The sequence below is a fragment of the Pseudomonas sp. ADAK21 genome (assembly GCF_012935735.1).
Taxonomy (GTDB): domain Bacteria; phylum Pseudomonadota; class Gammaproteobacteria; order Pseudomonadales; family Pseudomonadaceae; genus Aquipseudomonas; species Aquipseudomonas proteolytica.
This window is the reverse complement of the sequence record NZ_CP052857.1, coordinates 405,915-462,866: the sequence shown is the minus strand read 5'-3', so window position 1 is coordinate 462,866 and position 56,952 is coordinate 405,915. Positions and strand designations below refer to the sequence as shown.

The 56,952-nt window shown below is 61.4% G+C and carries 56 protein-coding genes (2 of these 56 running past the window's edge); 49 read left to right on the top strand and 7 right to left on the bottom strand.

Going from position 1 to position 56,952, the window contains the following annotated elements; genetic code table 11:
- Positions 1-1,333, bottom strand: partial view of a patatin-like phospholipase family protein gene (locus tag HKK57_RS02175; protein WP_169389712.1) — the 5' portion only. 857 nt of this gene lie to the left of the window's left edge; 1,333 of the gene's 2,190 nt are visible here — the first part of the coding sequence; it begins with the start codon at positions 1,331-1,333; its stop codon lies off the left edge, out of view.
- A gap of 84 nt (positions 1,334-1,417) precedes the next feature.
- On the opposite strand from HKK57_RS02175, the gene HKK57_RS02170 reads away from it, so the two are divergent.
- On the top strand, positions 1,418-1,705 hold the full coding sequence (locus HKK57_RS02170) for a SelT/SelW/SelH family protein (protein ID WP_029292454.1): 288 nt from the start codon (positions 1,418-1,420) through the stop codon (positions 1,703-1,705).
- 38 nt (positions 1,706-1,743) lie between these two features.
- Here the strand turns inward: HKK57_RS02170 and HKK57_RS02165 are convergent, their stop codons facing one another.
- The 3 genes from HKK57_RS02165 to HKK57_RS02155 all read right to left on the bottom strand — a co-directional run bounded on the left by HKK57_RS02165 (position 1,744) and on the right by HKK57_RS02155 (position 3,887).
- Entirely contained in the window at positions 1,744-2,025 is a 282-nt protein-coding gene (locus HKK57_RS02165) for a hypothetical protein (protein WP_029292456.1), read from the bottom strand.
- A 128-nt stretch (positions 2,026-2,153) separates the two neighbouring features.
- Complete coding sequence (locus HKK57_RS02160; RefSeq protein WP_029292458.1) at positions 2,154-3,035, bottom strand: DMT family transporter; 882 nt, start codon at positions 3,033-3,035, stop codon at positions 2,154-2,156.
- A gap of 93 nt (positions 3,036-3,128) precedes the next feature.
- Complete coding sequence (locus tag HKK57_RS02155) at positions 3,129-3,887, bottom strand: helix-turn-helix transcriptional regulator (protein WP_169389711.1); 759 nt, start codon at positions 3,885-3,887, stop codon at positions 3,129-3,131.
- Positions 3,888-4,021: 134 nt separating this feature from the next.
- On the opposite strand from HKK57_RS02155, the gene HKK57_RS02150 reads away from it, so the two are divergent.
- Entirely contained in the window at positions 4,022-4,831 is an 810-nt protein-coding gene (locus tag HKK57_RS02150; RefSeq protein ID WP_029292463.1) for a UDP-2,3-diacylglucosamine diphosphatase, read from the top strand.
- 123 nt (positions 4,832-4,954) lie between these two features.
- On the opposite strand, the gene HKK57_RS02145 is transcribed toward HKK57_RS02150, so the two are convergent.
- The 3 genes from HKK57_RS02145 to phhA form a co-directional block, all read right to left on the bottom strand.
- Positions 4,955-6,154: an amino acid aminotransferase gene (locus HKK57_RS02145; protein ID WP_169389710.1), complete on the bottom strand. Its 1,200-nt coding sequence runs from the start codon at positions 6,152-6,154 to the stop codon at positions 4,955-4,957.
- On the bottom strand, positions 6,151-6,507 hold the full coding sequence (locus HKK57_RS02140; protein ID WP_017134918.1) for a 4a-hydroxytetrahydrobiopterin dehydratase: 357 nt from the start codon (positions 6,505-6,507) through the stop codon (positions 6,151-6,153). The genes HKK57_RS02145 and HKK57_RS02140 overlap by 4 nt, the downstream gene beginning before the upstream one ends.
- 105 nt (positions 6,508-6,612) lie before the next feature.
- A complete protein-coding gene (phhA, locus tag HKK57_RS02135) occupies positions 6,613-7,404 on the bottom strand; it encodes a phenylalanine 4-monooxygenase (protein ID WP_029292469.1) in 792 nt (263 codons plus the stop codon).
- A 276-nt stretch (positions 7,405-7,680) separates the two neighbouring features.
- Between phhA and HKK57_RS02130 the strand changes: the two genes are divergently transcribed.
- The 47 genes from HKK57_RS02130 to HKK57_RS01900 all read left to right on the top strand — a co-directional run.
- Positions 7,681-9,243 (top strand): sigma-54-dependent phenylalanine hydroxylase transcriptional regulator PhhR, encoded by a 1,563-nt coding sequence (locus HKK57_RS02130; RefSeq protein WP_029292472.1) that lies wholly within the window; start codon positions 7,681-7,683, stop codon positions 9,241-9,243.
- Between the two features lie 344 nt (positions 9,244-9,587).
- Entirely contained in the window at positions 9,588-10,328 is a 741-nt protein-coding gene (locus HKK57_RS02125) for a flagellar basal body rod protein FlgF (protein WP_029292474.1), read from the top strand.
- 67 nt (positions 10,329-10,395) lie between these two features.
- Entirely contained in the window at positions 10,396-11,181 is a 786-nt protein-coding gene (flgG, locus tag HKK57_RS02120) for a flagellar basal-body rod protein FlgG (protein ID WP_057958870.1), read from the top strand.
- A 52-nt stretch (positions 11,182-11,233) separates the two neighbouring features.
- On the top strand, positions 11,234-11,929 hold the full coding sequence (flgH, locus tag HKK57_RS02115) for a flagellar basal body L-ring protein FlgH (RefSeq protein ID WP_070995432.1): 696 nt from the start codon (positions 11,234-11,236) through the stop codon (positions 11,927-11,929).
- Positions 11,930-11,956: 27 nt separating this feature from the next.
- A complete protein-coding gene (locus HKK57_RS02110; RefSeq protein ID WP_029292480.1) occupies positions 11,957-13,045 on the top strand; it encodes a flagellar basal body P-ring protein FlgI in 1,089 nt (362 codons plus the stop codon).
- Between the two features lie 10 nt (positions 13,046-13,055).
- A complete protein-coding gene (flgJ, locus tag HKK57_RS02105) occupies positions 13,056-14,312 on the top strand; it encodes a flagellar assembly peptidoglycan hydrolase FlgJ (protein WP_029292482.1) in 1,257 nt (418 codons plus the stop codon).
- Positions 14,313-14,322: 10 nt separating this feature from the next.
- The gene (gene flgK, locus HKK57_RS02100; RefSeq protein WP_169389709.1) at positions 14,323-16,347 is read left to right on the top strand and encodes a flagellar hook-associated protein FlgK; all 2,025 of its coding nucleotides are present in this window, start codon (positions 14,323-14,325) and stop codon (positions 16,345-16,347) included.
- A 14-nt stretch (positions 16,348-16,361) separates the two neighbouring features.
- A complete protein-coding gene (locus HKK57_RS02095; RefSeq protein WP_029292486.1) occupies positions 16,362-17,981 on the top strand; it encodes a flagellar hook-associated protein 3 in 1,620 nt (539 codons plus the stop codon).
- Positions 17,982-18,249: 268 nt separating this feature from the next.
- Positions 18,250-19,179 (top strand): ketoacyl-ACP synthase III, encoded by a 930-nt coding sequence (locus HKK57_RS02090; protein WP_029292488.1) that lies wholly within the window; start codon positions 18,250-18,252, stop codon positions 19,177-19,179.
- Between the two features lie 401 nt (positions 19,180-19,580).
- Positions 19,581-21,290 (top strand): flagellin N-terminal helical domain-containing protein, encoded by a 1,710-nt coding sequence (locus HKK57_RS02085; RefSeq protein WP_169389708.1) that lies wholly within the window; start codon positions 19,581-19,583, stop codon positions 21,288-21,290.
- A 74-nt stretch (positions 21,291-21,364) separates the two neighbouring features.
- On the top strand, positions 21,365-21,709 hold the full coding sequence (locus HKK57_RS02080) for a flagellar protein FlaG (protein WP_029292493.1): 345 nt from the start codon (positions 21,365-21,367) through the stop codon (positions 21,707-21,709).
- A gap of 83 nt (positions 21,710-21,792) precedes the next feature.
- Positions 21,793-23,157, top strand: a complete 1,365-nt coding sequence (gene fliD / locus HKK57_RS02075; protein WP_169389707.1) for a flagellar filament capping protein FliD — start codon at positions 21,793-21,795, stop codon at positions 23,155-23,157.
- A 127-nt stretch (positions 23,158-23,284) separates the two neighbouring features.
- Positions 23,285-23,674 carry a flagellar export chaperone FliS gene (fliS, locus tag HKK57_RS02070; protein WP_029292498.1) on the top strand — a complete coding sequence of 130 codons (390 nt, stop codon included), beginning with the start codon at positions 23,285-23,287 and terminating at the stop codon, positions 23,672-23,674.
- 25 nt (positions 23,675-23,699) lie between these two features.
- A complete protein-coding gene (fliT, locus tag HKK57_RS02065) occupies positions 23,700-23,996 on the top strand; it encodes a flagellar protein FliT (RefSeq protein ID WP_029292500.1) in 297 nt (98 codons plus the stop codon).
- Positions 23,997-24,169: 173 nt separating this feature from the next.
- Entirely contained in the window at positions 24,170-25,645 is a 1,476-nt protein-coding gene (locus HKK57_RS02060; RefSeq protein ID WP_029292502.1) for a sigma-54 dependent transcriptional regulator, read from the top strand.
- A 110-nt stretch (positions 25,646-25,755) separates the two neighbouring features.
- On the top strand, positions 25,756-26,967 hold the full coding sequence (locus HKK57_RS02055) for a sensor histidine kinase (RefSeq protein ID WP_237150409.1): 1,212 nt from the start codon (positions 25,756-25,758) through the stop codon (positions 26,965-26,967).
- 6 nt (positions 26,968-26,973) lie between these two features.
- Positions 26,974-28,353: a sigma-54-dependent transcriptional regulator gene (locus HKK57_RS02050; protein WP_169389706.1), complete on the top strand. Its 1,380-nt coding sequence runs from the start codon at positions 26,974-26,976 to the stop codon at positions 28,351-28,353.
- Between the two features lie 131 nt (positions 28,354-28,484).
- A complete protein-coding gene (fliE, locus tag HKK57_RS02045; protein WP_029292509.1) occupies positions 28,485-28,814 on the top strand; it encodes a flagellar hook-basal body complex protein FliE in 330 nt (109 codons plus the stop codon).
- 16 nt (positions 28,815-28,830) lie between these two features.
- Positions 28,831-30,606 carry a flagellar basal-body MS-ring/collar protein FliF gene (gene fliF, locus HKK57_RS02040; protein ID WP_159906858.1) on the top strand — a complete coding sequence of 592 codons (1,776 nt, stop codon included), beginning with the start codon at positions 28,831-28,833 and terminating at the stop codon, positions 30,604-30,606.
- A complete protein-coding gene (fliG, locus tag HKK57_RS02035) occupies positions 30,599-31,618 on the top strand; it encodes a flagellar motor switch protein FliG (protein WP_029292514.1) in 1,020 nt (339 codons plus the stop codon). Before fliF ends, fliG begins: the two co-directional genes overlap by 8 nt.
- 10 nt (positions 31,619-31,628) lie before the next feature.
- The gene (gene fliH, locus HKK57_RS02030; protein ID WP_029292516.1) at positions 31,629-32,393 is read left to right on the top strand and encodes a flagellar assembly protein FliH; all 765 of its coding nucleotides are present in this window, start codon (positions 31,629-31,631) and stop codon (positions 32,391-32,393) included.
- Positions 32,383-33,741 carry a flagellar protein export ATPase FliI gene (gene fliI / locus HKK57_RS02025; protein ID WP_029292518.1) on the top strand — a complete coding sequence of 453 codons (1,359 nt, stop codon included), beginning with the start codon at positions 32,383-32,385 and terminating at the stop codon, positions 33,739-33,741. The genes fliH and fliI overlap by 11 nt, the downstream gene beginning before the upstream one ends.
- Before the next feature lie 6 nt (positions 33,742-33,747).
- On the top strand, positions 33,748-34,197 hold the full coding sequence (gene fliJ, locus HKK57_RS02020; protein ID WP_029292520.1) for a flagellar export protein FliJ: 450 nt from the start codon (positions 33,748-33,750) through the stop codon (positions 34,195-34,197).
- A 221-nt stretch (positions 34,198-34,418) separates the two neighbouring features.
- Positions 34,419-34,724: an STAS domain-containing protein gene (locus tag HKK57_RS02015; RefSeq protein ID WP_070995425.1), complete on the top strand. Its 306-nt coding sequence runs from the start codon at positions 34,419-34,421 to the stop codon at positions 34,722-34,724.
- Positions 34,721-36,433, top strand: coding sequence for an ATP-binding SpoIIE family protein phosphatase (locus tag HKK57_RS02010; RefSeq protein ID WP_169389705.1), 1,713 nt, complete (start codon positions 34,721-34,723; stop codon positions 36,431-36,433). The genes HKK57_RS02015 and HKK57_RS02010 overlap by 4 nt, the downstream gene beginning before the upstream one ends.
- Positions 36,434-36,463: 30 nt before the next feature.
- Positions 36,464-36,805, top strand: a complete 342-nt coding sequence (locus tag HKK57_RS02005) for an Hpt domain-containing protein (protein ID WP_029292526.1) — start codon at positions 36,464-36,466, stop codon at positions 36,803-36,805.
- A gap of 90 nt (positions 36,806-36,895) precedes the next feature.
- Positions 36,896-38,218, top strand: coding sequence for a flagellar hook-length control protein FliK (locus HKK57_RS02000; protein ID WP_169389704.1), 1,323 nt, complete (start codon positions 36,896-36,898; stop codon positions 38,216-38,218).
- Positions 38,219-38,359: 141 nt separating this feature from the next.
- Complete coding sequence (fliL, locus tag HKK57_RS01995) at positions 38,360-38,863, top strand: flagellar basal body-associated protein FliL (protein ID WP_029292530.1); 504 nt, start codon at positions 38,360-38,362, stop codon at positions 38,861-38,863.
- Between the two features lie 9 nt (positions 38,864-38,872).
- A complete protein-coding gene (fliM, locus tag HKK57_RS01990; protein ID WP_029292532.1) occupies positions 38,873-39,841 on the top strand; it encodes a flagellar motor switch protein FliM in 969 nt (322 codons plus the stop codon).
- Positions 39,842-39,896: 55 nt separating this feature from the next.
- Entirely contained in the window at positions 39,897-40,364 is a 468-nt protein-coding gene (gene fliN, locus HKK57_RS01985) for a flagellar motor switch protein FliN (RefSeq protein WP_029292534.1), read from the top strand.
- Between the two features lies 1 nt (position 40,365).
- Positions 40,366-40,800, top strand: coding sequence for a flagellar biosynthetic protein FliO (gene fliO / locus HKK57_RS01980; protein ID WP_029292536.1), 435 nt, complete (start codon positions 40,366-40,368; stop codon positions 40,798-40,800).
- Positions 40,800-41,543, top strand: a complete 744-nt coding sequence (gene fliP, locus HKK57_RS01975; RefSeq protein ID WP_029292538.1) for a flagellar type III secretion system pore protein FliP — start codon at positions 40,800-40,802, stop codon at positions 41,541-41,543. The genes fliO and fliP overlap by 1 nt, the downstream gene beginning before the upstream one ends.
- A gap of 4 nt (positions 41,544-41,547) precedes the next feature.
- Entirely contained in the window at positions 41,548-41,817 is a 270-nt protein-coding gene (gene fliQ / locus HKK57_RS01970; protein ID WP_003192936.1) for a flagellar biosynthesis protein FliQ, read from the top strand.
- 4 nt (positions 41,818-41,821) lie between these two features.
- The gene (gene fliR, locus HKK57_RS01965) at positions 41,822-42,607 is read left to right on the top strand and encodes a flagellar biosynthetic protein FliR (protein WP_029292545.1); all 786 of its coding nucleotides are present in this window, start codon (positions 41,822-41,824) and stop codon (positions 42,605-42,607) included.
- A 3-nt stretch (positions 42,608-42,610) separates the two neighbouring features.
- Positions 42,611-43,747 (top strand): flagellar biosynthesis protein FlhB, encoded by a 1,137-nt coding sequence (flhB, locus tag HKK57_RS01960; protein ID WP_029292547.1) that lies wholly within the window; start codon positions 42,611-42,613, stop codon positions 43,745-43,747.
- 328 nt (positions 43,748-44,075) lie between these two features.
- Positions 44,076-44,279: a cold-shock protein gene (locus HKK57_RS01955; RefSeq protein ID WP_070995422.1), complete on the top strand. Its 204-nt coding sequence runs from the start codon at positions 44,076-44,078 to the stop codon at positions 44,277-44,279.
- Positions 44,280-44,413: 134 nt separating this feature from the next.
- Positions 44,414-46,528 (top strand): flagellar biosynthesis protein FlhA, encoded by a 2,115-nt coding sequence (gene flhA, locus HKK57_RS01950; protein ID WP_169852090.1) that lies wholly within the window; start codon positions 44,414-44,416, stop codon positions 46,526-46,528.
- Between the two features lie 11 nt (positions 46,529-46,539).
- The gene (gene flhF / locus HKK57_RS01945; RefSeq protein WP_029292553.1) at positions 46,540-47,856 is read left to right on the top strand and encodes a flagellar biosynthesis protein FlhF; all 1,317 of its coding nucleotides are present in this window, start codon (positions 46,540-46,542) and stop codon (positions 47,854-47,856) included.
- A gap of 100 nt (positions 47,857-47,956) precedes the next feature.
- Positions 47,957-48,790 (top strand): flagellar synthesis regulator FleN, encoded by an 834-nt coding sequence (fleN, locus tag HKK57_RS01940; RefSeq protein WP_003192912.1) that lies wholly within the window; start codon positions 47,957-47,959, stop codon positions 48,788-48,790.
- The gene (fliA, locus tag HKK57_RS01935) at positions 48,787-49,527 is read left to right on the top strand and encodes an RNA polymerase sigma factor FliA (RefSeq protein ID WP_029292560.1); all 741 of its coding nucleotides are present in this window, start codon (positions 48,787-48,789) and stop codon (positions 49,525-49,527) included. Before fleN ends, fliA begins: the two co-directional genes overlap by 4 nt.
- A gap of 168 nt (positions 49,528-49,695) precedes the next feature.
- On the top strand, positions 49,696-50,070 hold the full coding sequence (locus tag HKK57_RS01930) for a chemotaxis response regulator CheY (protein WP_162473193.1): 375 nt from the start codon (positions 49,696-49,698) through the stop codon (positions 50,068-50,070).
- Between the two features lie 18 nt (positions 50,071-50,088).
- Positions 50,089-50,877, top strand: coding sequence for a protein phosphatase CheZ (locus HKK57_RS01925; protein WP_029292564.1), 789 nt, complete (start codon positions 50,089-50,091; stop codon positions 50,875-50,877).
- 12 nt (positions 50,878-50,889) lie between these two features.
- A complete protein-coding gene (locus tag HKK57_RS01920) occupies positions 50,890-53,097 on the top strand; it encodes a chemotaxis protein CheA (protein ID WP_169389703.1) in 2,208 nt (735 codons plus the stop codon).
- A gap of 48 nt (positions 53,098-53,145) precedes the next feature.
- The gene (locus HKK57_RS01915) at positions 53,146-54,267 is read left to right on the top strand and encodes a protein-glutamate methylesterase/protein-glutamine glutaminase (RefSeq protein WP_029292568.1); all 1,122 of its coding nucleotides are present in this window, start codon (positions 53,146-53,148) and stop codon (positions 54,265-54,267) included.
- Positions 54,267-55,007: a flagellar motor protein gene (locus tag HKK57_RS01910; RefSeq protein ID WP_029292570.1), complete on the top strand. Its 741-nt coding sequence runs from the start codon at positions 54,267-54,269 to the stop codon at positions 55,005-55,007. Before HKK57_RS01915 ends, HKK57_RS01910 begins: the two co-directional genes overlap by 1 nt.
- A 274-nt stretch (positions 55,008-55,281) precedes the next feature.
- Positions 55,282-56,169, top strand: a complete 888-nt coding sequence (motD, locus tag HKK57_RS01905; RefSeq protein WP_029292572.1) for a flagellar motor protein MotD — start codon at positions 55,282-55,284, stop codon at positions 56,167-56,169.
- Between the two features lie 51 nt (positions 56,170-56,220).
- Positions 56,221-56,952 carry the 5' portion of a ParA family protein gene (locus HKK57_RS01900; protein WP_029292574.1) on the top strand. 57 nt of this gene lie beyond the right edge of the window, so only the first 732 of its 789 coding nucleotides appear in the window; its start codon is at positions 56,221-56,223; the stop codon falls past the right edge of the window.

The window sequence follows — 56,952 nt, the reverse complement described above, 5'->3', positions numbered from 1 at the left end:
CGGCGCCGAGGCGGTTGATGCCGTTGACCCGGTAGCTGGCGCCGAGGTTGAAGGCGCTGTCGCCGCGCATGTCGTCGGACAGGTTGAGCCCCAGGCGCAGGTAATCGGTGCCGCTGCGTTTGCCACGGGCGCTGATCACCAGGGTGTTGTCCGGGCCCTTTTTCACCACGCGGTATTGCACCTGCTCGAAGTAATCCAGGCCATACAGGGTGCCCATGTCCGATTGCAGGCGGGCCAGGTTCAGGGGTTCGCCGATGGGTTGGCGGATGTAGTAGCGGATCACGTCGTCACCGACTTTCGAGTCGTTCTCTACCTTGATTGCGGTGATCGTCGGGTTGCGCTGGCCCGGCGTGCGGGCGGCGGTCAGTTCGGCGTCTACCGAGCCGGTGGGGCGCAGGCGTGCCATGCGGGTATCCAGGGCGCGGGTGGCACGGTAGCCGGCGTCGATCATGTCCTTGGCGCGGCCAAAGTCGGTCACACCATAGGCAGCCAACGGTGGCTGGATCAGCACGTCGCCGGGATGCAGGGCCTTGAGTTGCTCCTCGGAATTTCGGCGGGTCATCAGGGTGATGGACTGGTTGAGCACATCCACCACCGTCGCCAGTTGCTTGCGGCTGCGCAGCGGCGTACCGATATCCACCACGATGGCGATATCGACCCCCATCTCACGTGCCACATCCAGGGGGATGTTATCGGTCATGCCGCCATCCACCAGCAGTCGCCCCTCCAGTTCCACCGGGGCGAACACCGCGGGGATCGACATGCTGGCGCGAATCACCTGGGGCAGGTGACCCTTGCGGAACACCACTTTCTCGCCGCTGGTGATATCGGTGGCCACGGCGCGAAATGGAATCGGCAACTTGTCGAAGTCGCGGGTGTTGCTGCTGTGGGCGAACATGCTCTCCAGCAGCAGTGCCAGGTTCTGACCCTGGATAACGCCAAGAGGCAGGCCGAGGCTGCCGTCGTCGCGAAAGCTCAGTTTCTGCTTGATCAGGAAGTCCCGGTCATCCTGTTTGCGCCGGAACGGCACGTCTTCCCTGGGCGGGGCATCGGACAGCGCCAACTGCCAGTCGATGCTCAGCGCCAGCTTTTCCAGTTCGTCGATCTTGTAGCCTGACGCGTACAGCCCGCCAATCACCGCCCCCATGCTGGTGCCGGCAATCGCATCGATATGGATGCCTTGCTCTTCCAGGGCCTTGAGCACGCCGATGTGCGCCAGGCCACGGGCGGCACCGCCGGACAACACCAGGCCGATTTTCGGGCGGGGGGCTTCCACGGCTTGGGCGAGGACAGGGAGCAGGCACAGCAACAGGCAGGACAACAGGCGGCGCATCATCAATCTCGGGGCTGGACGGCAAAGGCCGGTATTATAGCCATCCGATCCACCTGTCTCGTCATCTCAGGAGTTCTTCATTTCATGTCCGCATCCAGGCCCGAGATTGTCATCACCTATTGCACCCAATGTCAGTGGCTGCTGCGCGCCGCGTGGCTGGCCCAGGAACTGCTGAGCACCTTTGCCGATGACCTCGGCAAAGTGGCCCTGGAACCGGCGACCGGCGGGGTGTTTCGCATTACATGCGACGGCGTGCAGATCTGGGAGCGCAAGGCCGATGGTGGCTTTCCGGAGGCCAAGGTACTCAAGCAGCGGGTACGTGACCAGATCGATCCAGAGCGAGACCTGGGGCACAACGACCGTACCTCGTAAGCGACACTGCCGGCATGCAGCCGGCAGTGACAGTGGGTTTATTTGGCGGCCATTTTATTTTTGATCCAGCCGACGACAAACGTCAGCACCAGGCCGCCGACACCGCCGCCGACGATATTGCTGCCCACCGCCGCGACATCCAGCGCGCCGCCAGGAGGCAGGCCGCTGATGGCCGAGACGATCTGCCCCAGCACCAGGCCGCCGACGCCACCGACCACTGTATTGAGCCCGGAGCCCAGGCCTTGTTTGCTCAGGCCGGCCAGGTTGCCGCCGACTGCGCCGCTGATGATCTGAATGATCAGGGTGATGAACATGTCCATGGTGAAACTCCTGCGTAGCGTTAGGGGAGCGACCACTCGCATGCAGCAACTTCAAGGTTCACGGCTGTCGTCGAGGAGTCTGTATCCGTTGAACGACAGCTGACTGTTGCGGATAGGAAAAGTATAGATCAGGCCATGGTTGATGGCTGTTTGACCTTGACGGGGCGGCTCATCAAGCCCGAGACCACGATGGCCGCAATGATCAGTGCGCCGCCCAGCAGCATGCGCAGGGTCGGGGTTTCGCTGAACAGCAGCCAGGCCACGGTGATGCCATACACCGGCTCCATGGCGAACACCACGGCAGCGGTGCGCGCCTTGAGCACTTTGAGGCTGGCGACAAACAAACTGTGGGCCAGGCCAGTACAGAACACCCCCAGCAGGCCGATCCATAGCCAATCCAGAGCACGCACTTCGCCCAGGCCAGGAGCGGCGAAGGGCAATAAACACAGGGCCACCACCACGTTTTGACAGAGGGCCGCCTGCACTGGCGGGATGCTGGCGCTGGCTCGATTGTTCAGCGACAGCAGCGAGAACAGCAGGCCCGAGACCACGGCCCAGACCAGGCCGCTGGTGGCCTGGCTGGCGAGATCGAAGTCCGGGGTGACCAGCACCAGGCCGATGCTGACCAGCAGCACCAACACCATTTCATTGGCGCGAATCCGCTCGCGGAAGATCAGGCCTTCGAGGATCACCGTAAAAGCCGGGAATGTGGCAAACCCCAAGGTCGCAATCGCCACGCCGGCCACTTTCACCGCAATAAAGAAGCTCACCCAGTGCCCGGCCAGCAGCAGGCCGCTGAGCAGCAGGCGCCGCAGGTCGGTGCTATAGAGTTTTTGCCACGGCGTGCTGCTGGCAAAACGCGCGAACAGCGCCAGGGCGATTACCGCGAAAGCGGCACGGCCAAATACGATGATGCCGGGCGAGGCGGCGGCAAGCTTGCCGAAGACGCCGGTGAGGCCAAACATCAGTGCGCCGATGTGCAGGGCGCCTAAGGCAGTGCGGGGAGTCATGACAGTCCTTAAAACAGTAAGCAGGCAGGCATCCAGTCTAGAGCGCCTGGCGCCTGGGTGTCTGTCGTGGGAATCGCCGGTTTTATCGCAGGACTAGCGCCCGTTGTCGAGCCGGCGCAGGGCTCCGGGCGAGCTGCCGAACTCGCGCAACACGGCGGCGGCAAACGCGCTTTGCGAGCCATAGCCGACCCGCGCGGCAATCTCGCCAATGGGCAGGAGGCTGTCGCGCAACAAGCCGCAGGCCATTTGCAGGCGGCGGGTGCGGATGTAGTCCATGGGGGTCAACCCGCATTCGGCGATAAAGCGGGCGTGCAGGCGGGCGACGGAAATATCTGCCAGCCGTGCCAGATCCGCGACCTGCAGCGGGTAGGCCGCGTGCTGGTCGATATGTGCGTTGAATGCGCCGTAGGGCAGGCGTCGCGCGCTGGCTTGAGCAGGCGGCTGGCCATTGAGCGTAGCCAACAACAGCACCGCGCCTTGCTGGGCAATCAGTGGGTCATCCAGCGCGCCGCTCGCCAGCCAGTTGACCAATTGGCCCTGGCGGGCATCCAGCTTCACCCGAGCCGGTTGGTCCAGCAGGCGGCGACTGGCATCCGCGTGCTCGCCCAAAGATTGCATCACCCACTGTTCGTCGGGCACATCCAGCACCAGGCATTGGCTGCCCCGGGGGCTGCCACAGCTGTGATGGGTGGAGAAGGGCAGGACCATCACCCCTTGCGGGCAGATTTCGCCGCCGATGCCTTCCACCTCGAAGTCCAGGCGGCCGGCCAGGCCAAACACCAGTTGCGCGTGGTCATGGCTATGGGCGATCAGGTCGTGGGTGTAATGGCGCAGCGTGAGGGTCGGTCTCATCGCAATCTCCCGGGCAGGCCGGCAGTTTACACCGCCCGACGTGCGGCGGGCGTTGTCATCTGACTGACGCAAGACTGTCATGGGCTATTAATTGCCCGGGAGCAAGCTGGCGAAAACACCCTCGAGGTATGCCCATGACCAGCGCCGAGCTCGCCAAACCCAGTCGCAAGCAACGGGTTCGCACCCTGTGGATCTCCGACGTGCACCTGGGCACCCGGGATTGCCAGGCCGAACATTTGTCGCGGTTTCTCAAGGGCTACCACGCCGACAAGGTGTACCTGGTGGGCGATATCATCGATGGCTGGAAAATGCGCGGCGGCATGTATTGGCCCCAGGCCCATACCAACGTGATCCGCCGCCTGCTGACCATGAGCAAGCGCGGCACCGAGGTGATCTACGTCACCGGTAACCATGACGAGTTTCTGCGCCGCTATTCCAAGCTGATCCTGGGCAATATCCAGTTGGTGGACGAAGCGGTGCATGTGACCGCCGATGGCCGGCATCTGCTGGTGATCCACGGCGACCAGTTCGACGTGATCACCCGCTACCATCGCTGGCTGGCGTTTCTCGGCGACTCGGCCTACGAATTCACCCTGACCCTCAACCGCTGGCTGAACCACTGGCGGGCACGCTACGGCTACGGTTATTGGTCGCTGTCGGCGTACCTCAAGCACAAGGTGAAGACCGCCGTGAGCTTTATCAGCGACTTCGAGGAAGCCATCGCCCACGAAGTGACCAAGCGCGAGTTGCACGGCGTGGTGTGCGGGCATATCCACCACGCGGAGATTCGCAAGGTGGGCGAGGTGGACTACCTCAATTGCGGGGATTGGGTGGAGTCGTGCACCGCGTTGATTGAGCACTGGGATGGGCATATCGAGCTGTATCGACTGGCGGATGCCCAGGCCAAGGAGGCGCAGGTCAAGGCCGAGATGGTTGCGGGCTGAAGATCGCCTCGGTCAAAAATGTGGGAGCGGGCTTGCTCGCGAATGCGGTGTATCAGTCAACATATCCATCACTGACCCACCGCATTCGCGAGCAAGCCCGCTCCCACATTTGATTCGGTTTCGTCAGTTGCGGCACACGTCTGCAATGGCCTCGGCCAGCAACCCCAGCCGCGTCTCATCAATCCCGGCGACGTTGGCGCGCCCGGAGCTGACCATGTACACGCTGTGTTTTTCCCGCAGTTGCTTCACCTGTTCGGCGCTCAGGCCGGTATAGGAAAACATCCCGCGCTGCACGCCGACATGGGCGAAACGCTCGGCCAATCCATGGGGCACCAGTGCTTCTACCAAGCCCGAACGCAACTGCGCGATGCGCGAGCGCATGCCTTCGACCTCGGTGCTCCACAGCTGTTTGAGTTCGGCATCACCCAAAATGGTGGCGACTACAGCAGCCCCATGATCCGGCGGTGTCGACCACAGGTTGCGCGCGATAAACGCCAGTTGGCTGCGCACATCCAGCAGCTTCTCGGCATCGTTGGCGCACACGATCAGCGCGCCGACGCGGTCGCTGTACAGGCCAAAATTCTTCGAGCAGGAACTGGTGATCAGCACCTCAGGAAGTTCATCGGCAAACAGGCGTACTGCCCACGCATCTTGTTCCAGGCCATCGCCAAAACCCTGGTAGGCGAAGTCGATCAGCGGCAGTAGGTGGCGTTCGCGCACGATCTGCAGCACCTGGCGCCAGTCGTCCTGGGACAGGTCGAAACCGGTGGGGTTGTGGCAGCAAGCGTGCAGCAGCACCACGTCGCCTTCGGGCACGGTGGCCAGGGTGGCGAGCATGGCCGGCACGTCCAGGCGGTTGTCACTGCCCACGTATGGGTAGTGGCTGACCTTGAGCCCGGCCTTGGCGAAGATGGTTTCGTGGATCGGCCACGTCGGGTTGCTCAGCCACACGCCACGGCCTGGCAGGCTGTGGGCGATGAAGTCGGCGCTCAGGCGCAGGGCACCGGTGCCACCCGGGGTTTGCGTGGCGCCAGCGCGTTGTGCCTTGAGCAGTGCGCTGCCTGCGCCCAGCACCAACTCACTGACCAGCCGGCCGAAAGCCGGGTCGCCATGCCCACCGATATAGGTCTTGGTGGTTTGCTGCTCGACCAGGCGCTGCTCGGCGCGCTTAACTGCCTGCAGGATCGGGGTCAGGCCCTGGGCATCCTTGTAGACGCCCACGCCGAGGTCGAATTTTTGCGGGTTGGCGTCCTTGGCATAGGACTCCATCAGCCCCAGGATCGGATCACCAGGCACCCGGCCAATATCGGCGAAATGCATCACTTGCGGCCCTCGGCATCCTTGGCCACTTCGTCGGTGCGCGCAGCCATGATGAAGTCGTTGCGGTGCAGGCCTTTGATCGAGTGGCTCCACCAGGTCACGGTGACTTTGCCCCATTCGGTCAGCAGGCCTGGGTGGTGGCCTTCAGCCTCGGAAATTTCGCCCATGGCGTTGGTAAAGGCCAGGGCGAATTTGAAGTTCTTGAACAGGAATACTTTTTCCAACTGCATAACACCGTCGCGCACTTCGATGTTCCAGTCGGGGATCTGCTTGATCAGCACCGGCAGTTCTTCGTCGCTGACTTGTGGGGCGTCGGCACGGCAGGCTTCGCAATGGGCTTGGTTCAAGGTGGTCATAAAGGTGTTCCTGAAATCGAGTATGTGGAATTCGGTTGCCAGTGGCGTCACCCTAAAGCAACGCGCGGCCAGGGAACAGACTCACCTGGCCTTAAAAGCATCAGTTCAAGCCGCCTTGGGCTTGGGTGGGAACAGCGGCGCGTGCAGACCCAACTGCATACCGCGCTCGACCATGCCCATGATGTCTTCCTGCGCCACTTCAAACAGGCGCTTGAGGTTGGGCAGGGCGAAATACAGCGGTTGCAGGATGTCGATGCGATAAGGGGTGCGCATGGCTTCCAGCGGATCGAATGCTTGGTGCTTGGGCTCATCCGAGAGGCAGTACACCGTCTCTTTGGGTGACGACAGAATGCCGCCACCATAGATGCGTCGACCTTCAGGGGTGTCCACCAAGCCGAACTCGATAGTCATCCAGTACAGGCGCGCCAGGTACACGCGCTGCTCCTTGGTGGCGGCGAGGCCGAGCTTGCCGTAGGTGTGGGTGAATTCGGCAAACCAGGGGTTGGTCAGCAGTGGGCAGTGGCCGAAAATCTCGTGGAAAATATCCGGTTCTTGCAGGTAATCCAGCTCTTCACGGGTACGAATAAAGGTCGCTACCGGAAACTGCTTGTTGGCGAGCAATTCAAAGAAGGTCTGGAAGGGGATCAGCGCCGGCACCCGCGCCACTTGCCAGCCGGTGGTTTGGGCTAGCACTTTGTTGATTTCCGCCAGTTGCGGAATACGGTCGTGGGGCAGGCCGAGCTTGTCGATGCCGTCCAGGTATTCCTGGCAGGCGCGACCCTCGATCACTTTCAACTGGCGAGTGATCAGGGTGTTCCACACCGCATGTTCTTCGGGCGGGTAGTGGATAAAACCTTGCGCATCGGGCTCGCGGGCCACGTAGTGCGTCTGCTTCATACGGCTCTCCTGCTAGGCATTCGTTCTTGTTATGTCCTGCTATGCCTTATTGATACTCCGCCTGGCGGTGGATTCCACCTGTCATTAGGGCAGCGCTGTAGGAAAATTCACTGATTATCGTAAAGTATTCGTTACGGATTAGGCATGGTGCACGCTGCATTGTGATTTTCGGATGGGAAAAGGTCGTTGGCTGTCACATAATCTTGACGACTATCTGCGTGCGGCGACAAAAAGACGCAGCTCGATCAGCTCTCCTACAACAAACCGGGCCTTTACATGCGTATCAAAGTGCATTGCCAGAACCGCATCGGCATCCTGCGGGACATTCTCAACCTGCTGGTGGAATACGGCGTCAACGTGGCCAAGGGCGAGGTCGGTGGCGAGCATGGCAATGCTATTTACCTGTACTGCCCGAACCTGGTGAACATGCAGTTCCAGGCCCTGCGCCCGCAGTTCGAGGCGATCGCCGGGGTATTTGGCGTCAAGCGGGTAGGGCTGATGCCCAGCGAGCGTCGGCACATGGAACTCAACGCCTTGCTCGGAGCGTTGGAATTCCCGGTGCTGTCCATCGACATGGGCGGCTCGATTGTCGCGGCCAACCGCGCTGCGGCGCAGTTGCTCGGGGTGCGGGTGGACGAAGTGCCGGGCATTCCCTTATCGCGCTACGCCGAGGACTTCGACCTGCCGGAACTGGTGCGCGCGAGCAAGTCGCGGATCAATGGCCTGCGGGTCAAGGTCAAGGGCGATGTGTTCCTGGCCGATATCGCCCCCTTGCAATCCTCCGAGCATGACGACAGCGAAGCCATGGCTGGCGCCGTGTTGACCTTGCACCGTGCCGACCGCGTCGGTGAGCGTATCTACAATGTGCGCAAGCAGGAGTTGCGCGGCTTCGACAGCATTTTCCAAAGCTCCAAAGTGATGGCCGCGGTGGTGCGTGAAGCGCGGCGCATGGCGCCCCTCGACGCCCCTCTATTAATAGAAGGTGAAACCGGCACCGGCAAGGAGCTGCTGGCGCGCGCCTGTCACCTGGCCAGCCCGCGCGGGCAGTCTCCGTTGATGGCGCTCAATTGCGCGGGGTTGCCGGAGTCGATGGCCGAGACCGAGCTGTTTGGCTACGGCCCCGGCGCATTTGAAGGGGCGCGTGCAGAGGGCAAGCTTGGGCTGCTGGAGCTGACGGCAGGCGGTACGTTGTTTTTGGATGGCGTGGGCGAAATGAGCGCGCGGTTGCAGGTGAAATTGCTGCGCTTTCTGCAGGATGGCTGCTTCCGCCGTGTAGGCAGCGATGAAGAGGTCTACCTGGATGTGCGGGTGATCTGCGCGACCCAGGTGGACTTGTCGGAACTGTGTGCCCGCGGGGAGTTTCGCCAGGACCTGTATCACCGGCTCAACGTGTTATCGCTGCATATCCCGCCGCTGCGCGAATGCCTTGACGGTTTACCGCCGCTGGTCGAGCACTTTATCGACCAGGCCAGCCGCCTGATTGGCTGCCCGCTGCCCAAGCTGGCGCCGGCGGCCATGGAGCGGCTCAGTCACTACCATTGGCCGGGTAACGTGCGGCAGTTGGAAAACGTGCTGTTCCAGGCGGTGTCGTTGTGTGAGGGCGGCACAATCAAGGCTGAGCATATTCGCCTGCCGGACTACGGCGTGCGCCAGCCCCTTGGCGATTTCTCCCTGGAGGGTGGGCTGGAGGAGATTGTCGGGCGGTTTGAAAAGGCGGTGCTGGAGAGCCTGTATGCCGAGCATCCCAGCAGTCGGTTGTTGGGGAAGCGCCTGGGTGTATCCCACACCACCATCGCCAATAAACTGCGCGATTACGCAGTGCTCAAGGCCGACAAATAACCCTCTGACACAACGGGATTAAAAATGTGGGAGCGGCGGTGCGACGATTCGACTTGCTCGCGAAGGCGGTGGATCAGTCGGTACATGTATTGACTGATCCACCGCCTTCGCGAGCAAGCCCGCTCCCACACTGGATCTGTGTCCATGCCAAGACCGCTGTTTGCCGCAACCGGCAGAACTCCGCCGTTTTTCCGACTCGTCCTGCCCCTCCGATAATCCTCGATACGCCCCAACCCCTTGCCCCGCCTGGCTTTCCCCGGCTTTTAAAAAGTTGGTGCGCAAATTGCTAAAGACTCCTCAGTACATCGGTGGGCGGCAAACGTCCGTCAGCAAGAGGAATGAGCGTGGACAAGTACCTTTATGTGGCAATGACCGGCGCCAGCCAGAATGCACTGGCGCAAAAGGCCCATGCCAACAACCTGGCGAACATTTCCACCAACGGTTTTCAGCGTGACCTGGAGCAGGCCCGCTCGATGCCGGTGTTTGGTGACAGCTTTCCGGCGCGGGCGTTTGCCCTGACCGAGCGGCCGGGCACTGATTTTTCCCCTGGCTCGATGGTCGAGACCGGTCGTGACCTGGACGTTGCCGTCGGCGGCGATGGCTGGATCGCGGTGCAGACCCCCGATGGTGGCGAAGCCTACGTGCGTACCGCCAGCATGAATATCGATGCGCTCGGCGTCCTGCGGGCCGGCAACGGCATGCCGATCATGGGCAATGGCGGGCCGATTTCCGTGCCGCCCGAACAGAAGGTCGAAATCGGCGAAGACGGCACCATCAGCATCCGCGCCATGGGCGAAGGCCCGCGGGTGATGGCTGAAGTGGACCGCATCAAGCTGGTCAAGCCAGACCTGGCCAACATGACCAAGGGCCTGGACGGCGCGATCCACACCAAGGACGGCCAGCCCGCGGTGGCCGATGCCAGCGTCAAGGTGAATTCGGGCTTTTTGCAGTCGAGCAACGTCAATGCCGTCGAAGAAATGACCGCGGTGCTGGCTTTGTCCAAGCAATTCGAATTGCACGTGAAAATGATGAACAGCGCCAAAGAAGACGACCAGGCCATGACCCGCGTCATGCAGATGAGCTGATTGCAGCGCCACTGATTACCAATTTCGTAACGCGGCGCCAACAAACAGGCGCACGAAGGAGAACAGCATGCTTCCGGCTCTATGGGTTGCCAAAACCGGTCTGTCCGCCCAGGACACCAACCTGACCGTTATTTCCAACAACCTGGCGAACGTTTCGACCACGGGCTTCAAACGTGATCGCGCCGAGTTCCAGGACTTGCTCTATCAGATCAAGCGCCAGCCGGGTGCGCAGTCGACCCAGGACAGCGAATTGCCGTCGGGCCTGCAAGTGGGTACGGGTGTGTCCATCGTCGGCACCCAGAAGAACTTCACCGCCGGTAACCTGCAACAGACCGGGCAGCCGCTGGACATGGCGATCAATGGCCGTGGGTTCTTCCAGATCCTGCAACCGGATGGCACTACTTCCTACACCCGTGACGGCACCTTCCACCTGGATTCCAACGGCCAGGTCGTGACCGCCAACGGCTTTGCCCTGGAACCGGCGATTGTCGTGCCCAACGATGCCCAGACCTTCACGGTCGGCGCCGACGGCACCGTGTCCGTCACTATCGCCGGCAACCCGGCGTCGCAAGTGATCGGCAACCTGCAGACCGCCGACTTCATCAACCCGGCCGGCCTGCAAGCCACCGGTAACAACCTGTTCCTGGAAACCGCCGCCAGCGGCGCGCCGCAAGTCGGCACCCCGGGCCTCAACGGGTTTGGCACCACCCTGCAAAGCACCCTGGAAACCTCCAACGTCAGCACCGTGGAAGAGATGGTCAACATGATCACCACCCAGCGTGCCTACGAGATGAACTCCAAGGTGATCTCCACCGCCGACCAGATGCTTTCGTTCGTTACGCAGAATCTGTAATCCAGTCTATGGGGCGCTCATAAGGCGCCTGCAACACCGTGAGGTAAGGGTCATGAGTCGCTTTGTTTCTGTTCTGGCATTGAGTGGGATTGCCGTGCTCGCGGGCTGTGTCGCCCCGGCGCCAAAACCCAATGACCCGTACTACGCGCCGGTGTTGCCGCGCACGCCGCTGCCTGCCGCCGCTAACAACGGTTCGATCTACCAGGCCGGTTTCGAACAGAACCTGTACAGCGACCGCAAGGCATTCCGGGTCGGGGACATCATCACCATCACCCTGAACGAGCGCACCACAGCGAGCAAGAACGCCAACTCCCAGGTGGCCAAGAACAGCAAGACCGGCATCGGCCTGACCTCGCTGTTTGGCGGTGGCTTGAACACCAACAACCCGTTGGGCAGTGGTGACTTGAGCCTGGACGTGGGCTACAGCGGCGACCGCGCCACCAACGGCAGCAGCAAGGCCGGGCAGGGCAACAGCCTGGTGGGCTCGATCACGGTGACGGTGGCCGATGTACTGCCCAACGGCATCATTGCCGTGCGCGGCGAAAAATGGATGACCCTCAACACCGGTGACGAACTGGTGCGCATTGCCGGCATGGTGCGGGCGGACGATATCGCCACCGACAACACCGTGCCTTCCACGCGGATCGCCGATGCACGCATTACCTATTCGGGTACGGGTTCGTTTGCCGACGCCAGTCAGCCGGGTTGGTTTGACCGTTTCTTCCTTAGCCCGCTGTTCCCTTTCTAGGTGATCACTTTGAATCTCAAACAGCTGATGGCAGCGGTGTTGTTGCTCTCCCTGAGCGTCGCTGCCCAGGCCGAACGCCTGAAGGACATCGCCAGTATTTCCGGGGTGCGCACCAACCAGTTGATCGGTTACGGCCTAGTGGTGGGCCTCAACGGTACGGGCGACCAGACCACCCAGACCCCGTTCACCCTGCAGACCTTCAACAACATGCTCTCGCAGTTCGGGATCAAGGTGCCGCCCGGCTCGGGCAACGTGCAGTTGAAAAACGTCGCAGCGGTGTCGATCAGTGCCGATCTGCCGGCGTTCTCCAAGCCAGGGCAGGTGGTGGACATCACCGTGTCGTCGATTGGTAACTCGAAAAGCCTGCGCGGCGGCACCTTGCTGATGACCCCGCTCAAAGGTATCGACGGCAACGTCTACGCCATCGCCCAGGGCAACCTGGTGGTGGGCGGGTTTGATGCTGAAGGTCGCGACGGTTCGAAGATCACCGTCAACGTGCCATCGGCCGGGCGGATTCCTGGCGGGGCCACGGTGGAGCGCACCGTGCCCAGCGGATTCAACCAGGGCAACAGCCTGACCCTGAACCTCAACCGTTCTGACTTCACCACCGCCAAGCGTGTGGTGGACAAGATCAACGACATGCTCGGCCCTGGCGTGGCCCAGGCCATCGATGGCGGTTCGATCCGTGTGACTGCGCCGCTGGACCCAAGCCAGCGTGTGGACTACCTGTCGATCCTGGAAAACCTTGAGGTTGATCCGGGTCAGGCGGTGGCCAAGGTCATCATCAACTCGCGTACCGGCACCATCGTGATCGGGCAGAACGTCAAGGTGTCGCCAGCGGCCGTGACCCACGGCAGCTTGACCGTGACCATTACCGAAGACCCGATTGTCAGCCAGCCTGGGGCGTTCTCCAACGGCGAGACTGCCGTGGTCCCACGCTCGCGGGTCAATGCCCAGCAAGAAGCCAAGCCGATGTTCAAGTTCGGCCCCGGTACCACCCTGGATGAAATCGTACGAGCGGTGAACCAGGTGGGCGCGGCGCCCGGCGACTTGATGGCGATCCTTGAAGCCCTGAAACAGGCCGGCGCCTTGCAAGCCGACCTGATCGTGATTTGAGGTCGTAGCCATGGACATGCGCAAGAGTGGTATCGCCAGCACGGCCGACTCGGGGTCTTACTCGGACCTGAACCGGCTTAACCAGCTCAAGTTCGGCGACAAGAACAGCGAAGGCAACATGCGCAAGGTGGCGCAGGAATTCGAGTCGCTGTTTCTCAACGAGATGCTCAAGTCCATGCGCTCGGCCACCGATGCCCTGGGCAAGGACAACCCGCTGAACACCCCGGCGGCCAAGCAGTACCAGGAAATGTACGACCAGCAATTGGCGGTCTCGCTGTCCCGCGAGGGCGGCGGTATTGGCCTGGCGGACGTGCTGTTGCGCCAGATGCAAAAGAACAAGCCAGTGGAAGGGCAGGCCTCGACCTTGCAGGGCCCGGACGCGGTCGAGAAGAAAGTCGATGTACCGACGCCGATTGCCGCCGGCACCCAGGCGGATGGCCCGCTGGGTCGTTCCAATGGCCAGCGCGCGCTGTGGGCGGCGCGGGTCGAGGTGGCGCCACGGGCCGATGACGGCACCCTGCGCAATGACATGGCGTTGATGAATCAGCGGCGCATTGCCTTGCCAAGCAAACTCACCGATCGCCTGCTGGCCGGTATCGTGCCGGGTGTCGAGGCGACGGGTGCGGCCAAGGCCGCACCACTGCGCAACAGTGCCGCCGAAGATGGCGTGATCAACGGTGCCGCGCGCACTTTTGCCGCCCGCGATTCGCGCATGCAGATCTACGGCCGTGCCGTGGCCCAGCCACCGCTGGCGCCGGCGAAAAAAGCCTTCAGCTCGCAAGACGAATTTGTCGCCACCATGCTGCCCATGGCCAAGCAGGCGGCCGAACGCATTGGCATCGACCCACGTTACCTGGTGGCCCAGGCTGCCCTGGAAACCGGTTGGGGCAAATCGGTGATGCGCCAGCAAGACGGCAGCAGCAGTCACAACCTGTTTGGCATCAAGGCAGGCCAAAGTTGGCAGGGCGCCCAGGCGCGGGCGATCACCAGTGAGTTTCGCAATGGCGAGATGGTCAAGGAAACGGCGCAGTTCCGTTCCTACGACTCTTACCAGGACAGCTTCCACGACCTCGTGACCTTGCTGCAAAGCAATGAAAGATATCAAGAAGTCCTGAAGTCGGCCGATAACCCGGAACAGTTTGTACGCGAGTTGCAAAAAGCCGGTTATGCAACGGATCCGGCGTACGCCAGCAAGATTTCGCAGATCGCCAAAACCATGAACAGCTATCAAAACTACGCTGCCGCTGGCGCATCCACTCATTTATAAGGTTTGAACCATGGGTTTGCTCAATATCGGGATGTCAGGACTCAATGCGGCTCAGGGATCGCTTGCGACCTTGAGTAACAACATTGCCAACGCCAAGACCCCTGGATACTCGCGTCAGCAGACCATGCAGACGGCCAACGGCATGTCCGGGGTCGGCGGGGTCTTTGTCGGCACCGGCACCACGCTGTCGGATGTGCGCCGGGTGTATAACCAGTTTCTTGACACCCAGTTGCAGACCACCACGTCGCTGAACTTCGACGCCAAGGCTTATCTGGACCAGATCGGTTCGGTGGACAAGCTGCTGTCCGACAAGTCCACCGGTGTCGGTGCGGCCTTGAACAGCTTCTTCGCCGCATTGCAGACGTCTTCGGCCAACCCCAGCGACAACTCCGCGCGCCAACTGGTATTGACCATTGCCCAGACCCTGGGCAATCGCTTCAACTCGATTGCCACCGAACTGAACAAGCAAAAAGAAGGCATCAACAGCCAACTGGAGACGATCACCGGCCAGGTCAACCAATTGACCTCTTCGATCGCCTCCCTCAATCAGCAGATTTTCCAGGCCAAGGGCCAGGGCAATGGCGAGCCGGCGAACCTGCTGGATGCGCGCAACGAAGCCGTGCGCTCGCTCAACGAGCTGGTTGGGGTCAAGGTCACTGAGTCGGACGGCCATTTCAATGTCTCCCTGGGCACTGGGCAGACCCTGGTTGCGGACGGTGTGTCGAACAAGCTGTCGGCGGTGCCGAGCAAGGATGACAAGAGCCAGTACTCGGTGGTGCTGACCACCGGCGGGCAAGCGATGGACGTCAGCTCAGTGATCAGCGGTGGCTCCATCGGCGGCCTGCTGCGTTATCGCCAGGACGTGTTGATGCCGGCCATCAATGACCTGGGGCGTACCGCCATGGTTGTCGGTGAAGCGGTCAATACCCAGTTGGGGCAGGGCCTGGACGCCAATGGGCAGTTCGGCGCCGCGCTGTTCAATGACATCAACAGCGTATTTGCCATTGGCCAGCGCAGCGTGGGCGGCTCGAACAACAGCGCGAACTCCGGCAACCTGAACGTCACGATCAAAGACACCAGCAAACTGAGCACCTTTGACTACAAGGTGACCTTCAGTGACGACAAGATGTATAGCGTCCTGCGTTCGGACGGTAAGTCCATGGGCCCCTTCGACGTCACCCAGACCCCTCCGGAAATCGACGGCTTCACCCTGGCCCTCGATGGCAAGGGCCCGGTAGCTGCGGGCGATACGTTCAAGGTCAGCCCGACCGCTGGCGGCGCGATGGACCTGAAGGTGGTGATGACCGACCCCAACAAGCTGGCGTTTTCTGCGCCGCTGCTGGCCGAGGGCAACAAAAACAACAGTGGTACTGGCGTGTTTGAGCCGCCGACCCTGACGCTGCCCCTGGACATCCATGGCGGCGCCGATACTGCGCAGCTGGAAGCGGCGATCAAGTCGTCGATGCCGGTCAAAATGACCTTTGGCGAGCGTGCCGCCGATGGCACCCAGAGCTATGTGATCAATAACGCACAGGGCCAGCCTATTGGCACCGGCACCATCGTGCCGGGCCAGGACAACAAGCTGACGATCAAGGTGCCCTACGTCGACGCCGGCGGTAATGCGCAGACGTTCGGGGTGGACACCGTGATCCGTGGCGAGCCTAAGCCGGACGACAGTTACACCTTGTCGTTCAACAGCAGCGGCAAGCTCGACAACCGCAATGCCCTGCAATTGCTCGACCTGCAAACCCGCAAGACCGTGGGCGCAACTGATGGCAATGCGGGCGTGAGCATGAGCACCGCGTACAGCCAGTTGGTGTCGAGCGTCGGCGGCAAGGCCAGCCAGGCCAACGTCGACAACAGCGCGACCGGCGCCATGCTCGCGGCCGCCACGTCCAATCGCAGCTCCGTGTCCCAGGTCAACCTGGACGAGGAGGCCGGCGACATGATCCGTTTCCAGCAGTACTACACCGCGTCGTCGCAGATCATTAAAGCTGCGCAAGAAACCTTCAGCACGCTGATCAACAGTCTTTAAGGGAGTTTGAGACGATGCGAATCTCGACCGAACAGTATTTCAATACCACGACTGCGCGTTACACCAACAACTTCTCCAACGTCACCAAGACCCAGCAGCAGATCGACTCCGGCGTGCGCATCCAGACCGCCGCGGATGATCCGGTGGGCGCGGCGCGTTTGCTGCTGTTGCAACAGCAGCAGGACATGTTGGGGCAGTATGCGGGCAATATCAGCAGCATGAAGAACTCGCTTAATAGTGAGGAAAGCGTGCTTGCCAGTATCGACACCGCCCTGGCGCGCGCGGGTGAGCTGTCGCTCAAGGTGGCGGGCAAGGGCGGTGGCGGTATCAGCGATGACGACCGCAAGGCCGTTGCCGCCGAGATTGGTGAAATCGAAAAGCAGGTCTTGAGCCTGCTCAACAGCAAGGATTCATCCGGCCATTACCTGTTTGCCGGCGGCAAGAGCGACACGCCGCCGTATGCGCGTAACAGCGACGGTACCTACAGCTATCAGGGCGACGAAACGCCCCTGAGCCTGAAGGTTTCGGACACCTTGTCGATGGTGGTCAATGACACCGGCAAATCGATCCTGGAAGGCACGGTCAATGCGGGCCGTACCCAGGCCACCGGCAGCGTCAACGATGGCAAGGTGCTGGTTTCGGGCGGCATCGTGACTTCGCCGTCGACCTACGACAGCAGCTTCACGGATGGCCAGCCGTACAAGCTGACCTTTATCAGCAGCACCGAGTACACCGTGTCGGATGCGGCGGGTAACGACATCACTTCGCAAACCCCGGGCAACGGCAAGTTCGATGCCACCAAGGAAGGCAGTGCGTCGGTCACCGTGCGCGGCGTGACCTTTGATGTCGACCAGAACCTGGGGGATGCCAAGCCCGGCGCTGAGGCTGACGCGGTGTACAAGGACCGTGAATTCACCCTGCAAAGCAAGCCGGACAGCTTCAGCGTCTCGCGTACGCCGAGCAACCAAACCGCGGCGCAGTTGTCGGGCGGCACGGTCACCAGCCAGGCGGATTACAGCAGCACCTTCCCGAACAAAGGCGCGGTGATCAAATTTACCTCGACCACAGAGTACGAGGTGTATGCCCAGCCGATCACCGCCGACAGCAAGCCGGTTTCCAGTGGCACCGTGGTGCCTGGTACGCCAGCCCAGCCGGGGCCGCCGATTGTGCCTGCGACGCCAGCCAGCATCACGGCAGCTGGTGTTAAGTTCGACATCACCGGCGCACCCGACTCCGGTGACCAGTTTGCGGTGGGCTCCAATACCCACAAGACGCAAAGTGCCCTGGATACCCTCAGCCAACTGCGCCAGGCCCTGGAAACCCCGTCCGACGGTGACCCGATTGCCCAGGCCAAGCTGACCGATGTGGTCAATGCTGCCATTACCAACATCAAGGCCTCCCAGGCCCAGGTTGACGGGGTGCGCGGCTCCATTGGCGCGCGGATGAACTCGCTGTCGATCCAGGAAACGGAGAACACCAGCATGGTGCTGGCCAACAAATCGACCACCGCCGCCATCGGTGATACCGATGTGGCAACGGCCTCGATTGACCTGGCGTTCCAGAAGGCAATGCTGGAGGCTTCGCAACTGGCCTTTGTGAAAATCTCCCAGTTGAGCCTGTTCAGCCGCATGTAATCGGCCCGGCAAGACACGGCGGCCCACCCTGGAAACAGGGCGGGCCGTCGTCGTTTCTGGCGCAGGCTTTTAAACAAAGCGCACAAAAATGAGTGACCTATGAGTCATAAAGCGCATCTTCACTGTATCGTGTGAAAAGGCCAGACCGCTTTCCAGGCTTTGGCTTCGGTAGTTTCGGCGGGTTTTTGCGGGGTTATCCCCTTTATTGTCAGCGCTCCTGAAGGGTTTTCAGGGGTGTTCTCCAGCTATTTTGTATTGGGAAGCCACAATGATTGGCATAAAAAGCATCGCCAGCTACGTGCCGGCAGAAGGGCTGGACAACTACGCCCAGGGTGCCAAATTCGCCAAGGATGAAGAATTCATCATTGGCAAGATCGGCTCGGCATTCCTGCCGCGCAAGGATGCTGCACAGGAAACCTCGGATTTGTGCGTCGAGGCGGTCAATGCCTTGTTTGCCAACAACCCCGAGCTCAAGCGTGAGTCGATTGACGCGCTGATCGTCGTGACCCAGAACGGCGACGAAGAAGGGCTGCCGCACACCGCCGCCATCGTCCAGGACAAGCTGGGCCTGCCGACCCACGTCGCGGCCTTCGATATCTCCCTGGGTTGCTCCGGCTACGTCTACGGCATCTACGCGATGAAGGGCTTCATGGAAGCCGCCGGCCTGAAAAACGGCCTGCTGGTGACCGCCGACCCGTACTCGAAGATCGTCGACCCGGAAGACCGCAACACCACCATGCTGTTCGGCGACGCCGCCACCGCTACCTGGATGGGCGAAGACGCCACCTGGCAGTTGGGCAAGGCCAAGTTCGGTACCGACGGTTCCGGCGCACCGCATTTGAAGGTCAGCGATGGCGTGTTCTTCATGAACGGCCGCCAGGTGTTCAACTTCGCCCTGCTCAAGGTGCCAGCGCACTTGCACGAGCTGCTCAACGAGTCGGACCTGAAGGCCGATGATATTGACGCGTTCTGCATCCACCAGGGCAGTGCGGCGATTGTCGACGCCGTGGCCCGCCGTTTTGAAGATGCACCGGTGGAGAAGTTCATCAAGGACATGGTCGAGACCGGTAACACCGTGTCATCGAGCATTCCGCTGCTGCTGGAAAAGCACGTGATGGACGCCGAGTGGAAGCGCGTGGCCATCAGTGGCTTTGGTGTTGGCCTGTCGTGGGGCTCGGCGATTATCTATCGGCCGTGATGCTCTAATAGGCTGCACAAAAAAACGCCCATGATCGAAAGACCATGGGCGTTTTTTTGTGCCTCTCCCCTGTAGGAGCGAGCTAGCTCGCGAAGAACCTGAGGGCGCCGCGTGCATTCTGAATGCCCGCGTCATCGTTAACGTTTTTCGCGAGCAAGCTCGCTCCTACAGGGGGGCTGTCTTGAAGGCGAAGTTTTGGCGCCAGTAACCCGTGATTGCTGACGTTTCACGCCTCTATAAGGCCTTGAAATGCAAGGGATGGCACAGGGCTAGTAAAAAAAATCAAAAAAATCCTCAAGCAACCTGCTTTCACGACGATAACTATTACGAAGGTTCTCTAGGCCACACCCGGCGGTTGCCAGGGCCGGAAGCCGCAGTATCCAACTCACGAGGATTTCGTCATGGCAATGTCCGTAAACACCAACATCACTTCCCTGGGCGTCCAGAAGAACCTGAACAAAGCATCCGACGCTTTGAGCCAGTCGATGAACCGTCTGTCTTCCGGCCTGAAAATCAACAGCGCTAAAGACGACGCCGCTGGCATGCAGATCGCCAACCGTCTGAACAACCAGGTCAAAGGCCTGAACGTTGCCATCGCTAACGCCAACAACGGTGTTTCGATCGCCCAGACCGCTGAAGGCGCAATGCAAGAATCCACCAACACCCTGCAGCGTCTGCGTGAACTCGCCCTGCAAGCGGCGAACGGTGATAAAAGCGACGCTGACCGTGTTTCCCTGCAACAAGAATTCACCGCTAAAGTCGGCGAGCTGAACCGTATCGCCAGCACCACCACCTTCGGTGGTCGTAACCTGCTGGACGGTTCGTTCAGCAACGTAGCGTTCCAGATCGGTGCCAACGCCAACGAAACTATTTCGTTCGGTATGACTGACATCAGCGCTACTGCTTTGAAAGGCAACTACAAAGAGGCAACCGTAAACGGCGAAGCCATGGCTGGTTTGAGCGCTACAGCTACAGGCTCGGTGCTCGGGAGTGCAGCAGGCGCTAAAGTGACGGGTTCTGCTGTAGCTACTCTGAACAGCGGTGGCACTTCTGTTATTGCCGTAGCTGATGACATCACCATCAACGGCACTGCTGTGACCCTTACTGCTGGTGCTAGCGGTGCTGCTGTTGCAACAGCCCTTAGCATCAACGGTGTCACTGCGACTTGGGATGATGCTAACAACAAAATGACCCTGACGTCCGATGCGCCAATTATTGTTGGTGGTGCTGACGTCGCTAAAGTTGGTCTGACCGCGACTACTACCGCAGTAACTCCTGCTGCCGTTAAGACTGGCGCTTCTGTTCCAGGTGCAATTGGTGGGATTTCTGTTAACGGCGCTAAGGTCGACTGGACTGCAACTGAAGACATCGACGCCATTTTGGGCAAAATCACTGCTCTGGACGGTATTAAGTCTGCGACCATCAGCACTGAAGGCCGTATTCAAATCGTTTCGGAAGATGGTAAAGACGTCAAGCTGGGCAACACTGTAAGTGGTTCGTTGGCTACACTGGGACTGGCTGCTGGCACCTCGCAGGCCAAGCTGACCGAAGATACTTCGATCAACCTTAACGGTGTTGAAGTCAAGTTCAAAAAAGGTGATACCTCTGACGCCATTGTGGCTTCGATCAACAGTGCAAGCACTGGTGTTCAAGCCAGTAAAAACGCTGACGGTACTCTGAGCCTTTTCGCTGACAAGGACATCACTATTCTTGATGGTAGCGCTGGTACTGGCCTTAAGGCGTTGGGTCTGACCACTGCCTCGGCTGCTGGCACCAAATCGGCTGTAACCATGGAAACCACCGTTTCCGACCTGAACATCCTGTCCGCCGCTTCGTCCCAGCAAGCCATCCAGGCCCTGGACGACGCCATGCAGCAGATCGACAGCCAGCGTTCGCAGCTGGGTGCGGTGCAAAACCGTTTCGCCAGCACCGTGGCCAACCTGCAGAGCATTTCGCAGAACTCCTCGGCTGCCAAAGGCCGCGTAGAAGACGCTGACTTCGCTTCCGAAGCCGCTGAACTGACCAAGCAACAAACCCTGCAACAGGCTTCCACTGCGATCCTGTCCCAGGCCAACCAACTGCCATCCGCTGTACTGAAGCTGCTTCAGTAATATCGGCTAGCGGTTAATCAACGGGAGGGTGCGTCTAACGTGCCCTTCCGTTTTTTCAGTTTGGAGGTGATGACATGGACATGAGCATCAAGCTGAACGCGTCTTACCCGGCCGCTACTACCCAGGCTCCTACCGCGACTGCGACACAGGCCAAGCCTGTCCAGCAGGCCGAGGCCGAGCCCGCTGAGGAGCCGCAGCGCGTGGCACTGGAAAAAGCTGTTACCGATATGCGTGAGTTTGTGCAGGCTTCACAACGCAACCTGGATTTTTCCATCGATGACTCCACCGGCAAAGTGGTGGTCAAGGTGATCGCCACCGACAGTGGTGAAGTGATTCGACAGATTCCATCGGAGACTGCGCTGAAGTTGGCGCAGAACCTGAGCGATGCCAGCAGCCTGTTGTTTGATACAAAGGCCTGAGTTGGCACGAAACATGTTTCTGATTGCCGCTTGGGCGTTCGTACGCCAAAAAAGCGGCAACCGCAGGACAAGGAGAGTAGCAAATGGCTAGTTCAACGATTTCCGGCCCAGGTTCGGGCTACGACACCCAGGCGATCGTCAAGGCGTTGGTGGGAGCCGAAAGGGCGCCCAAAGACGCGCAGATCACTGCCCAGCAGAAAGACGCAACCGTCAAGCTGTCGGCCGTGGGCTCTGTGAAAACGGCGCTGGAAGCCTACCAGGCGGCAATCACCAAGTTGAACAACCAGGCCGCCTTCAATGGCTTGGCCGCCACGACCTCCGAAGAAAAAAACGCCAAGGTCACCCTCGGTGACGGCGCGGCACCCGGCAAATACACCCTTGAGGTCAAGAACCTGGCGACCTCGTCGAAGGTCTCCAGCAAAGTGATCGAAGGTGGCGCCTCGGGCAAAGCCAACGCCAGCGATGAAACTCAGACGCTGACGATTACCCAATCGGGTAAAAGCTACGATGTATTGGTGGCAGGTGGTGCGACCCTGCAAGAGGTCCGTGAATCCATCAATACCCAGCTCTCAGCCCAAGGTATCAGCGCCAACGTACTGAGTGACTCCAATGGCGGGCGCTTGGTCCTGACCTCCAGTAACAGTGGTGTAGGCACCGACATCACCTTGAGTGGTGATTCGGAACTGGCAGTCGGTTACGACAAGGGCGCTGCGCCAGTGAACGCCATCTACTCCATCGATGGCGTCAAGATGGAGTCCACCAGCAACAAGATCACCTCCGCGATCAGCGGCGTGACCCTGGAGCTGCTGGATGGCGACCTGACCAAGAAGGTCACACTGACCGTAGCCAGCAACACCGACACCCTGAAGACCTCGGTGCAGTCGTTCGTCACCGCCTATAACACGCTGATGACTGCCATCAACACCCAGACCAAGGTCACCGCCACTGGCGATGCCTCGACCACCACGGCGGGCGCCCTGACCGGCGATGCGTCGATGCGCCAGTTGGTGTCCAGCCTGCGTTCCGAACTGGTTAACGGCAAGGGCGCGGGCAGCATGACCAGCCTGGCCCAGATGGGTATCACCACTGACCAGAAAACCGGTTTGCTGAGCCTGGAAGACAAGGCGTGGGACAAGGCTGTGGTCAAGGGTGCAGGGGATATCGCCAAGATGTTCACCGGCGATACCGGTTTGATCACGCGGATGAACAAGGCGACCAGCAGCTACGTTGGCTCCACCGGCACCTTGGCAACCCGTGCGACGGATCTCAACACCAAGCTGACCGACCTGACCACCGAGAAGGCTGACTTGGATCGTCGTATGGAAGCCCTGCAGAAATCCCTGTCGGCCAAGTACACCGCCATGGACACCATGATCGCGCAGATCAACGCCAGCAGCTCCAGCATCATGACTACCCTCAACTCGCTGAACAATCCGAAGTCGAGCTGATAAGTGGCATGCCAGGGGCTCTGAAAAAGAGCCCTGGCAGCCGGTGAGGGATTAAAGTTTTTCTCGGCACAGTCGAAAAACTATTTAAGCAAACCTATTCGACTGTGGCCTGTAACGAGGTAGCAACATGAACCCAATGAGAGCCCTTCGCCAATACCAGAAGGTCAATTCCCACGCTCAAATCTCCGAAGCCAGCCCGCACCGTCTGGTGCAGATGCTGATGGAAGGCGGTCTCGATCGCATGGCTCAGGCCAAGGGTGCGTTGAGTCGTGGTGATATCGCCCAGAAAGGGCTGATGCTGGGCAAGGCGATTGAAATCATCTCCGGTTTGCGCGATGGTCTGGAGCCGGAAAAAGCCGAGGATCCAGCGGCAGTGCAGCAACTGGATGCGTTGTACGAGTACATGAGTAACCGCTTGGTTGAGGCCAATGGCGTCAACGATGCCGACATGATCGACGAAGTCGCACGCTTGTTGATTACCGTCAAAAGTGGCTGGGATGCCATCGCTCCACAATAAGGCCGCCGGCCTTGAGGAACACAGCATGAGCCACGCACTGCAACGCATTGACGAAACCCGCGACGCCTTGATCGGTGCGCTGGCAGAACGCAATTGGGATGCTATCGGCGAGTTGGACATGGGTTGCCGCGCCTGTATCGACGAAGTGCTCAGTGAGGCGCCGGTGGACGAGGGTGCGCTGCGCGAGAAGCTGGAGAGCCTGTTGGTGGTCTACCAACAGCTGCTGGAGGTGACGACCGGCGAGCGCCAGGCGATATTTGAAGAGATGTCGCAGATCAACCAAGCGAAAAATGCGTCAAAGGTTTACCATCTGTTCGGCTGATCTGGCTCAGTTAATCCGAACATAGCGCGTCATAAATTTGACTGCTCGCATAATTTTGACTTAACTAGTGCTATTTTCAGACGTCAGGTAACCGTAGCGCAGAAAACGCCTACAGCTATCTAGATTGCCCCGATTCGAGGGCATTAGAGTTTTACTAGGGAAGTTGCTATTGCATGTGGCGTGAAACGAAAATTCTGCTGATTGATGACGATAGCGTCCGTCGCCGCGATTTGGCGGTGATTTTGAATTTTCTTGGTGAAGAAAATTTACCCTGCGGCAGCCACGATTGGCAGCAGGCCGTCAGCTCTTTGTCATCGAGCCGTGAAGTCATCTGTGTGCTGATCGGGACGGTAAACGCTCCTGGCGCAGTTCTTGGCCTGTTAAAGACACTCTCAACCTGGGATGAGTTCCTTCCCGTGTTGCTGATGGGCGATATTTCTTCCGTGGATTTGCCGGAAGACCAGCGCCGCCGTGTGCTTTCCACCCTGGAAATGCCCCCCAGCTACAGCAAATTGCTCGACTCCCTGCACCGTGCCCAGGTCTATCGCGAGATGTACGACCAGGCCCGCGAGCGCGGTCGTCACCGCGAACCCAACCTGTTCCGCAGCCTGGTCGGCACCAGCCGTGCGATCCAGCACGTGCGCCAGATGATGCAGCAAGTGGCCGATACCGACGCCAGCGTGCTGATCCTCGGCGAGTCCGGCACCGGCAAGGAAGTGGTCGCGCGCAACCTGCATTACCATTCCAAGCGTCGTGACGGACCTTTCGTGCCGGTCAACTGCGGGGCGATCCCGGCAGAGCTGCTCGAAAGCGAACTGTTCGGCCACGAGAAGGGCGCCTTTACCGGGGCGATCACCAGCCGTGCCGGGCGTTTTGAGCTGGCCAATGGCGGCACCCTGTTCCTCGACGAAATCGGCGATATGCCGTTGCCGATGCAGGTCAAGCTGCTGCGCGTGTTGCAGGAGCGCACCTTCGAACGCGTGGGCAGCAACAAGACCCAGAGCGTCGACGTGCGCATCATCGCCGCCACCCACAAGAACCTCGAAAGCATGATCGAGGTCGGCAGCTTCCGCGAAGACCTGTACTACCGCCTCAACGTATTCCCCATCGAGATGGCTCCGCTGCGCGAGCGTGTGGAAGACATCCCGTTGCTGATGAACGAGCTGATCTCGCGCATGGAGCACGAAAAGCGCGGCTCGATCCGTTTCAACTCCGCCGCAATCATGTCCCTGTGCCGCCACGGCTGGCCGGGCAACGTGCGCGAGCTGGCCAACCTGGTGGAGCGCATGGCGATCATGCACCCGTACGGGGTGATCGGCGTGGTCGAGTTGCCGAAGAAATTCCGCTACGTCGACGACGAAGACGAGCAATTGGTGGACAGCCTGCGCAGCGACCTCGAAGAACGAGTGGCGATCAATGGCCATACCCCGGACTTCGGTGCCACCGCCATGTTGCCCCCCGAAGGCCTGGACCTTAAGGACTACCTCGGCAGCCTCGAACAAGGGCTGATCCAACAAGCCCTGGACGACGCCAATGGCATCGTCGCCCGTGCTGCCGAGCGCCTGCGCATCCGCCGCACCACGTTGGTGGAGAAGATGCGCAAGTACGGCATGAGCCGGCGTGAAGGTGATGAACAGGCGGATGATTGACGCCTGTTTTTTAACCTGCTGAAAAATAAGGATATTTTTTCCGGCACGGGTATTGCTATAGCACTCGCAACGTTCCGTTTAACTGACGGTCAGCCAAGCGAGAGAGCACGATGCCCCACGCCGCCCACCTTTCTTCAGTCCCTGACACCCAGGGACTTGTCCCGTCCGTAGAGCAGATCAGCCGGCAAGGGCTTGAGCAGGCGTTTTCGCTGTTCAGCCAGATGTCCAGCCAGTTGACAGACTCCTACAGCCTGCTGGAAGCCCGGGTTTCGGAGCTTAAGGGCGAGTTGGCGGTGGTCAGTGCCCAGCGCATGCAAGAGCTGGCCGAGAAAGAGCGCCTGGCCAACCGTTTGCAAAACCTCCTCGACCTGTTGCCCGGTGGCGTGATCGTGATCGACGACCAGGGCCGCGTGCGCGAAGCCAACCCAGCGGCCTGTGACCTGCTGGGCCTGCCGCTGGAAGGCGAGCTGTGGCGCCATGTCATCACCCGCTGCTTTGCCCCCCGTGAAGACGACGGCCACGAAATTTCCCTCAAGGACGGGCGCCGCCTGTCCATCGCCACCCGTTCCCTGGACGCCGAGCCCGGTCAACTGGTGCTGCTCAACGACCTGACAGAAACCCGTCACCTGCAAGACCAGCTGGCGCGCCATGAGCGCTTGTCGTCCCTTGGGCGGATGGTGGCTTCGCTGGCGCATCAGATCCGCACGCCGTTGTCCGCTGCGTTGATCTACGCCAGCCATTTGACTGATGAGCAATTGCCGACCGCCACCCACCAGCGTTTTGCCGGGCGGCTCAAGGAGCGCCTGCATGAACTGGAGCACCAAGTGCGCGACATGCTGGTATTCGCCCGTGGCGAATTGCCGCTGACCGACCGGGTCACGCCCGCCGCCTTGATGCAGTCGCTGCAGGCCGCCGCCGCCACCCATGTACAGGAAGCCTCGGTACGCTGGCAGTGCGACAGCCATTGGGGCGAGCTGCTGTGCAATCGCGACACCCTGGTGGGCGCGCTGCTCAACCTGATCGAAAACGCCAGCCAGGCCAGCGGCCCGGGCGCGCGGCTCAAAGTGCACCTGTACAGCCGCGAGCAAACCCTGCGCCTGTGCATCAGCGACAGCGGCAGTGGGATTGATCCAGCCGTGTTACAGCGCCTGGGTGAACCTTTCTTTACCACCAAGACCAACGGCACCGGCCTGGGGCTGACCGTGGTCAAGGCAGTGGCCCGTGCCCATCAGGGAGAATTGCAGTTGCGTTCCCGTGTGGGGCGCGGCACCTGTGCATTGATAACGCTGCCGCTGTTTTCGGGCACGGTAAGCGCGGAGTAAGGATAAATGGCTATCAAGGTTTTACTGGTTGAAGACGATCGCGCCCTGCGTGAAGCACTGGCTGACACGCTGTTATTGGCGGGCCATGACTATCGGGCGGTCGGTTCGGCCGAGGAAGCCTTGGAGGCGGTGGAGCAAGAGTCCTTCAGCCTGGTGGTCAGTGACGTCAATATGCCTGGCATGGACGGCCACCAGTTGCTCGGCCTGCTGCGGGCACGTCAGCCACAATTGCCGGTGCTGTTGATGACCGCCCACGGTGCGGTAGAGCGCGCGGTAGACGCCATGCGCCAGGGCGCGGCAGATTACCTGGTCAAGCCATTCGAGCCCAAGGCCTTGATCGAGCTGGTGGCGCGCCATGCTCTCGGCGTCGTGGGGGCGGCAGACAGTGAGGGGCCGATTGCCTGCGAACCGGCCAGTGCGCAACTGCTGGAGCTGGCGGCCAAGGTCGCCCGCAGCGATTCCACGGTGCTGATCTCTGGCGAGTCCGGTACCGGCAAGGAAGTGTTGGCGCGCTATATCCACCAGCAATCCCACCGCGCCAGCCAACCGTTTATCGCGATCAACTGTGCGGCGATCCCTGACAACATGCTCGAAGCCACCCTGTTCGGCCATGAGAAAGGCTCCTTTACCGGCGCCATCGCCGCCCAGGCCGGCAAGTTTGAGCAGGCCGATGGCGGCACCATCCTGCTCGACGAAATCTCCGAAATGCCCCTCGGCCTGCAAGCCAAGCTGCTGCGCGTGCTGCAAGAGCGCGAAGTGGAGCGGGTCGGCGCACGCAAGCCGATCCAGCTGGATATACGCGTGGTCGCCACCACCAACCGTGACCTCGCCGGCGAAGTGGCGGCGGGGCGCTTTCGTGAAGACTTGTTCTACCGGCTCTCGGTCTTCCCGCTGGCCTGGCGCCCGTTGCGTGAGCGCCCGGCCGATATCGTGCCGCTGGCCGAGCGCCTGTTGAACAAACACGTCAATAAAATGAAGCATGCCCAGGCGCGCCTGTCGGCCGAGGCCCAGGCCTGCCTGATCAGTTACCCATGGCCCGGTAACGTACGTGAACTGGACAACGCGATCCAGCGTGCGCTGATTTTGCAGCAGGGCGGCCTGATCCAGCCCCAGGACTTCTGCCTGGCGGTCGGTGCCGGTACGGCGCCGATGCCGAGCCTGGCCCCCGCGCCTTTGCAAAGCGCGCCGGCCGAGGCCGCTAGTGGCCTGGGCGACGACCTGCGCCGCCGCGAATTCCAGATGATTATCGACACCCTGCGTGCCGAACGTGGCCGCCGCAAAGAGGCTGCCGAGCGCCTGGGCATCAGCCCGCGCACCTTGCGCTACAAGCTGGCGCAAATGCGCGACGCGGGGATGGACGTGGAAGCGTTTCTTTTCGCCAGCTGAGATACACATCAGCTGACAAGGTTTGTCGGCTTTTCTTACGAGTTGCCATGGAGCTGGCACCCTTGTTGCTACCACCCCTACTAACCGCTGCGTAGTGTCAAAAAATTGCGGGTCGTCGGAGAGAGAAGTTCATGAGCCAAGGTGTTGAGTTCAATCGGTTGATGTTGGATATGCGATCCATGCAAATGGACGCCATGTCCCAGCCGAAATCCGTCGTGCAAGCGCCGGAATTGGGCCAAAGCAGCTTCGCCGATATGCTCGGTCAAGCCATCAACAAAGTCAGCGATACCCAGCAGGCGTCCAGCCAACTGTCGACCGCTTTCGAAATCGGCAAGAGTGGCGTCGACCTCACCGACGTGATGATCGCATCCCAGAAAGCCAGCGTTTCCTTCCAGGCCTTGACCCAAGTGCGCAACAAGCTGGTTCAGGCTTATCAAGACATCATGCAGATGCCGGTTTAAGGACGAGATTTAAGTCATGGCAGAAGCAGTCGTGGATAACGTACCCGCCAAGACAGACGGCAAGCCGCCGCTGTTTGGCCTGTCGTTCCTGGAAAACCTCTCCGAAATGACCATGTTGCGTCAGGTGGGCCTGATGGTCGGCCTGGCTGCCAGCGTGGCGATTGGTTTTGCCGTGGTGTTGTGGTCCCAGCAACCCGATTACCGGCCACTCTATGGCAGCCTGGCGGGGATGGATGCCAAGCAGGTCATGGAAACCCTGGCCGCCTCCGATATCGCCTATACCGTGGAGCCCAACTCCGGCGCCTTGCTGGTCAAGGCCGACGATGTCGCCCGTGCCCGCTTGAAGCTGGCCGGCGCCGGCGTGGCGCCGACCGACGGCAACATCGGTTTTGAGATTCTCGATAAAGACCAGGGCCTGGGCACCAGCCAGTTCATGGAAGCCACCCGCTACCGTCGCGGCCTGGAAGGCGAACTGGCGCGCACCATCGCTAGCCTGAACAACGTCAAGGGTGCCCGTGTGCACCTGGCGATCCCGAAAAGCTCGGTATTTGTGCGCGACGAGCGCAAGCCCAGCGCTTCGGTATTGGTCGAACTGTTTGCCGGGCGCTCCCTGGAGCCGGGCCAGGTCCTGGCCATCGTCAATTTGGTGGCGACCAGCGTGCCTGAGCTGAGCAAGTCACAGATCACCGTGGTCGACCAGAAGGGCAACCTGCTCTCCGACCAGGCGGAAAACTCCGCGCTGACCATGGCCGGCAAGCAGTTCGACTACAGCCGCCGCATGGAAAGCATGCTCACCCAGCGTGTGCACAACATCCTGCAACCGGTACTGGGCAACGACCGCTACAAGGCTGAAGTGTCCGCCGATGTGGACTTCAGCGCCGTCGAGTCGACTTCCGAGCAGTTCAACCCGGACCAGCCGGCCCTGCGCAGCGAGCAATCGACCAGCGAACAACGCACTGCCGCCAATGGTCCTCCGCAAGGCGTACCCGGCGCCCTGAGCAATCAGCCGCCAGCGCCGGCCAGTGCCCCGCAAACCACCGGTGGCGCCGCCGCGACCGCCAGCGCGATCCAGCCCGGCCAGCCGCTGTTGGACGCCAATGGTCAGCAGATCATGGACCCGGCCACCGGCCAGCCGATGCTCGCGCCGTATCCCGCCGACAAGCGTTCGCAATCGACGAAAAACTTCGAACTGGACCGCTCCATCAGCCACACCAAGCAACAGCAAGGGCGCTTGAACCGCCTGTCGGTGTCGGTGGTGGTGGATGACCAGGTCAAGATCAACCCCGCCAACGGCGAAACCACCCGCGCCCCGTGGACCGCCGATGAATTGGCGCGCTTCACCCGCCTGGTGCAGGACGCCGTGGGCTTCGATGCCAGCCGTGGCGACAGCGTCAGCGTGATCAACATGCCGTTCTCCCTGGAGCGCGGTGAGGTGATTGCCGATATTCCGTTCTACTCTCAACCCTGGTTCTGGGACATCGTCAAACAAGTGCTGGGGGTGTTGTTCATCCTGGTGCTGGTGTTTGGCGTGCTGCGCCCTGTGCTCAACAACATCACCGGCCACGGCAAGAAGCAGCTGGCGCCGTTCGGCGATGTCGAGTTGGGTGGCATGGGCGGCCTGGATGGCGAACTGGCCAACGACCGCGTCAGCCTCGGCGGGCCGCAGAGCATTCTGCTGCCAAGCCCGAGCGAAGGGTATGACGCGCAGTTGAATGCAATCAAAAGTCTGGTGGCAGAAGACCCGGGTCGTGTGGCCCAGGTCGTGAAAGAGTGGATCAACGCAGATGAGTGATAATCGAGCCTCTGTTGCCAAGCTGACCCGGGTCGACAAAGCCGCCGTGCTGTTGCTGTCCCTGGGTGAGACCGACGCGGCCCAAGTGCTGCGCCATATGGGCCCCAAGGAAGTGCAACGGGTCGGCGTCGCCATGGCGCAGATGCGCAATGTGCACCGCGAGCAAGTCGAGCAGGTGATGAGCGAGTTCGTCGAGATCGTCGGCGACCAGACCAGCCTGGGCGTTGGCTCCGACAGCTATATCCGCAAGATGCTCACCTCGGCCCTGGGCGAAGACAAAGCCAACGGCCTGATCGACCGCATCCTGCTGGGCGGCAACACCAGCGGCCTCGACAGCCTCAAGTGGATGGAGCCGCGAGCGGTGGCGGACGTGATCCGTTACGAGCACCCGCAGATCCAGGCGATTGTCGTGGCCTACCTGGACCCGGACCAGGCCGGCGAAGTGCTTGGCCATTTCGACCACAAGGTGCGCCTGGACATCATCCTGCGCGTCTCGTCGTTGAATACCGTGCAGCCAGCGGCCTTGAAAGAACTGAACACGATCCTGGAGAAGCAGTTCTCCGGCAACTCCAACGCCGCACGCACCACCCTGGGCGGCATCAAGCGCGCGGCCGACATCATGAACTTCCTCGACAGCTCGGTCGAAGGCCAGCTGATGGACTCGATCCGCGAGATCGACGACACCCTGTCGGTGCAGATCGAAGATTTGATGTTCGTGTTCAACAACCTCTCCGATGTCGACGACCGTGGCATCCAGGCGTTGCTGCGCGAAGTGTCCTCCGATGTACTGGTGCTGGCCCTCAAGGGCTCGGACGAGGGCGTCAAGGAAAAGATCTTCAAGAACATGTCCAAGCGTGCTTCCGAACTGCTGCGCGACGACCTCGAGGCCAAGGGCCCGGTGCGCGTCAGCGACGTGGAAACCGCGCAGAAAGAAATCCTCACCATTGCCCGCCGTATGGCCGAAGCCGGAGAAATCGTTCTCGGCGGGAAGGGCGGCGAAGAAATGATCTAAGGCGCAGCGCATGTCGAACAATGATGAGACGCCCAGCGACTTGATTCGCGCCCGGGACGTCGGCGGGTTCGACGTCTGGTCGCTGCCCAGCTTCGACCCGCATAAGCCCGAACCCGAGCCCGAGCCGGTCGAAGAGACCCCGGTGGAAATGGAAGAAGTGCCCCTGGACGAAGTCCAGCCACTGACCCTCGAAGAGCTCGAAAGCATCCGCCAGGAGGCTTACAACGAAGGCTTCGCCACGGGTGAGAAAGAGGGGTTCCACAGCACCACCCTCAAGGTTCGCCAGGAAGCTGACGCGGCCCTCGCTGTGAAACTGGCCAGCCTCGAACGGCTGATGGGCAACCTGTTCGCGCCGATTGCCGAGCAGGACTCGCAACTGGAAAAAGCCATGGTCGGCCTGGTGGAGCACATCACCCGCCAGGTTATCCAGCGTGAACTGGCGCTGGACTCCAGCCAGATTGAAAGCGTGATGCGCGAAGCCCTCAAGCTGTTGCCCCTGGGCGTCGGCAATGTGCGGCTGTACATCAACCCGCAGGATTTCGAGCAGGTCAAAGCCCTGCGCGAGCGCCATGAGGAAACCTGGCGCATTGTCGAGGATGCCGCGTTGCAGCCCGGTGGTTGCCGGGTCGAGACCGAGCACAGCCGGATCGACGCCACGGTCGAGACGCGTATCACGCAGATCATGGCCAAGCTGTTCGACCAGTTGCACGAACAGGCGCTGCACCCGGCGGCACCGGACCTGAGCACGGACCTGGACGCACCTGATGCGCCTTGATCGCACCAGCTTCGCCAAGCGCCTGGGTGGTTATATCGAAGCCACCGAGTTGCCCGGCCAGCCGATCCTGGAAGGCCGCCTGCTGCGCATGGTCGGCCTGACCCTCGAAGCCGAAGGCCTGCGCGCGGCCATGGGCAGCCGCTGCCTGGTGATCAACGATGACAGCTACCACCCGGTGCAGGTGGAGGCGGAAGTCATGGGCTTTTCCGGCAGCAAGATTTTCCTGATGCCGGTTGGCAGCCTCGCCGGTATTGCGCCAGGCGCACGCGTGGTGCCGTTGGCGGATACCGGGCGCCTGCCGATGGGCATGAGCATGCTCGGCCGCGTACTCGACGGCGCCGGTCGTGCGCTGGACGGCAAGGGCGGGATGAAGGCCGAAGACTGGGTGCCGATGGACGGCCCGACCATCAACCCGCTCAAGCGCAACCCCATCAGCCAGCCGCTGGACGTGGGTATTCGTTGCATCAACGGTTTATTGACGGTCGGTCGCGGCCAGCGCCTGGGCCTGTTTGCCGGTACCGGCGTGGGCAAGAGTGTGCTGCTGGGCATGATGACGCGCTTTACCGAGGCCGACATCATCGTGGTCGGCCTGATCGGTGAGCGGGGCCGTGAGGTCAAGGAATTCATCGAGCACATCCTCGGTGAAGAAGGCCTCAAGCGGTCCGTGGTGGTGGCGTCGCCGGCGGACGATGCGCCGCTGATGCGTCTGCGCGCGGCCATGTATTGCACGCGGATTGCCGAATATTTTCGCGACAAGGGCAAAAATGTCCTGTTGCTGATGGACTCCCTCACGCGTTTCGCCCAGGCCCAGCGGGAAATCGCCCTGGCCATTGGCGAGCCGCCCGCCACCAAAGGCTATCCGCCGTCGGTCTTCGCCAAGCTGCCCAAGCTGGTGGAGCGTGCCGGTAATGCCGAGGCCGGTGGTGGCTCGATCACCGCGTTCTACACCGTATTGTCCGAAGGCGATGACCAGCAGGACCCGATTGCCGACTCGGCGCGGGGCGTGCTCGATGGGCACATCGTGCTGTCCCGGCGCCTGGCCGAGGAAGGGCACTACCCGGCCATCGATATCGAAGCGTCCATCAGCCGGGTCATGCCCTCGGTGGTCAGCGCCGAGCATATGACCCGTGCCCAGCAGTTCAAACAGTTGTGGTCGCGCTACCAGCAGAGCCGCGACTTGATCAGCGTCGGCGCCTATGTGGCCGGTGGTGACCGCGAGACCGACCTGGCGATTGCCCTGCAACCGCAACTGGTGACCTACCTGCGCCAGGGCCTGAACGACAACATCAGCATGGCCGAAAGCGAAGCGCACCTGGCGTCGGTGTTCGCACCTGCGCCTGGCGGCTAACCCCGCATGGCCAGCAGTCGCGCCGCGCGTCTTGCGCCGGTGGTGGAGATGGCTGAAAGCGCCGAACGCACCGCCGCCCAGCGCCTGGGGCATTTCCAGGGCCAGGTGCGCCTGGCCGAGAGCAAACTGGGCGACCTGGAACGCTTTCGGGGCGAGTACCAGCAGCAGTGGATCGATCGCGGCAGCAAGGGCGTTTCCGGGCAGTGGCTGATGAATTACCAGCACTTTCTCAACCAACTGGAAAGCGCCGTCGGCCAGCAGCGCCAGAGCCTGGCCTGGCACCAGAACAACCTCGACAAGGCCCGCGAAGGCTGGCAACAGGCCTACGCCCGGGTTGAAGGCCTGCGCAAGCTGGTGCAGCGCTACATCGACGAAGCCCGCGCCCTGGAAGACAAGCGCGAGCAGAAGCTGTTGGATGAACTGTCCCAGCGCTTGCCCCGCCAGGATCAGTACTAACCGGACCTAAGGTGCTTTTTGTGGCGAGGGGGCTTGTCCCCCGTTGGGGTGCGCAGCAGCCCCAATAAGACCGCTGAGTTTCAGATAGACCGGGCCGGCAGGTCTTGGGGCTGCTGCGCAGCCCAGCGGGGGACAAGCCCCCTCGCCACAGCAGCACCTTGCCCACTGCCTGATCACCTGCTACACCTTGTTGCACATACCCACGACAAGGAAGCAGTCGTATGTCAGTCGAGTCAGAAGTGTCCCTGGATGGGAAGCAGTTGACGATCGCAATCAAAGGCCGATTCGATTTCGGTAGTCACCAGCCCTTTCGTGATTCCTATGAGCGGTTCTACAAGGTTCCCGATGTCTACGTGGTGGACTTGAAAGAGGCCACCTATCTCGACAGCTCAGCCTTGGGCATGTTGCTGCTGTTGCGTGATCATGCCGGGGGCGATAACGCGGATGTGCGAGTGATCAACAGCAGCTCTGACGTGCGCAAGATCTTCGCCATCTCCAACTTCGACAGACTGTTTGAGATCAGTTGAGCACCCAGGCCCTCGACACCCTGACCGTGCTGATCGCCGAAGACAGCGCCACTGATCTGCTATTGCTCTCGACCATCGTGCGCCGCCAGGGCCATCACGTGCTGACCGCCAGCAATGGCGCCGAAGCGGTGCAGGTGTTTGCCCGCGACCGCCCGCAGTTGGTGTTGATGGATGCCCTGATGCCGGTGATGGACGGCTTCGAGGCGGCCCGGCAGATCAAGCAGCTGGCTGGCGAGGCGCTGGTGCCCATCATCTTCCTCACCTCCCTGCGTGAGAGTGAAGCCCTCGCGCGCTGCCTGGATGCCGGCGGCGACGACTTTCTGGCCAAGCCCTACAACCAGGTCATCCTGGCGGCGAAGATCAACGCCATGGACCGCCTGCGCCGGTTGCAGGCCACGGTCCTCGAGCAGCGCGACCTGATCGCCCGCCACCATGACTACCTGCTGCACGAGCAACGGGTGGCCAAGGCGGTGTTCGACAAGGTCGCCCACTCCGGCTGCATCAACGCGGCCCCGAATATTCGCTACCTGCAATCACCCTATGCGCTGTTCAACGGCGACCTGCTGCTGGCGGCCTACACACCATCGGGGGACATGCACGTGCTGCTGGGGGATTTCACCGGCCATGGCCTGCCGGCGGCCGTCGGCGCGATGCCCCTGGCCGAGGTGTTCTACGGCATGACCGCCAAAGGCTATGGCCTGGCGCAGACCCTGCGGGAGATGAACGCCAAGCTCAAGCGCATCCTGCCGGTGGACATGTTCTGCTGTGCCACGCTGTTGTGCCTCAGTGTGCAGCGGCGGGTAGTAGAGGTATGGAACGGCGGGATGCCCGATGGCTATGTGCACGAAGTGGCCACCGGCAGGCGCACGCCGTTGGTGTCCCGGCATTTGCCGCTGGGCGTGTTGGCGCCCGAGGTCTTTGACGATGGCACTGAAGTCTGGCCGATGGCCCTGGGGGATCGGGTGTTCCTGCTGTCCGATGGGGTGATTGATACGGCGGATGCCAGCGAACAATTGTTTGGGGTGGAACGTTTGCTTGAGGTGTTCGCCGCCAACCGCGAGCCTGAGCGCCTGTTTGAGGAAATCGAACAAGCCCTTGCCGGGTTTCGTGGCCAGGTACGCGATGATGTGAGCCTGGTGGAAATCAGCCTGTTACCCGGCCAGGCTTTGCATTCTTCGACCATGCAATACACCGACAGTGGGCAGTCGTGCCCGCTGGACTGGTCAGTGAGTTTTGAATTTCGCGCCGAAACCCTAAAACGTTACAACCCGTTGCCGTACTTGCTGCAACTGCTCCTGGAAATCCACGGCCTGCGCGGCCAGAGTGGCGCGCTGTACAGCGTAATGGCCGAGTTGTATTCCAATGCGCTGGAGCATGGCGTGCTGGGCCTGGACTCCCAGCTCAAGCGCGATGTGCAGGGCTTTGCCCGCTACTATCGCCTGCGCAGCGAGCGGCTCGACCAGTTGAACAGTGGTTATGTACGCATACATGTGGATGTGCTGCCGACCGAAGTGGGTGGGCGCCTGAGCCTGCGTATCGAAGACAGCGGTCCGGGCTTTGACGTGGAAGCCATGCTGGCGCGGCCGCTGGATATCGACCGTCTGTCTGGGCGCGGGCTGAACCTGGTCCGGCAACTGAGCAGCGATGTACGCTGGACCGATGGCGGGCGCAGCGTGTGCGTGGAGTTTTGCTGGGTGGCTCTGGCATAATCCGCCGATTCTTGATCAAGGAGCGAGCAAGTGACGCAGATACATATGGACCCTGAAGTGTTGGTGGGTTTGCGGGAAGTGATGGAGGGTGAATACCCCCTTTTGCTCGACACCTTCCTCGATGACTCGCAAAAGCGCGTCGAAGCACTGCGCAAGGCGCGCGATGACGCCAAGGCGCTGGGGCGGATTGCCCACAGCTTCAAGGGCAGCAGCGGCAACCTCGGTGCGGTGCGCCTGGCGCGGCTGTGCCAGCGCCTGGAGGCAGAATCAGCCAAGGCGCAGGTGACCGACCTGGGCAAACTGGTCGACCAGATCGACCACGAGTTTGCCTTGGTCAAGCCGCTGTATGAATCGGAGCGCCAGCGCTTCTAGGGTTGCCCGGGCCAGTTTGCAAAGCTGGCCCGACTTTTGCTCTCTATCTTCTGCCTGCGCCCTCGACCCTGCGCAGCGGAGACCTGAACTATGCCTCTAGCCCCCAACTCGCTCCTGCAGGCCGCCCCCGCGGTCAAGCCGCAGGCTTCCCCCGCCAATGCGCAGGCAACGGCCGCGGACGCGCGGGCCAAAGCGCCAGGCTTTGCACAGGTGTTCGCCAAGGAGTCCAAGGCGGCACCTTCCAAGGCTGTGGAAATGGCGCCCAAGCCCAGCCGTGACAAGCCGGCCGAGGCCAGCGCGAAGAAGGATGTCGGCAACGACAAGCCTGCCGCTGGCACTCCAGCAGTTGCCGATAGCGGCAAGACTTTGCCTGCCAAGCCGCCCGCCAAGGCAGACGCGGCAGCCAGCAGCGATGACGATAAAAGTGCCGACAAGGATCTGGCGCAAGCCCAGCCACCGGCAGTCGACCCGGTGCTTGATCCAGCCGTGATCGCGGCGGTGGCCCCCGCCCCAGTGGCGGCCCAGGCGGGAGTGGCGGATGACGTCAGCACGCCGCTGCTGGTGACCACGCCGACGGTCACGGAAGAGGTCGCGCCGGCCTTCGACCCCGAAGCCGATCCATTGGACTCGTTGCCGGCGGTGCGCCTGGCGATGGAGCAGGGCGGCCATGTCTCAGCCAGCAGCCAGGCGGCGCAAAAGAACTTGCCGACCCAGGCTGAACCCACCGCCGCGCAGAACTTCACCAACGGCCTGGCGGCCATGGTCGACCAGCAGGCGGCCAAGGACAGCACCGACCAGGGGGGCGAAAAGGCTTTCAGTGGCCTGATCGAAGATGGCCTCAAGGATTTGAAAGGCGCGAGCAGCGACACCCGCGTCGATGACTTCGCCAATCGCCTGGCCGCCTTAACCCAGGCCGCCACGCCCAAGACTGCCAACGCCTTGCCGCTGAACAACCAGCCGCTGGCCATGCACCAGGGTGGCTGGACCGAGGAAGTGGTGAACCGGGTCATGTACCTGTCCAGCGCCAACCTCAAATCTGCCGATATCCAATTGCAGCCGGCCGAACTGGGGCGCCTGGATATCCGCGTGAACATCACCGCCGACCAGCAGGCCCAGGTGAATTTCATGAGCGGCCATGCCGCCGTGCGCGAGGCCCTGGAAAGCCAGTCCGGGCGCCTGCGGGAGATGTTCGCCCAGCAGGGCATGGGCCAGGTTGATGTGAATGTCTCCGACCAGTCCCGTGGCTGGCAGGGCCAGGGCCAGGACCAACAGCAAAACCAGGCCCGTGGTGTCAGCGGCAGTGGTGGGCACAACGATGGGCATGACACCGGCCTTGCCGGCGAAGCCACCGAAGTGGCGGCGCCGATAGCCCAATCCGTCATCGGCTCCAGCGCCGTGGACTACTACGCCTGAAACCTGACCTCTGTGGGAGCTGGCTTGCCTGCTCCCACACTGGTTTTGTAGCGTTGCTGAAAACCGTGACAACTCTGGCATAACACTTGCTCTTGCCTTCCCGTGGATCTATGAAACCCCGAATAGTGACGGATTATTGGCATGGCGAAGAGTGACGACGCAGCAACAGCTCCTGCAGCAGGCAAGGGCAAGCTCAAGATGATCCTGTTGATTGTCCTGGCCTTGTTATTGGCCATCGGCGTGTCGGTGGGGGCTACCTGGTACTTCATGCACAGTGCCCAGAGCAAGCCGGTACCTGCGGCCGAGACCGCCAGCAACGTCAAGCAACCGGCAATCTTCGAGCAGATGCTCCCGGCCTTTGTCGCCAACTACAACCAGAACGGTCGGCAACGCTACCTGCAGGTGAGTATTTCCCTGCTGGCGCGCAACCAGGCGGACCTCGATGCCCTCAAGGTGCATATGCCGGTGATCCGCAACAACCTGGTGATGCTGTTCTCCGGGCAGAGTTTCGACAGCCTGGCCACCCCGGTGGGCCAGGAAATGCTGCGCCAGAAAGTCACTGCCAGCGTGCAGGAAGTGGCCCAGAAAGAACTGGGCAAAGTCGTGGTCGAGCAGGCGCTCTTCACTAATTTCGTATTGCAGTAGGATCACGACATGGCCGTGCAAGACCTGCTGTCCCAGGATGAAATCGACGCCCTGTTGCATGGCGTCGACGATGGTCTGGTACAGACCGAAATGGCTGCCGAGCCCGGCAGCGTCAAAAGTTATGACCTGACCAGCCAGGATCGCATCGTCCGCGGACGCATGCCGACCCTGGAGATGATCAACGAACGTTTTGCCCGCTACACCCGTATCAGCATGTTCAACATGCTGCGCCGCTCGGCGGACGTGGCAGTGGGCGGCGTGCAGGTAATGAAGTTTGGCGAGTACGTGCATTCGCTGTACGTGCCCACCAGCCTCAACCTGGTCAAGATCAAGCCCCTGCGCGGTACCGCGCTGTTCATCCTCGACGCCAAGCTGGTGTTCAAGCTGGTGGACAACTTCTTTGGCGGCGACGGCCGTCACGCCAAGATCGAAGGCCGTGAATTCACGCCTACCGAGCTGCGTGTGGTGCGCATGGTGCTGGAGCAGGCCTTTATCGATTTGAAGGAAGCCTGGCAGGCGATCATGGAAGTCAATTTCGAGTACATCAACTCGGAAGTGAACCCGGCCATGGCCAACATCGTCGGGCCCAGCGAAGCCATTGTGGTCTCCACCTTCCACATCGAACTCGATGGCGGTGGCGGCGACCTGCACGTGACCATGCCGTACTCGATGATCGAGCCGGTGCGCGAGATGCTCGATGCGGGCTTCCAGTCCGACCTCGACGACCAGGACGAACGCTGGGTCAAGGCCCTGCGCGAAGACCTGCTGGATGTCGACGTGCCGCTGAGCGCCACCGTGGCGCGTCGCCAATTGCGCCTGCGGGACATTTTGCATATGCAGCCGGGGGATGTGATTCCCGTCGAACTGCCAGACGAATTGATCATGCGCGCCAATGGCGTGCCGTCGTTCAAGGTCAAGCTGGGCTCCCACAAGGGCAACCTGGCGTTGCAGGTGGTCGAGCCGATCAACCGTCGCTGACTCAACCCGATGATGCATCCCTAATTCATGATTTTTGCTGCGCCGAGGACATGTAATGGCTACCGAACACGAAAACACTTCCGCCGAAGACCAGGCCCTGGCTGACGAATGGGCGGCAGCCCTGGAAGAAACCGGCGATGCAGGCCAGGACGATATCGACGCCTTGCTGGCAGCCGACGCCGCCACTGCACCCGTGGGCAACCGCTTGCCTATGGAAGAGTTCGGCAGCGTGCCGAAGAACCATGAGCCGGTATCGCTGGATGGTCCGAACCTGGACGTGATCCTCGATATCCCAGTGTCGATCTCCATGGAAGTGGGCAGTACCGAGATCAATATCCGCAACCTGCTGCAGCTCAACCAGGGTTCGGTGATCGAGCTCGACCGCCTGGCCGGCGAGCCGCTGGATGTGCTGGTCAACGGCACATTGATTGCCCATGGCGAAGTCGTAGTGGTCAACGAGAAGTTCGGCATCCGCCTGACTGACGTGATCAGCCCCAGCGAACGTATCAAGAAGCTGCGCTGAGATGGCGCGCCGCTGGCTGGGACTCGTGTGGGCATTGCCCCTGGGCGTGATGGCGGCTGAACCGGTGGCCCAGGTCGCCGTGCCCGCCGCCGGCGCCAGCGTGACGGGGCAACTGACCCAGTTGGTGCTGGGCCTGTTGCTGGTGGTGGGGCTGATCTTCGTCCTCGCCTGGCTGTTGCGCCGGGTGCAACGGATCGGCCCGGGCAACGCCCAGGTCATTGAGCTGGTGGGCTCGCGGGCCTTGGGGCCGCGTGATCGCCTGGTGCTGGTGCAGGTGGGCGAAGAGCAGATCCTGCTCGGCCTCACCCCAGGCCGTATTACCCCGTTGCATGTGCTCAAGCATCCGGTCAGCGTGGCCCAGACCGAGGCCGCCACACCGGAGTTCGCCCAGCGCCTGATGGAGCTGATGGGCAAGGACCAGAAGGATAAGAAGTAATGCGCGTTCTACTGACGCTCATGCTGTTGCTGGCAGCGCCGCTGGCGTTCGGCGCGGACCCGTTGTCGATCCCGGCGATCACCCTGGGTACCAATGCGGCCGGCGCCCAAGAGTATTCGGTCAGCCTGCAGATCCTGCTGATCATGACCGCGCTGAGTTTTATCCCGGCGTTCGTCATGCTGATGACCAGCTTCACCCGGATCATTATCGTGTTCTCGATCCTGCGCCAGGCCCTGGGCCTGCAGCAGACCCCCTCGAACCAGATCCTCACCGGCATGGCGCTGTTCCTGACGCTGTTCATCATGGCGCCGGTGTTCGACAAGGTGAACCAGCAAGCCCTGCAACCCTACCTGGCAGAGAAAATGACGGCCCAGGACGCGGTGGAAAAGGCCCAGGGCCCGATCAAGGACTTTATGCTGTCGCAGACCCGCTCCAGCGACCTGGAGCTGTTTGTGCGCCTGTCCAAGCGCACTGACATCGCCAGCCCGGACCAGGCACCCTTGACCATCCTGGTGCCGGCGTTTGTCACCTCCGAGCTCAAGACCGCGTTCCAGATCGGCTTCATGATCTTTATCCCGTTCCTGATCATCGACCTGGTGGTGGCCAGTGTGCTGATGGCCATGGGTATGATGATGCTGTCGCCGCTGATCATTTCGCTGCCGTTCAAGATCATGCTGTTTGTATTGGTGGATGGTTGGGCGCTGATTATCGGCACCCTGGCCGGCAGTTTCGGAGGGGTATAGCGCCATGACTCCGGAAGTCGCCGTCGACCTGTTTCGTGAAGCACTGTGGCTGACCACCCTGATGGTCGCCGTGCTGGTGGTGCCCAGCCTGTTGGTGGGGTTGCTGGTGGCGATGTTCCAGGCCGCCACGCAGATCAACGAACAAACCTTGAGCTTCCTTCCGCGCCTGCTGGTGATGCTGGTGACGCTGATCGTTGCCGGCCCCTGGCTGGTGCAGACCTTCATGGAATACATCCTGCAGTTGTACGGCAGTATTCCGCAGTTGATCGGCTGACCTGATGCAGTCCTTGCTGGCGTTGACCGACACCCAGATCAGCACCTGGGTGGCTGCGTTCATCCTGCCGCTGTTTCGGGTGGGCGCCTTGCTGATGACCATGCCGGTGATCGGTACCACGCTGGTTCCCAAGCGCGTACGCCTGTTTTTCACGGTAGCGATTACGGTGGTCATCGTGCCGACGTTGCCAGCGATGCCGCCGGTCAACGCCCTGGACCTCAGTGCGCTGTTGCTGATCGCCGAACAGATCCTGATCGGCGCCTTGATGGGCTTCTCCCTGACCCTGTTCTTCCAGGCCTTCGTGATTGCCGGGCAAATCGTCTCGATCCAGATGGGTATGGGCTTCGCTTCCATGGTCGACCCCACCAACGGCGTATCGGTGGCGGTGATCGGGCAGTTCCTGACCATGCTGGTGACCTTGCTGTTTCTGGCAATGAACGGCCATCTGGTGGCGTTCGAGATCCTCACCGAGAGCTTCACCACATTACCGGTGGGCGAGGGCTTGATCGTCAATCACTTCTGGGAAGTGGTCGGTCGCCTCAGTTGGGTGCTGGGCGCCGCGTTGCTGTTGGTGCTGCCGGCGATCACCGCGTTGCTGGTGGTCAACATTGCGTTCGGCGTGATGACCCGCGCCGCGCCGCAGTTGAACATCTTCGCCATTGGTTTCCCGCTGACCCTGGTGTTGGGTCTGGGGATTTTCTGGGTCGGCCTGGCCGACATTCTCAATCAGTATCAACCGCTGGCCAGTGACGCCTTGCAGTTCTTACGTGATCTGGCACGGGCGCGCTGAGCCATGGCCGAGAGCGAGAGTGGTCAGGACAAAACAGAAGACCCCACGGAGAAACGTAAAAAGGACTCCAGGGAAAAGGGCGAGATTGCCCGCTCCAAAGAGCTCAACACCCTCGCGGTGATGCTCGCCGGTGCCGGTGGCCTGCTGATCTACGGCGGCGGCCTGGCCCAGGACCTGATGGAAATCATGAAGCACAACTTCTCCCTGCCCCGGGAAGTGCTGCTGGACCCGCGTGCCATGGGCATCTACCTGCTGCATTCGGGGAAGATCGCGATCCTTGCCGCGCAACCGGTGCTGATTACCTTGCTCCTGGCAGCGATCATCGGGCCGATCTCCTTGGGCGGCTGGCTGTTTGCAGCCGGCAGCCTGGCGCCAAAATTCAGCCGGATGAACCCCGGTGCCGGGATCAAGCGCATGTTCTCCGCCAAGGCCGTGGTGGAGCTGCTCAAGGCCTTGGCGAAATTCTTTATCATCCTGTTCGTGGCGTTGGTGGTGTTGAAGTCAGATATCGACGACCTGCTGCGTATCGCCCATGAGCCGCTGGACCTGGCAATCATCCATAGCGTGCAGTTGGTGGGGTGGAGCTCATTGTGGATGGCCTGCGGGCTGATCCTGATTGCAGCGGTGGATGCGCCGATCCAGCTGTGGGAAAGCCACAAGAAACTGCTGATGACCAAGCAGGAAGTGCGCGACGAGCACAAGGACCAGGAAGGCAAGCCGGAAGTGAAGCAGCGCATCCGCCAGCTGCAGCGCGAGATGTCCCAGCGCAAGATGATGGCTTCGGTGCCCGATGCCGACGTGGTCATCACCAACCCGACCCACTATGCCGTGGCGCTCAAATACGACGCCGAGAAGGGCGGTGCGCCGCTATTGCTGGCCAAGGGCAGTGACTTCACCGCCTTGAAAATCCGCGAAATCGCCCAGGCCAACGACATCCTGCTGCTGGAATCACCGGCGCTGGCGCGTTCGATCTTCTACTCAACCGACCTTGACCATGAAATCCCGGCTGGGCTGTACCTGGCGGTGGCGCAGGTGCTGGCCTACGTCTACCAGATCCGCCAATACCGTGCGGGGAAGGGCAAGCGTCCGGATCCGCTCAAGGATTTGCCGATTCCGCCGGATTTGCAGCGCGACTCCTGAGTAGCAACTGGGGGGCTTGCCTGGGTTTTAGGGGGTGTTTGTGGCGAGCGGGCTTGCCCCGCGCTGGGCTGCGAAGCAGCCCCAAAACCAGCCACCTCGGTTTGCCTGGCACTACGCGGCGGCCCTATTGGGGCTGCTGCGCAGCCCAGCGCGGGGCAAGCCCGCTCGCCACAGACAAATCCACAACCCACAGACGATCCATAAGCCCCCTGCAAGCCCTTACCATCGGTCTGAAGTTGCGCGCAACCTGTCAACTTTGACAGTAGCCAGCACCCGTGCAGCGCGTTCTGATAGGTCGTGAGAAATGTGCAGATCCGGGAGACGGGCAATGGCAACGGGCACAGTGAAGTGGTTCAACGATTCAAAGGGCTTTGGCTTCATTACGCAAGACGGTGGGGGAGAGGATCTGTTTGTTCACTTTTCCGGCATTGTCGGTAGTGGTCACAGAGCTCTGGCAGAGGGCCAAAAGGTCGAATTCAATGTCATCGAGGGTCCAAAGGGCAAGCAAGCGGCAGACGTCAGGCCGCTCTAGCCAGCATCCTGGCGTACCACCGGTAGTCCTCAAGCAAAAGTTGGAAGGCTTCTTGCAACAGCGCCTTCAAGTCGCCTCCTGGCGTCAAAGTTTTGCTTTAAGGGACACGAGGAATACCGGTGGATCGCTCTAATATGTTCAGCACAGCCCGTGGCACCCTGACAGACCTCTCGCGAGGCAATCTGGGTGTGCCGCTGTTGCTGCTGGTGATGCTGGCAATGATGATGTTGCCGATGCCGCCGTTCCTGCTGGACGTGTTCTTCACCTTCAACATTGCCCTGTCGATCGTCGTGCTGCTGGTCTGCGTCTACGCGCTGCGGCCGTTGGATTTCGCGGTCTTCCCTACCATTTTGCTGGTTGCCACGCTACTGCGCCTGGCCCTTAACGTGGCCTCCACGCGGGTGGTGATGCTGCACGGCCAGGACGGTCACGCTGCGGCGGGCAAGGTGATCCAGGCCTTCGGCGAGGTGGTGATCGGCGGTAACTACGTGGTCGGTATCGTGGTGTTTGCGATCCTGATGATCATCAACTTCGTGGTAGTGACCAAGGGTGCCGGGCGCATCTCCGAGGTGAGCGCGCGGTTTACCCTCGACGCGATGCCCGGCAAGCAAATGGCAATCGACGCCGACCTCAACGCCGGCCTGATCGACCAGAACCAGGCCAAGGCCCGCCGTTCCGAGGTGGCCCAGGAAGCCGAGTTCTATGGCTCCATGGACGGTGCGAGCAAGTTCGTGCGCGGCGACGCCATCGCCGGCTTGCTGATCCTGTTTATCAACCTGATCGGCGGCATGGCGGTGGGGATCTTCCAGCACGGCATGACTTTCGGCGATGCGGGCAAGGTGTACGCCCTGCTGACCATCGGTGACGGATTAGTGGCGCAATTGCCATCACTGTTGTTATCAACAGCTGCGGCGATCATGGTGACCCGTGCGTCCGGCTCCGAAGACATGGGCAAGCAGATCAACCGCCAGATGTTCGCCTCGCCCAAGGCCCTGGCCGTGGCGGCCGGCATCATGGCGATCATGGGCATCGTGCCGGGCATGCCGCATTTCTCGTTCCTGAGCATGGCCGCCCTGGCCGCTGGCGGCGCGTACCTGTTCTGGAAGAAGCAGAACACGGTCAAGGTCCAGGCCTTGAAAGAGGTGGAACGCCAGCAGGACTTGCTGCCGTCGCCGGCCCGTGCCCAGGAAACCAAGGAGTTGGGCTGGGATGACGTGACGCCCATCGACATGATCGGCCTGGAAGTCGGCTACCGCCTGATCCCCCTGGTGGACCGCAACCAGGGCGGCCAGTTGTTGGCGCGGATCAAGGGTGTGCGCAAGAAGTTGTCCCAGGACCTGGGCTTTTTGATGCCCACCGTGCATATCCGCGACAACCTCGACCTGGCCCCCAGTGCCTATCGCCTGACGCTGATGGGCGTGACCCTGGCCGAAGCCGAGATCTACCCCGACCGCGAGTTGGCAATCAACCCCGGGCAGGTATTTGGCACCCTGAGCGGCATAACCGCCAAAGATCCGGCTTTTGGCCTGGACGCGGTGTGGATCGAAGTCAGCCAGCGGAGCCAGGCACAATCGCTGGGTTACACCGTGGTCGACGCCAGTACCGTGGTTGCCACGCACCTCAACCAGATTCTGTACAAGCACTCCCACGAGCTGATTGGCCACGAAGAAGTCCAGCAACTCATGCAATTGCTGGCCAAAGCCTCGCCTAAACTGGCCGAAGAGCTGGTGCCGGGGGTGTTGTCGCTGTCGCAACTGCTCAAGGTTTTGCAGGCGCTGTTGGCCGAACAGGTGCCGGTGCGCGACATTCGCAGCATTGCCGAGGCTGTCGCCAACAATGCTGCCAAGAGTCAAGATACTGCCGCGCTGGTGGCGGCGGTACGCGTCGGTTTGTCGCGTGCCATCGTCCAAAGCATTGTAGGGCTTGACTCTGAGCTGCCTGTAATCACCTTGGAACCAAGGTTGGAACAAATATTGCTCAATAGTATCCAGAAGGCCGGACAAGGCCAGGAAGAGGGCGTCTTGCTGGAGCCAAGCATGGCTGAAAAGCTCCAGCGTTCGTTGATCGACGCCGCACAACGTCAGGAAATGCAGGGCCAACCGGTGATTCTGCTGGTAGCCGGCCCCGTCCGGGCGATGTTGTCGCGGTTTGGACGCCTGGCAGTACCGAATTTGCACGTATTGGCTTATCAGGAAATTCCTGACAACAAGCAAGTGACTATCGTCGCGACAGTAGGGCCCAACGGCTGAGGTAGTGGGTTATGCAAGTAAAGCGTTTTTTCGCCGCCGATATGCGTCAGGCCATGAAGCTGGTTCGTGATGAACTGGGCGCCGACGCAGCGATTATCGGTAACCGTCGCATTGCCGGCGGTGTCGAGCTGACGGCTGCCCTGGATTACAAACCCCAGGCCTTGGCGCCGCGCGTGCCAAACATGGAACTCGAAGACGAGTTGCGCAAGACCGCCTCGCGCATTGTCTCGGCCCAGGCCGAGCTGAGCATGCGTGGCGACAGCGATGCGACTACCAACCGCCAACTGTTTGCCGGCCTGCCGCTGACCGCGGCCGAGCCCCTGGTGGAGCCGACCTTCGTCGAGCCGCCGCGCCCTGCTGCGCCGGCGCCGGCTGCGGCGGTCGACCAGCGCGTGTTCGACTCGATGCGCTTTGAACTCAACGGCCTGCGCGAACTGCTGGAAGTGCAGTTGGGCTCGCTGGCCTGGAACCAGTTGCAAGGCAGCAAGCCGCAACAGGCCAACCTCTGGCGTCGCCTGCAACGCATCGGCTTGTCCGGCCCGTTGTCGCGCGACCTGCTGGAGCTGACCACCGGTATCGAAGAACCTCGCCAGGCCTGGCGCATGCTGCTGGCCCACTTGGCGCGGATGATCCAGACCCCGGAAATCGAACCCCTTGAAGAAGGTGGCGTGATTGCCATGGTCGGCCCTGCCGGCATGGGCAAGACCACCACCCTGGCCAAGCTGGCCGCCCGTTATGTACTCAAGTACGGCGCCCACAATATTGCCCTGGTGAGCATGGACAGCTACCGCATCGGTGCCCAGGAGCAGCTCAAGACTTTGGGCCGCATCCTCAATGTGCCGGTGACCCATGTCGACCCGGGCCAATCCCTGGCCAACGCCCTCGACCCGCTGCTGCGCAAGCGCGTGGTGCTGATCGATACCGCCGGCCTGCAAGCCAGCGATCCGGCGTTGCGCATGCAACTGGAAAGCCTGGCCGGGCGTGGGATCAAGTCGAAAAATTACCTGGTACTTGCAACAACCAGCCAAAAACAGGTTCTGACTGCTGCGTACCACAGCTACAAGCGTTGCGGGCTGGCCGGTTGCATCCTGACTAAGCTGGATGAAACGGCAAGCCTGGGCGAAGTGTTGAGCCTCGCCATCAGCCATGAACTACCGGTCGCCTACCTGACCGACGGGCCGCGGATCCCGGATGACTTGCATCTGCCGCGCCGTCATCAGTTGGTCAGCCGTGCAGTCAGTGTGCAAATGCAGGACGAACCCAGTGAAGAGGCGATGGCGGATATGTTCGCCGACCTCTATCACAACCCAGCCAAGCGGGTCGGCTGAAGGCAACATGAAACACAGTGCAATGTACCTACATCGATGGTCTGCTACCGCGGCCACCCTATGTAGCCTGCGGCTAAGCAAGACAAGGTAAAGAAAGAACATGGGCAGCATGCATCCCGTACAGGTGATCGCGGTGACCGGCGGCAAAGGTGGCGTCGGGAAAACTAACGTGTCAGTGAATTTGTCCCTGGCCCTGGCAGAGCTTGGCCGCCGCGTCATGCTGCTGGATGCCGACCTGGGCCTGGCGAACGTTGACGTTCTGCTGGGACTGACGCCCAAACACACCCTGGCCGATGTCATCGAGGGCCGCTGTGAGCTGCGCGACGTGCTGTTGCAGGGGCCAGGGGGGATTCGTATCGTCCCGGCCGCCTCCGGCACCCAGAGCATGGTGCATCTGAGCCCGGCGCAGCATGCCGGCCTGATCCAGGCCTTCAGTGATATCGGCGACAACCTCGACGTGCTGGTGATCGACACCGCCGCCGGGATCGGCGAGTCGGTGGTCAGCTTCGTACGCGCCGCGCAGGAAGTGTTGCTGGTGGTCTGCGACGAACCCACTTCGATCACCGACGCCTACGCCCTGATCAAGCTGCTCAACCGCGACTACGGCATGAACCGCTTCCGCGTGCTGGCCAACATGGCCCAGAGCCCGCAAGAGGGGCGCAACCTGTTCGCCAAGTTGACCAAGGTCACAGATCGCTTCCTCGATGTCGCCTTACAATACGTCGGCGCAGTTCCCTATGACGAGTGTGTGCGCAAGGCTGTGCAAAAGCAGCGTGCAGTCTATGAAGCGTTCCCTCGTTCGAAATGCGCGTTGGCGTTCAAGGCAATTGCTCAGAAGGTCGATACCTGGCCACTGCCCGCCAATCCCCGGGGGCATCTGGAGTTTTTCGTCGAGCGATTGGTGCATCAGACGAGTGCAGGACCGGTGCTATGACAGCCAGCGGCTACAACCTTTACAAAAAATCAGCGCGTGACAGCCAGGGCGAATTGATCGAGCGCTATGCGCCTCTGGTCAAGCGCATTGCCTACCACCTGCTGGCACGCCTGCCCGCCAGTGTCCAGGTCGAAGACCTGATCCAGGCGGGGATGATCGGCCTGCTCGAAGTGTCGACCAAGTACGACGCGAGCAAGGGTGCGAGTTTCGAGACGTATGCGGGTATCCGCATCCGTGGCGCGATGCTCGATGAAGTGCGTAAAGGTGATTGGGCGCCGCGTTCGGTCCACCGCAATACCCGGATGGTGAGTGACGCAATTCGCTCAATTGAAGCAAAAACCGGTCGCGACGCTAAAGATCACGAAGTTGCGGCCGAACTCCAATTGAGTCTCGACGATTACTACGGGATTTTGAACGATACCTTGGGCAGCCGCCTGTTCAGTTTCGACGACCTGCTACAGGACGGCGAACATGAAGGGCTGCACGAGGACGGCGCGAGCGCTCACCAGGAGCCTTCACGCGACCTGGAAGATGAACGCTTCCAGGGCGCCCTGGCAGAGGCGATTGCCAACCTGCCGGAGCGTGAGCGACTGGTGTTGGCGCTGTACTACGACGAAGAGCTGAACCTCAAGGAAATCGGTGAGGTCCTGGGGGTCAGCGAATCGCGGGTCAGCCAGCTACATAGCCAATGCGCGGCCCGCTTGCGGGGGCGTTTGGGAGAGTGGCGAGCGCGCTGACAGGCAGTGTGGGGACACTGTGAGCGATAACCGCCAGGGCGCAAGCCGGGCGGGAGCGGCTCGTGGTGCGCCCCGGCAGTCCTTTTTGTGTAATGCCTGTTGAATGATATGGCGCGCCCAGGTGCTGGACGCGTTTAAGACTGCTTGGAGGTCGAATTGGACAAGAACATGAAAATCCTCATCGTTGATGACTTCTCAACGATGCGGCGGATCATAAAAAACCTGTTGCGTGACCTTGGGTTCACTAACACGGTCGAGGCGGATGACGGTATTACGGCGATTCCGATCCTCAACAGCGGGAGCATCGACTTTCTGGTAACCGACTGGAACATGCCAGGCATGACCGGTATCGATCTGCTGCGCCATGTGCGCGCCGATGAAAAACTGCGCAATCTTCCGGTGTTGATGGTGACCGCCGAAGCCAAGCGTGAACAGATCATTGAAGCCGCCCAGGCTGGGGTCAACGGCTACGTGGTCAAGCCATTCACTGCATTGGCGTTGAAAGAGAAGATCGAAAAGATCTTTGAACGCATCCACGGTTGATGTCGCCACGGGGGAGCTATGGAGCATAAAGAAACATCGCAGGGGGACTTTGAGTCGACCTTGAAAAAACACGCTCACCAGTTGGTCGACAGCCTTGAAAAAGGCCAGTTCGGCGACGCGGTGCAGTTGATCCATGAGCTCAACCAGACCCGCGACCGCGGCCTGTACCAGGAAGTGGGCAAGCTCACCCGTGAGTTGCACAGTGCGATCGTCAATTTCCAGATCGACCCGCACATGCCCCAGGCCGAGGAAATCTCGCAGATCACCGATGCCACCGAACGCCTGTCCTATGTGGTCAGGCTGACTGAGGCGGCAGCCAATCGCACCATGGACCTGGTGGAAAACGCCACGCCTCTGGTGAACGGCATGGCCAATGAGGCCAAGGCGTTGAGCGCTGACTGGGGGCGCTTCATGCGTCGCGAAGTAGGCGCAGAAGAATTTCGTGACCTGGCGCGTCGGGTCGAAGGTTTTCTGTCACGCAGCGAGCAGGAAAACCGTACGGTTTCCAGCAACCTCAATGACATTCTGCTGGCCCAGGATTACCAGGACCTCACCGGTCAGGTGATCAAGCGCGTGACCCTATTGGTCACTGAAGTGGAAAGCAACTTGCTCAAGCTGGTGCTGATGGCTGGCCAGGTCGACCGTTTTGCCGGCATCGAACATGACCGCGAAGCGATCCTCTCGGAAAAAGATCCACAAAAACACCTCGCCAAGGGTGAAGGTCCGCAGATTCATGCCGATAAACGTGAAGACGTTATGTCAGGTCAAGATGACGTAGACGATTTGCTGTCCAGTTTAGGCTTCTAAGGAGCACGCAATATGAGCTTCGGCGCCGATGAAGAAATCCTTCAGGATTTCCTTGTAGAGGCCGGCGAAATTCTAGAGCAGTTGTCCGAGCAACTGGTCGAGCTGGAAAGCCGACCGGATGATGCGAACCTGCTCAATGCAATTTTTCGCGGTTTTCACACTGTAAAAGGGGGCGCCGGCTTCCTCCAGCTCCATGAGCTGGTGGAGTGCTGCCACATCGCCGAAAACGTGTTCGACATCCTGCGCAAGGGTGAGCGGCACGTTGATTCGGAATTGATGGACGTGATCCTCGAAGCCCTGGACGCGGTCAACGGCATGTTCAATGAAGTGCGTGAACGCGCACCGATTACTGCCGCCACCCCGGAACTGCTGGCCGCCCTGGCGCGCCTGGCAGAACCTGCCGCCCTGGCCGCCGCCCCGGTGGTTGAAGCTGCGCCTGAACCGGTTGCCGAACCCGACGTTACCGACAGCGAATTCGAACAACTGCTGGACTCCCTCAATGCCGTCAAGGCCGAGGCCGAAGCACCGGCAGCGGCTGCGCCGGCCATGGTGCCGACCAGCGAAGACATCACCGACGCCGAGTTCGAGTCCTTGCTCGACCAGTTGCACGGCAAGGGCCAGTTCGCGCCGGACGCCGTGGCGGCCACACCGCCGCCTGTGGAGGCTGCTGCGCCAGCGGCCAGCACCGATATCACCGACGACGAATTTGAAGCGCTGCTCGATCAGTTGCATGGCAAGGGCTCGTTTGCTGCCGATGCGTTGCCGGCAGTCGCTGCGGCGGCTGCACCTGCTGCTGCGGCGCCTGCTGCCGCACCGGCGGCGGATGGCCTGATCACCGACCACGAATTCGAATCCCTGCTGGACGAATTGCACGGCAAGGGCAAGTTCTCCGAGGTGGCGCCTGCCGCTGCAGCCACCGCGACCGCTACAGCAGCGGTGGCCAAGCCGGCACCCGCTGCCGCCAAGGCCGCTGCACCGGCTCCAGCACGTGCCGTCGCCCCGGCGCCAGCCCGCGCGCCGGCCGCTGCCGAAAAAGCCCCGGCCAGTGAAGCCGAAACCACCGTGCGGGTGGATACCGCGCGCCTGGACGACATCATGAACATGGTCGGCGAACTGGTGCTGGTGCGTAACCGCCTGGTGCGCCTGGGCTTGAACAGTGGCGACGAAGCCATGCAAAAGGCCGTGTCGAATCTCGACGTGGTCACTGCCGACCTGCAGACCGCGGTGATGAAGACGCGCATGCAGCCGATCAAGAAGGTCTTCGGGCGCTTCCCGCGCCTGGTCCGTGACTTGGCCCGGCAGTTGAAAAAAGAGATCGCCCTGGAACTGGTGGGCGAAGAAACCGACCTCGACAAAAACCTGGTCGAGGCCCTGGCCGACCCGCTGGTCCACTTGGTGCGCAACGCGGTTGACCACGGTGTGGAAACCCCGGAAGAGCGCGAAGCCAGCGGCAAGCCGCGCCTGGGCAAAGTGATCCTGGCGGCCGAACAGGAAGGCGACCATATCCTGCTGTCGATCACCGATGACGGCAAAGGCATGGACTCCAATATCCTGCGCGGCATCGCGGTCAAGCGCGGCGTCATGGACAAGGACGCGGCCGACCGCCTGACCGATACCGAGTGCTACAACCTGATTTTTGCCCCGGGCTTCTCGACCAAGACCGAGATTTCCGACGTGTCCGGCCGTGGCGTGGGCATGGACGTGGTGAAGACCAAGATCAGCCAGCTCAACGGCTCGATCAATATTTACTCGACCAAGGGCCAGGGCTCGAAGATCGTCATCAAGGTGCCGTTGACCCTGGCGATCATGCCGACCCTGATGGTGATGCTGGGCAACCAGGCGTTCGCTTTCCCGCTGGTCAACGTCAACGAGATCTTCCACCTCGACCTGTCGCGCACCAATGTGGTCGACGGCCAGGAAGTGGTGATCGTGCGGGACAAGGCCCTGCCTTTGTTCTACCTCAAGCGTTGGCTGGTGGCATCCGCCGCTCATGAAGAGCAGCGCGAAGGCCACGTGGTGATCCTGTCCGTGGGCACCCAGCGTATCGGCTTTGTCGTCGATCAACTGGTTGGCCAGGAAGAAGTGGTCATCAAGCCATTGGGCAAGATGCTGCAAGGAACGCCAGGCATGTCGGGTGCGACCATTACCGGTGACGGTCGGATCGCGCTGATTCTCGATGTTCCGAGCATGCTCAAGCGTTACGCCGCACGGCGTATTTGATTCGGCCCGGGCAGGGCGATGTCCCTCGCCCGGCCTAACGGAGTGGTTATGGTAGTCAAGGTTCTGGTGGTGGATGATTCGGGTTTCTTCCGCCGCCGCGTCTCGGAAATTCTTTCAGCGGATTCCAACATCCAGGTGGTCGGTACGGCCACCAACGGCAAAGAGGCGATTGATCAGGCCCTGGCGTTGAAGCCGGACGTGATCACCATGGACTACGAGATGCCGATGATGGATGGCATCACCGCCGTGCGCCACATCATGCAGCGTTGCCCGACCCCGGTGTTGATGTTCTCGTCGCTGACCCACGAAGGCGCCCGGGTGACCCTCGATGCGCTGGACGCTGGCGCCGTGGACTTTCTGCCGAAGAATTTCGAAGACATCTCGCGCAACCCCGAGAAGGTCAAGCAGATGCTCTGCGAGAAGGTGCACAGCATCTCGCGCAGCAACCGCAGCAGCTTCCGGGCCCCGGTGGCTCCCGCCCCGGTAGCGGCGCCTGCACCGACCAGCAGCAGTTTCGGGCGTCCGGCTCCCGCTCCAGTGGCACGGCCTGCCGTGGCGCCGACGCGCACGGCGGCGCCAACTCCTGCGTCGCCTGCGCCCAAGCGCAAGGCCTACAAACTGGTGGCGATCGGTACGTCCACCGGCGGCCCGGTGGCCTTGCAGCGCGTCCTGACCCAATTGCCCGCCAACTTCCCCGCGCCCATCGTGCTGATCCAGCACATGCCCGCCGCATTTACCAAGGCCTTTGCCGAGCGCCTGGACAAGCTGTGCCGCATCAGCGTCAAGGAAGCCGAAGACGGCGATATCCTGCGCCCGGGCCTGGCCTTGCTGGCCCCCGGTGGCAAGCAAATGATGGTCGACGGTCGCGGCGCGGTGAAAATCCTGCCGGGTGATGAGCGTCTGAACTACAAGCCGTGTGTGGATATCACCTTCGGTTCGGCCGCCAAGTCCTACGGTGACAAAGTTCTGGCGGTGGTCCTCACCGGCATGGGCGCGGACGGTCGCGAAGGCGCGCGCCTGCTCAAGCAGGGCGGCAGCTCGATCTGGGCCCAGGACGAAGCCAGTTGCGTGATCTATGGCATGCCCATGGCCATCGTCAAGGCCGACCTGGCCGACGCGGTCTACAGCCTGGATGACATCGGCAAGCACCTGGTGGAGGCCTGTCACTGATGGATGTGTTGAGCCTGGTTGGGATACTCCTGGCGTTTGTCGCCATTATTGGCGGCAATTACCTGGAAGGCGGCCACCTTGGCGCCCTGGCCAACGGCCCGGCAGCGCTGATCGTGATCGGCGGCACCGTCGGCGCGGCGCTGTTGCAGTCACCCCTGAGCTCATTCAAGCGGGCCATGCAGATCCTGGTGTGGATCATTTTCCCGCCGCGCGTGGACCTGGCCGGCGGTATCGACCGCGTGGTCAACTGGAGCCTCACCGCTCGCAAGGAAGGTCTGCTCGGCCTTGAAGGCGTGGCGGATGCCGAGCCCGACAGCTACGCGCGCAAAGGCCTGCAACTGCTGGTTGACGGCGCCGAGCCGGAAGCGATCCGCAGCATCCTCGAAGTGGACTTCTACACCCAGGAAAGCCGCGATATCAACGCGGCCAAAGTTTTCGAAAGCATGGGCGGCTATGCGCCGACCATCGGCATCATCGGTGCGGTCATGGGCCTGATCCACGTGATGGGCAACCTGGCCGACCCCTCGCAACTGGGCAGCGGCATTGCCGTGGCATTTGTCGCCACCATCTATGGCGTGGCCAGTGCCAACCTGTTGCTGCTGCCGATTGCCAGCAAGCTCAAATCCATTGCCATGCGCCAATCCCGCTACCGGGAAATGCTCCTGGAGGGCATCCTGTCGATTGCCGAGGGCGAGAACCCGCGCTCCATCGAATTGAAGCTCCAGGGCTTCATGGATTGATGACCATGAGCATCGGCGCCGAGCAGGCTGGTTGTGGTGGTGGCTGTGGCTGTGGCTGTAGCTGTGGCTGTGGCTGTGGCTGTGGTTGTGGCTGTGCCTGTGGCGAGCGGGCTTGCCCCGCGCTGGGCTGCGTAGCAGCCCCAAAACCTGGATCGGCGAACTGTCTGACACTGCGCGGTGGTTATTTTAGGGCCGCTTCGCAGCCCAGCGCGGGGCAAGCCCGCTCGCCACAGCAAGCCCGGCTGCCACAGCAAGCCTGCGAGGGGGATTGCCTGTGAGCCGTCGTCGCCGCGAGCCTGAAGAGCACGTCAACCATGAGCGCTGGCTGGTGTCCTACGCCGACTTCATCACCTTGCTGTTCGCCTTCTTTGTGGTGATGTACTCCATTTCCTCGATCAACGAAGGCAAGTACAAAGTCATCTCCGAAGCCCTGGTGGGCGTCTTTACCGATTCCGACCGGGCCCTCAAGCCGATTCCCATTGGCGACGAGCGGCCCAAGACCATGACCCCGGCCAAGCCCCTGGTCAAGGACAGCGACGAGACCGACGCCGGTATCAGTGGCGGCAGCGATCCGCTCAAGAGCATCGCCGACGATATCAGTGCGGCCTTTGGCGACCTGATCAGCTCCAACCAGATGACCATTCGCGGCAACGAGCTGTGGGTGGAGATCGAGCTCAATTCCAGCCTGCTGTTCGCCAGCGCCGATGCGCTGCCCAGTGATATTGCGTTCAGCATCATCGATAAGGTGGCGGCCATCCTCAAGCCCTTCGACAACCCGATCCACGTCGAAGGTTTTACCGATGACCAACCGATCCATACCGCGCAATTTCCCACTAACTGGGAGCTGTCGTCGGCGCGTTCGGCGAGCATCGTGCGCATGCTGGCGATGCAGGGCGTGAACCCTGGGCGCCTGGCGTCGGTGGGGTATGGTGAATTCCAGCCCGTGGCCAATAATGCGACGGCCGAAGGCCGCGCGCGCAACCGTCGGGTGGTGTTGGTGGTGTCGCGCAACCTGGATGTGCGCCGCAGCCTGACCGCCACCGGCGCGGCCAATGCACAACCTGATGCTGCAATGAAGCGGGCTGGCACACAAACTGCACCGACGCCCGTAAAGCCGCCGGTTCGGGAGAGTGCCGTCAATTCTCCGTCACCGGCTCTATAACCTCGTGCTATTTCTCGGTCGAGCCAGTGCCTGCCGGGAGGAACAATCCGAATGAGAGTCTGGGCAGTTGCCAATCAAAAAGGTGGAGTCGGCAAGACCACCACCTCCATCGCCTTAGCCGGTCTGCTGGCCGAGGCGGGCAAGCGTGTGGTCATTGTCGACCTGGATCCCCACGGCTCGATGACCAGCTATTTCGGCTACGACCCCGATGCCCTGGAGCACAGTTGCTTCGACCTGTTCCTGCACAAGGGCAGTGTGCCCACCGGCTTGCCCGGGCAACTGCTGTTGCCCACCAGCAACGAGAAGATTTCCCTGCTGCCCTCCAGCACCGCCCTGGCCACCCTTGAGCGCCAGTCGCCGGGGCAGAGCGGCCTGGGCTTGGTGATCGCCAAGAGTCTGGCGCAACTGTGGCAGGACTTCGACTACGCAATCATCGACAGCCCGCCATTGCTCGGCGTGCTGATGGTCAATGCCCTGGCGGCCAGCCAGCAACTGGTGATCCCGGTGCAGACCGAACACCTGGCGGTCAAAGGCCTGGAGCGCATGGTCAGCACCCTGACCATGATCAACCGCTCACGCAAGCAGGCGTTGCCGTTCAGCATCGTGCCGACCCTGTTCGACCGTCGTACCCAGGCTTCCCTGGGCACCTTGCGTGTACTGCGCGACGCTTACCCGGACACCATCTGGCAAGGCTATATCCCGGTGGACACGCGCCTGCGTGACGCCAGCCGCGCGGGCCTGGCGCCGTCGCAATTCGATGGCAAGAGCCGTGGCGTACTGGCG

Bases quoted from the DNA above. Each gene is read 5' to 3' on its own strand.
- fliT (WP_029292500.1), top strand. From the start codon at position 23,700: ATGAGCCACGCACTGCAACGCATTGACGAAACCCGCGACGCCTTGATC.
- fliG (WP_029292514.1), top strand. From the start codon at position 30,599: ATGAGTGATAATCGAGCCTCTGTTGCCAAGCTGACCCGGGTCGACAAA.
- HKK57_RS02015 (WP_070995425.1), top strand. From the start codon at position 34,419: ATGTCAGTCGAGTCAGAAGTGTCCCTGGATGGGAAGCAGTTGACGATC.
- flhF (WP_029292553.1), top strand. From the start codon at position 46,540: ATGCAAGTAAAGCGTTTTTTCGCCGCCGATATGCGTCAGGCCATGAAG.
- HKK57_RS02110 (WP_029292480.1), top strand. From the start codon at position 11,957: ATGGCAGCGGTGTTGTTGCTCTCCCTGAGCGTCGCTGCCCAGGCCGAA.
- fliF (WP_159906858.1), top strand. From the start codon at position 28,831: ATGGCAGAAGCAGTCGTGGATAACGTACCCGCCAAGACAGACGGCAAG.
- flgK (WP_169389709.1), top strand. From the start codon at position 14,323: ATGGGTTTGCTCAATATCGGGATGTCAGGACTCAATGCGGCTCAGGGA.
- fliA (WP_029292560.1), top strand. From the start codon at position 48,787: ATGACAGCCAGCGGCTACAACCTTTACAAAAAATCAGCGCGTGACAGC.
- HKK57_RS02080 (WP_029292493.1), top strand. From the start codon at position 21,365: ATGGACATGAGCATCAAGCTGAACGCGTCTTACCCGGCCGCTACTACC.
- HKK57_RS01920 (WP_169389703.1), top strand. From the start codon at position 50,890: ATGAGCTTCGGCGCCGATGAAGAAATCCTTCAGGATTTCCTTGTAGAG.
- fliS (WP_029292498.1), top strand. From the start codon at position 23,285: ATGAACCCAATGAGAGCCCTTCGCCAATACCAGAAGGTCAATTCCCAC.
- HKK57_RS02160 (WP_029292458.1), bottom strand. From the start codon at position 3,035: ATGACTCCCCGCACTGCCTTAGGCGCCCTGCACATCGGCGCACTGATG.
- HKK57_RS02165 (WP_029292456.1), bottom strand. From the start codon at position 2,025: ATGGACATGTTCATCACCCTGATCATTCAGATCATCAGCGGCGCAGTC.
- fliH (WP_029292516.1), top strand. From the start codon at position 31,629: ATGTCGAACAATGATGAGACGCCCAGCGACTTGATTCGCGCCCGGGAC.
- HKK57_RS02000 (WP_169389704.1), top strand. From the start codon at position 36,896: ATGCCTCTAGCCCCCAACTCGCTCCTGCAGGCCGCCCCCGCGGTCAAG.
- fliP (WP_029292538.1), top strand. From the start codon at position 40,800: ATGCGCGTTCTACTGACGCTCATGCTGTTGCTGGCAGCGCCGCTGGCG.
- phhA (WP_029292469.1), bottom strand. From the start codon at position 7,404: ATGAAGCAGACGCACTACGTGGCCCGCGAGCCCGATGCGCAAGGTTTT.
- flgH (WP_070995432.1), top strand. From the start codon at position 11,234: ATGAGTCGCTTTGTTTCTGTTCTGGCATTGAGTGGGATTGCCGTGCTC.
- flgG (WP_057958870.1), top strand. From the start codon at position 10,396: ATGCTTCCGGCTCTATGGGTTGCCAAAACCGGTCTGTCCGCCCAGGAC.
- HKK57_RS01910 (WP_029292570.1), top strand. From the start codon at position 54,267: ATGGATGTGTTGAGCCTGGTTGGGATACTCCTGGCGTTTGTCGCCATT.
- HKK57_RS01925 (WP_029292564.1), top strand. From the start codon at position 50,089: ATGGAGCATAAAGAAACATCGCAGGGGGACTTTGAGTCGACCTTGAAA.
- fliR (WP_029292545.1), top strand. From the start codon at position 41,822: ATGCAGTCCTTGCTGGCGTTGACCGACACCCAGATCAGCACCTGGGTG.
- HKK57_RS02130 (WP_029292472.1), top strand. From the start codon at position 7,681: ATGCGTATCAAAGTGCATTGCCAGAACCGCATCGGCATCCTGCGGGAC.
- flgJ (WP_029292482.1), top strand. From the start codon at position 13,056: ATGGACATGCGCAAGAGTGGTATCGCCAGCACGGCCGACTCGGGGTCT.
- flhB (WP_029292547.1), top strand. From the start codon at position 42,611: ATGGCCGAGAGCGAGAGTGGTCAGGACAAAACAGAAGACCCCACGGAG.
- fliM (WP_029292532.1), top strand. From the start codon at position 38,873: ATGGCCGTGCAAGACCTGCTGTCCCAGGATGAAATCGACGCCCTGTTG.
- HKK57_RS02155 (WP_169389711.1), bottom strand. From the start codon at position 3,887: ATGAGACCGACCCTCACGCTGCGCCATTACACCCACGACCTGATCGCC.
- HKK57_RS01955 (WP_070995422.1), top strand. From the start codon at position 44,076: ATGGCAACGGGCACAGTGAAGTGGTTCAACGATTCAAAGGGCTTTGGC.
- fliE (WP_029292509.1), top strand. From the start codon at position 28,485: ATGAGCCAAGGTGTTGAGTTCAATCGGTTGATGTTGGATATGCGATCC.
- HKK57_RS02150 (WP_029292463.1), top strand. From the start codon at position 4,022: ATGACCAGCGCCGAGCTCGCCAAACCCAGTCGCAAGCAACGGGTTCGC.
- HKK57_RS02090 (WP_029292488.1), top strand. From the start codon at position 18,250: ATGATTGGCATAAAAAGCATCGCCAGCTACGTGCCGGCAGAAGGGCTG.
- fliO (WP_029292536.1), top strand. From the start codon at position 40,366: ATGGCGCGCCGCTGGCTGGGACTCGTGTGGGCATTGCCCCTGGGCGTG.
- HKK57_RS02170 (WP_029292454.1), top strand. From the start codon at position 1,418: ATGTCCGCATCCAGGCCCGAGATTGTCATCACCTATTGCACCCAATGT.
- flhA (WP_169852090.1), top strand. From the start codon at position 44,414: ATGTTCAGCACAGCCCGTGGCACCCTGACAGACCTCTCGCGAGGCAAT.
- fliQ (WP_003192936.1), top strand. From the start codon at position 41,548: ATGACTCCGGAAGTCGCCGTCGACCTGTTTCGTGAAGCACTGTGGCTG.
- HKK57_RS01915 (WP_029292568.1), top strand. From the start codon at position 53,146: ATGGTAGTCAAGGTTCTGGTGGTGGATGATTCGGGTTTCTTCCGCCGC.
- fliI (WP_029292518.1), top strand. From the start codon at position 32,383: ATGCGCCTTGATCGCACCAGCTTCGCCAAGCGCCTGGGTGGTTATATC.
- HKK57_RS02095 (WP_029292486.1), top strand. From the start codon at position 16,362: ATGCGAATCTCGACCGAACAGTATTTCAATACCACGACTGCGCGTTAC.
- HKK57_RS02085 (WP_169389708.1), top strand. From the start codon at position 19,581: ATGGCAATGTCCGTAAACACCAACATCACTTCCCTGGGCGTCCAGAAG.
- HKK57_RS02055 (WP_237150409.1), top strand. From the start codon at position 25,756: ATGCCCCACGCCGCCCACCTTTCTTCAGTCCCTGACACCCAGGGACTT.
- HKK57_RS01930 (WP_162473193.1), top strand. From the start codon at position 49,696: ATGAAAATCCTCATCGTTGATGACTTCTCAACGATGCGGCGGATCATA.
- HKK57_RS02140 (WP_017134918.1), bottom strand. From the start codon at position 6,507: ATGACCACCTTGAACCAAGCCCATTGCGAAGCCTGCCGTGCCGACGCC.
- fliL (WP_029292530.1), top strand. From the start codon at position 38,360: ATGGCGAAGAGTGACGACGCAGCAACAGCTCCTGCAGCAGGCAAGGGC.
- fliJ (WP_029292520.1), top strand. From the start codon at position 33,748: ATGGCCAGCAGTCGCGCCGCGCGTCTTGCGCCGGTGGTGGAGATGGCT.
- HKK57_RS02050 (WP_169389706.1), top strand. From the start codon at position 26,974: ATGGCTATCAAGGTTTTACTGGTTGAAGACGATCGCGCCCTGCGTGAA.
- HKK57_RS02060 (WP_029292502.1), top strand. From the start codon at position 24,170: ATGTGGCGTGAAACGAAAATTCTGCTGATTGATGACGATAGCGTCCGT.
- fliD (WP_169389707.1), top strand. From the start codon at position 21,793: ATGGCTAGTTCAACGATTTCCGGCCCAGGTTCGGGCTACGACACCCAG.
- fliN (WP_029292534.1), top strand. From the start codon at position 39,897: ATGGCTACCGAACACGAAAACACTTCCGCCGAAGACCAGGCCCTGGCT.
- fleN (WP_003192912.1), top strand. From the start codon at position 47,957: ATGGGCAGCATGCATCCCGTACAGGTGATCGCGGTGACCGGCGGCAAA.